Origin of the sequence: Stenotrophomonas sp. LC732 (assembly GCF_052446685.1) — a bacterium.
Taxonomy (GTDB): domain Bacteria; phylum Pseudomonadota; class Gammaproteobacteria; order Xanthomonadales; family Xanthomonadaceae; genus Stenotrophomonas; species Stenotrophomonas muris.
The window spans coordinates 3248591-3305918 of the sequence record NZ_CP199214.1; the positions used below are offsets into that span (position 1 = coordinate 3248591).

A 57328-nucleotide genomic window follows, 5' to 3' on the forward strand; every position below is an offset into this window, starting at 1 on the left:
GGTGGGGTGGGTCCGGTGGCGGGAGACGCCGTAAACCCATCCTTGGGGGCTTGGCCGCGGCATCCATGCCGCGGACACTCCCGCCACCAGACCCACCCCGCCTTCGACAGTTTTCCGCGATCTGTTGGAACGATCTTGGGGTCAGATCCGTTTTCCGGAGGAAAACGGATCTGACCCCATTTTGATTGTCGATACCTGACAGATGTGTCGACCAAGGTCGACACCTACCGACAGCACACGGAATCTGTCAGAGGTGGGGCGGTGTGGGCTTGCAGGACCGTTGGCGCCATGGATGGCGCCATCGAGCCCCCATGGATGGGTTTACGGCGTGTCCTGCAAGCCCACACCGCCGCGCCATCCCACGGATACCCCGCTGTTGCGGTTGCTTCGGCGGTTGCTGTTGCTTGTGCTCTGGCCTCTGCGGGTGCCGGGCGCCGCCCGGCCGACTTCCGCCACTTGCGGTGGCAGCGGCTGCCCACTAGCCTTCGGCCGTCGTTCACCACCCAAGGACCGCCCGTGAAACACCGTCATCTCCTGCTGGCCTCGGCAATCGCCGCCGCCACGCTGGCCCTGGCCGCCTGCAAGAAGGAAGCTGCCCCAGGCACCGATACCGCCAGCAGCAGCGCCCCGGCCGGCGAAACCGCCGACCAGTTCGTGGCCCGCATCAATGCCGAGTTCAAGGCCGCCTACCCGGAGATGACCTCGGCGCAGTGGCTGTCCTCCACCTACATCAACAGTGATTCGGAACGCATCGCGGCCAAGGCCAACGAGCGCTCGCTGACCCAGCTCAACAGCTGGATCGAACAGGCTGCGAAGTTCGACGGCAAGCCGATGAGCGAGGACAGCAAGCGCGCGATCCACCTGCTGAAGCTGATGTCGTCGATGCCGGCACCGCGCGACCCGGCCAAGCTGGCCGAGCTGACCCAGATCGCCACCCGCATGGAAGGCAGCTATGGCGCCGGCAAGTACTGCACCGATGCCAACGATCCGAACTCCTGCCGCCAGCTGGGCGAGCTGGAGCAGGTGCTGGCACGCAGCCGCGACTATGACAAGCAGCTCGACGCCTGGCAGGGCTGGCACAGCACCACCAAGAACATGCGCGGCGACTACCAGAAGTTCGTCGGCCTGGTGAACGAAGGCGCCAAGGGCATGGGCTTCACCGATGCCGGCCAGATGTGGCGCAGCGGCTATGACATGCCGCCGGAGCAGATCGGCCCGGAAACCGACCGCCTGTGGGAACAGGTCAAGCCGATGTACGAGCAGCTGCACTGCTACGCACGCGGCAAGCTGGACAAGACCTACGGCAAGGACAAGGCCGAAGTGGGCAACGGCCTGATCGCCGCGCACCTGCTGGGCAACATGTGGCAGCAGGACTGGTCGAACCTGTGGGACCAGCTGGAACCGTACCCGGGCGCCGGCAGCCTGGACATCACCGCGGCGCTGGAGAAGCAATACCAGACCAACCTGAGCGCGGCGCTGGCCAAGGCCGGCAAGGATGCCAACGTGGCCGCGCAGTACAAGGCGCAGCGCGAGGCCGAACTGCGCACCGCCAAGCAGATGACCGAACGCGCGCAGGACTTCTACGTATCGCTGGGCATGCCGTCGCTGCCGCAGTCGTACTGGGAACGCACCCAGTTCATCAAGCCCGATGACCGCGATGTGGTCTGCCACGCCAGCGCCTGGGACATGAACATGGAAGGCGACGTGCGCACCAAGATGTGCATCAAGCCGAACGAAGAGAACTTCACCACCATCTACCACGAGCTGGGCCACATCTATTACGACCTGGCCTACAACCCGCTGCCGCCGCTGTTCCAGGGCGGTGCCAACGATGGGTTCCATGAAGCGATCGGCGACACCATCGTGCTGGCGATGACCCCCAAGTACCTCAGCTCGATCGGCCTGGTCGATGCGCCGACCGAAAGCCGCGAAGCGGTCATCAACAACCAGATGCGCATGGCGCTGTCGGGCGTGTCGTTCCTGCCGTTCGGGCTGATGATCGACCGCTGGCGCTGGGGTGTGTTCGATGGTTCGATCACCGCCGACAACTACAACAAGGCATGGTGGGACCTGAAGGCCAAGTACCAGGGCGTGGCGCCTGCCAGTACCCGTGGCGAGGAGTTCTTCGATCCGGGCGCGAAGTACCACGTGCCAGGCAACACCCCGTACACCCGCTACTTCCTGGCGCGCATCCTGCAGTTCCAGTTCTACAAGGGCCTGTGCGACGCGGCCGGCTACAAGGGCCCGCTGCATGAGTGCACCTTCTACGGCAACAAGGAAGCCGGCCAGAAATACTGGGCGATGCTGAGCAAGGGTGCCAGCCAGCCGTGGCAGGCCACGCTGAAGGAGCTGACCGGCACCGACAAGCTCGATGCCGGCCCGATGATCGAGTACTTCACGCCGGTCAACGAGTGGCTGAAGCAGCAGAACGAAGGCCAGATGTGCGGCTGGCAGGCCAACGCGGCACCGGCGGCGAAATGAGAAAAGGGCGGGTCCGCAAGGATCCGCCCCTTCCTGGTAGTGCCGGCCGCTGGCCGGCAACCACGCGATGAAGACCCCGCGGGCAGCCGGCCAGCGGCCGGCTCTACCGGAACAGCAATCAAGCAAAGGCCAGATGTGCGGCTGGCAGGCCAACGCGGCCCCGGCGGCAAAATGAAAAAAGGGGCGGGTCCGCAAGGATCCGCCCCTTCCTGGTAGTGCCGGCCGCTGGCCGGCAACCACGCGATGAAGACCCCGCGGGCAGCCGGCCAGCGGCCGGCTCTACCGGAATGCCTGTCAGCTGTCCTTCTTCGCCGCCATCGCCGCGGCCAGGTCCGCCTTGAACTCCTCGAAGGTCTGGCCCTTCTCCTGCGCTTCGGCCTGTGCGGCGTCGCGCAGCGCATCGGAGTACATCAGGCGCACCGGCGTGCCGTTGCGCTCGTGCAGTTCACCGGCCTGCATGATCAGCGCCAGTACCTGCGCGGCGGAGTCACTGTGGCCGGCGATACGGCCGTCCATGCCCAGCACCCATTCGCCATCGCGGCGCACGACACCGGCCAGCAGGGTGCGCTGCGCGTCGCGCAGTTCCGCATGCGGCTCCACCGGCGAGGCCTGGGCAGCGGCCTTGTTGGCGGCCTGCTTTTCCCGGCGACGGCGCTGGTCGCGGCGGGTCTTGGAGCTGGTGGACATGGTGCGGTACCGCTGCGAAAGGGGGCGCAAGGATAGCGCACCCCACGCGCAGCACCGCTTCACGCGCGCTCGATCCAGCAAGGTCAGTCCAGCACCTTGCCGTGCCGCCAGTAACCCATGAAGGTGATCGTGCGGCGGTCCAGCCCGCACTCGCGGACCAGATGGCGACGGATCGCCATCACCGCTCCCGCCTCGCCTGCCACCCAGGCATACAGCGGCCCGGCCACGCTGGCATCGGCCTGTTCCCAGAGAATCTGCGCGTCAACGTCGATCTCTTCCAGTTCTTCGCCAGCGACCACGCTCGAGGCGGCCAGGCGCGCCTGCACCGCCTGCAACAGGGGCGCCCCGTACGCCGCCCGCCCGCGCGGCAGCCAGACCAGCTCGGCCGTGGCCGGCGCCTTCAGGCGAACCGCATCACCGGCCTGCGCCACTTCCAGCAGGGCCAGCGTACGCGGCGGATCCACCCTGGCCGCCAGTTCCTCGAGAATCCCGGCCACTGCCGGCAGCGCGGTCTCGTCAGCCACCAGCAGCACCTGGCCAACGCCGGCCGGCGGCTTCCATTCCCAGCCCTCGCTGCTGTCGGCGCAGTCAGCATCCGGGGCCAGCAGCACCACGCGGTCGCCCGGCCGTGCATGGATGGCCCATCGCGAGGCCGGCCCGGTCTCGCCATGCAGCACGAAATCAACATCGACCTCGCCCTGCTCTGCACGCAGCTGGCGGAGGGTGTAGGTGCGCATCGGCGGGCGCTGATCGTCCGGCAGGGCCCGATAGCGTGGGTACCAGTCCTCGCCGCTGGGGACCTGCGGCACCTCCTGGCCGGGCAAGGGGAAGAACACCTTGATGCGCTGGTCCGGCCCTCCGGTCGTCATCCGCGCCACGTCGGCACCGGTGAACACCATGCGGTCCAGGGAAGGGGAAAGAACGCGGCGCTCCTTCAGCGCCACCTCGAACAGGCGGTAGGTCTGCTGCGCAGCCATGGGGAACCTCATGCAACGACAGTGGATCGGCTGGCTGTCGTGCACCTGTGCACCGGCTGGCTGGAGTGCCCAGCCTAGTCCGGTGATTTCCCGTCGCAAGCGTTGCGGGCGTCGCAGCCTGCCCTACCCCTGCGCGCTGCTCAGTGACCCGTGCAGGCTGCCTGCGCCGCGCGTTCGCGCCGGTGTTCCCAGTACCAGAACACGAAGCCGGCGCCGAAGAACCCAGCCTGGCCCAACGCCAGGTGCAGCGGGCTGGCGCTGAGCAGCGGCGACACCACGCCGGCCACCACGGTGCTGATCATCAGCTGCACGAAGGCCTGCAGCGACGAGGCCAGGCCGCGCTGGTGCGGGTACATGTCCAGCACCGCCAGCGCCAGGATCGGGAAGATCAGCGCCATGCCCATGCCACCCAGGAAGATCGGCAGCACCGCCCACGGCAGCACGAACTGCGGCGCCAGCGCCACGTAGCCGACGTTCAGCAGCACCGACAGCGCGCACAGGCCGAAACCAATGGAGACCTGGCGGGTGGGCGTGGTGTGCCCGGCCATGCGCCCGGACAGGAACGAGCCGGTGGTCATGCCGCCGATGGTGGGGATGAACAGCCAGGCGAAACCGCCCTCGCCCAGGTGCAGGTGCTGCATCACGAACACCGGTGCCGAGGAGATGTACAGGAAGATGCCACCGAAACCGATGCTGCCGGCCAGCGCCAGGCGCAGGAAGCGCGGATTGAAACCGATGCGCACGTAATCACGCATCAGCACCCGCGGCGACAACGGAACGCGCGCTTCGAGCGGATGGGTCTCCGGCAGGTAGCGGGCGGTGGCCGCCAGCAGAACCAGTGCGAACACCACCAGGAACCAGAAGATCAGCGGCCAGCCAGCACCGCTGAGCAGGATCCAGCCACCGATGATCGGCGCGATCGCCGGGGCGATGCCGAACAGCATCGACACCTGGCTCATCAGCCGCTGCGCGTCGTGACCGTGGTACAGGTCGCGGATCACCGCGCGGCCGACGATCATGCCGACGCCTGCGGACAGGCCCTGCAGGGCGCGGAACCCCAGCAGCGTGGTCAGATCGGTGGACAGCGCACAGCCGACCGAGGCGCCGACGAACACCACCAGGCCGCCGAGGATCACCCGCTTGCGGCCCCAGGCATCGGACAGCGGGCCGTGTGCCAGGCTCATCAGGCCGTAGAACAGCAGGTACACGCTGATGGTCTGCTGCACCGCCACCTCGTCCACCGCCAGGCGCTGGGCCAGCTGCGGGAACGCGGGGAAGATGGTGTCGATCGAGAACGGACCGAACATGGCCAGGCCGGCGAGCAGCAGGGCCATGCGGCGGGTGGAAGGAGCAACAGCGGCGGTCATGGAGAAGGCGTCCGGCAGGGCCATGCGCGGCACGCACGGCGGGCGCCAGTCCCCTGCAGCAGGGACGGCGCCAGATGAATTCGGGTATCCGCCCATCATAGGTGGGGATTGCGCCTGATGCCATGCAGCAGTGCACAAAACGCACGGGCGGGCCATCGGCCATTCAGGCGCCGCGGCCGGGCCCGCAGGCGGCTGGCGCGCCCGCAACGGGCTATAATCGGCGGGCAACACGGTGGGAGAAGCGGAACACCGCTGCCGAAGGCGCAACGCCCGTAATCGCTCAGGCCCGATACCACCCGTAACACAACTCTGGAGAGACCGGTTCGATCCGGCGCCGAAGGGGCACGAAGCCGCGGTTTTCCGCGCTTCCAAACTCTCAGGCAAAAGGACAGAGGGGCGCCCCGCAGACCGCCGACCGGCGGCTTGTGCCCGTGCGTGTGCCCTTTCCTGACGGATCCTTCGCCATGTCCCAGAACACCCCTTCCCTGCGTGAGCTCGAGCACCACAATGCGTTCGTCGAGCGCCACATCGGCCCCAACGATGCCGAGATCGCGCAGATGCTCGACGTCGTCGGCCACGCGTCGCTGGATGCGATGACCGATGCCATCGTACCGGCCAAGATCAAGTCGCCGGCGCCGCTGGCACTGCCGGAATCGATGACCGAAGTGCAGGCACTGGCGAAGATCCGTGCGATCGCCGACAAGAACACCGTGCTGCGCAGCTTCATCGGCCAGGGCTACTACGGTACCCACACGCCGAACGTGATCCTGCGCAACATCCTGGAAAACCCGGCCTGGTACACCGCCTACACCCCGTACCAGGCCGAGATCTCGCAGGGCCGCATGGAAGCGCTGATCAACTTCCAGACCCTGTGCGCCGACCTCACCGGCATGGAAATCGCCAACGCCTCGCTGCTGGACGAAGCCACCGCCGCAGCTGAAGCGATGACCTTGGCCAAGCGTTCGGCCAAGTCGAAGTCGGACACCTTCTTCGTGCACGACGCCGTGCACCCGCAGACCCTGGAACTGCTGCGTACCCGCGCCGAGCCCATGGGCATCGTGCTGCGCGTCGGCACCCCGGCCGAGGCACTGGAAGCAGAAGCCTTCGGCCTGCTGCTGCAGTACCCGGACACCTTCGGCCAGATCGGCGACTACAAGGCGCTGGTCGAGGCCGTGCACGCGCGCGGCGGCCTGGTGGCCGTGGCCACCGACCTGCTGGCGCTGACCCTGCTGGCCGCCCCGGGCGAATGGGGTGCGGACATCGTGGTCGGCAACAGCCAGCGTTTCGGCGTGCCGTTCGGCTTCGGCGGCCCGCACGCCGCATTCATGGCCTGCCGCGACGCCTACAAGCGCTCGATGCCGGGCCGCCTGATCGGCGTCTCGGTCGATGACCAGGGCAACCCGGCCTACCGCCTGACCCTGCAGACCCGCGAGCAGCACATCCGCCGCGAGAAGGCCACCTCCAACATCTGTACCGCACAGGTGCTGCTGGCGGTGATGGCCTCGATGTATGCCGTGTACCACGGCCCGGAAGGCCTGACCCGCATCGCCCGGCGCACCCACCGCCTGGCCTCGATCCTGGCCGCCGCGCTGCGCGAGGCCGGCGTGCAGGTCGGTGGCGACTTCTTCGACACGCTGCACATCACCGGCGTGCACGCCGATGAGATTCACGCCAAGGCCCGCGCCGCCGGTTACAACCTGCGTGCGATCGACAGCGACTCGGTCGGCATCAGCCTGGACGAGACCGCCACCCGCGCCGACGTGGTCGCACTGGCCGCCGTGTTCGGTGCGCAGGCCGACGTCGACGCGCTGGATGCCAGCACCGCCGATGCGCTGCCGGCCGGCCTGCTGCGCCAGTCCGCATTCCTGACCCATCCGGTGTTCAACACCCACCACAGCGAGCACGAACTGCTGCGCTACCTGCGCTCGCTGGCCGACAAGGACCTGGCGATGGACCGCACGATGATCCCGCTGGGCTCGTGCACCATGAAGCTCAACGCCACCGCCGAGATGATCCCGGTGACCTGGCCGGAGTTCTCGCAGATCCACCCGCTGGTGCCGGCCGACCAGGCGCTGGGCTACAAGGAACTCATCGACACGCTGGAAGCGATGCTGGTGGAATGCACCGGCTATGACGCGGTCAGCCTGCAGCCGAACTCCGGCGCGCAGGGCGAGTACGCCGGCCTGCTGGCGATCCGCGCCTACCACCGCTCGCGCGGCGAAGGCCACCGCGACATCTGCCTGATCCCGGATTCGGCGCACGGCACCAACCCGGCCTCGGCGCAGATGTGCGGCATGAAGGTGGTGGTGACCAAGACCGATGCCAACGGCAACGTCGACGTCGAGGACATCCGCCTCAACGCCGAGAAGTACAGCGACCGCCTGGCCGCGATCATGATGACCTACCCGTCCACGCACGGCGTGTTCGAGGAAGAGGTGGTGGAGATCTGCGAGATCATCCACAAGCACGGCGGCCAGGTGTACACCGACGGTGCCAACATGAATGCCCTGGTCGGCGTGGCCAAGCCGGGCAAGTGGGGGTCGGACGTTTCGCACCTGAATCTGCACAAGACCTTCTGCATCCCGCACGGCGGTGGCGGCCCGGGCGTCGGCCCGTGCGCGGTCAAGGAGCACCTGGCCCCGTTCCTGCCGGGCAAGCTGGGTGACAACGGCCCGGTCGGCATGGTCAGCGCGGCCAGCTTCGGCAGCGCCTCGATCCTGCCGATCAGCTGGATGTACATCGCGATGATGGGCCGCGACGGCCTGCGCAAGGCCACCCAGGTCGCGCAGCTCAACGCCAACTACATCGCCAAGCGCCTGGCCCCGCACTTCAAGACCCTGTACACCGGCCGCAACGGCCTGGTGGCGCACGAGTGCATCCTGGACGTGCGCCCGCTGGAGAAGACCAGCGGCATCGGTGCCGAGGACGTGGCCAAGCGCCTGATCGACTTCGGCTTCCATGCCCCGACCCTGAGCTTCCCGGTGGCCGGCACGCTGATGGTGGAGCCGACCGAAAGCGAATCGCTGCACGAACTGGATCGCTTCATCAACGCGATGATCCAGATCCGCGAGGAGATCACCGCGATCGAAGACGGCCGCCTGGACCGCGAGGACAACCCGCTGAAGAACGCGCCGCACACTGCCACCGCAGTGACCGCCAGCGAGTGGACCCACGCCTACCCGCGTGAACTGGCCGCCTTCCCGCTGGCCAGCCTGAAGCAGAGCAAATACTGGCCGCCGGTGGCGCGTGTCGACAACGTGTACGGCGACAAGAACGTGATGTGCGCCTGCATCCCGGTCGATGCCTACAAGGATGATGAAGTCGAGGCGTGATTCCTCACTGCATCGGTAAAGAAAACGGCCCGCGCAAGCGGGCCGTTTTCATGGGGCGTGTGGACCAAGGCCCACACCCACAAGCATCCGATCACGGGTCCGGCATCTGCCCCAGGCTCAACTGCCACGACACGCCAAAGCGGTCCTGCACCCAGCCGTAGCGATTGCTGAAGTCATAGTCGCCCACCGGCATCAACCAATGGCCGCCCTCACCCAGCACGCGTGCCGCGCGCTCGAACTGCTCGGCACCGGAACACTCGACGAACAGCGAGATCGACGGCGAGAAGGTGAAATCGTGCACGTCCAGGCTGTCGAAGCACAGGTAGTGGGTGCCACCGAGCAGGAAGATGGCCTGGCGGACCTGCCCCGGCACGCCGGCGCCGGCCCCCTCGGGATGGCGTTGCAGGGCCAGCAGCCGGAAATCGGCAAAGGCTTCGGCGTACAGGGCCAGCGCGGCCTCGGCCTGGCCGGTGAACATCAGGAAGGGACGGCTGCGCAGCATGCGGTACTCCTGGTCGACGGGCCGATGACGGCCTGCCTGCACAGTGCCACGCGGAGTGTGTTCCTGTTGTAGAGCCGAGCCCATGCTCGGCTGGCGATCGCGCAAACAGCAGCCGACCGCAGGGTCGGCTCTACAGAATCACGCCTGGCGCATGCGCCGCGCGATGGCACTGCTGGCGGCGATCGTGGCGGTCAACGCCACCATCGACAGGAACTGCAGGCGGGTGTGCGACTCACTCAGCAGCAGGCCGAAGATCAGCGCAAGGATCGCCAGTGCACAGCAGGTCAGCCACGGGAAACCGGCCATGCGGAACGGCAGTCGGGTACCCAGACGATCCGCGCGACGACGCAGCACCAGCTGCGAGACCAGCGACAGCGTCCACACCAGCAGGCAGGTGGAACCGACGATGTTCAGCAGCACCGGCAGCACCCGGTCCGGGAACAGCAGTTCCATCACCGTGGCGGCAAAGCCGAACAGCACGCTGGCCAGCACGGCGATCACCGGCACCTGGCGCGGGTCGGTCCAGCCAAGCACGGCCGGCGCTTCGCGACGCTGCGCCAGCGAATACATCATGCGCGAGGCGCCGTAGAGGTTGGCATTGAGCGCCGACAGCAGCGCGATCACGGCGATCAGCGTGATGGCGGTACCAGCGCCCGGGATGCGGGCGATGTCCAGCACGGCGGCGAACGGCGACTTCAGCGCCTCGCTGGTCCACGGCACCACGGCGATGATCACGCTCAGCGAGCCGATGTAGAACACCAGGATGCGCCAGGCCACGGTGCGGATGGCACGGGCAATGCTGCGCTCGGGGTCTTCGGTTTCGGCCGCCGCCACGGCCACGATCTCGGTGCCGCCGAAGGCGAACACCACCACCAGCAGCGCCGCGCCGATCCCGGCCAGGCCCTTCGGCGCAAAACCACCGTGTTCGGTGAAGTTGCTCAGGCCCGGGGAGGTCACCTGCGGCAGCCATCCCATCAGCAGCGCCACGCCAATGGCGATGAACGCCAGGATCGCCGCGACTTTGAGGATGGCGAACCAGAATTCGAACTCGCCGAAGTTCTTCACTCCGAGCAGGTTGATCGCGGTGAAGAACAGCATGAACGCCAACGCCGCCATCGGTACCGGTATCGCCGGCCAGACCGTGGCCAGCAGCCCGGCCGCACCCACGGCTTCGGCGGCGATCACGATCACCAGCTGCACCCACCACAGCCAGCCCACGGTGGCACCGGCGGTAGCGCCCATGGCGTCGGCTGCATACACCGAGAACGCGCCGCTGGTGGGCTTGGCCGCCGCCATCTCGCCCAGCGCGTTCATCACGATGATCACCAGGGCGCCGGCGACCAGATACGACACCAGGACCGCCGGACCGGCCGCCTGCACACCCACGCCCGAGCCGAGGAAGAGGCCGGCGCCGATGGCGCTGCCCAGGCCCATCATGATCAGCTGGCGGGGCTTGAGCGAATGTCCGAGGCGGGACGGCGAAGCGGTCGGAATCGAGTTGGGCATCGGCGGGGCTGGCGGCGGGCTACAGGGGCGACACCTTACCCTGTCCCGTGCCCACGGGGATAGGCACAGCGCAGCAGGCGGCTCAGGCCAGCGCCGGCTCGCCGACGTTCCCACCGATACGGGCACGATAGGCACGCGGCGAGAAACCGGTTTCAGCCTTGAACTTGCGGGTGAAGGCACTCTGGTCGCTGAAACCGCAGGCCTGGCCGATGCAGGCGATGCTGTCGTCGCCATGCAGCAGATGCATGGCCATCTGGATCCGCAGCCGGGTCAGCACCTGCTGCGGGGTCATCTGGAACACCTTGCGGAAGCTGCGCTCCAGCTTGGACAGCGAAAAGCCGGTGATGTCCAGCAGGGTCTGCATGCGCACGTTCTCGGCGTAGTGCGCGTTGAGGTGGGCCAGCGCCAGCCGCAGCTGCTCGTACTGGGTACCGAGGCTGTCCTTCTGGCCAAGGTCGCGGGAAATGCCGATCAGGCCCTCGATGGCCCCGTCGACCACCAGCGGGCGCTTGCAGGTCAGGCACCAGCCCGGTTCGCGGTTGGCGAACAGGTGCAGCTCCATCAGGTTCTCGATCACCTCACCGGACAGCACGCGGGCGTCCTGGTCAACGTAGTCCGCACTGAGGCCGGTCGGGTAGATTTCGGCCGCCGTACGCCCGATCACGTCCTTGCGCGCGCGCAGACCCAGCCGCCGCAGCATGGTCTGGTTGACGTGGGTGTAACGCCCCTGGCGGTCCTTGATGAAGAACAGCACATCCGGGATGGCGTCGAACAGGGCTTCGATGTCGGCGGGCTCGACTCGCATGCGGCAAGCATACCCGAGCCTGCTTTTGCCCGTACGTTCACCTTTGCCGGACCGTGGTTTAACGGGGCTGGTTCCAGTGTCGTGGTTCCTTTTGATGATCCGGAGCCAACGTCCATGGCCGCCAGCAAGCCGACCGGCAAGCGCGCAACCGTCCCTGCCGAAAGCCACCGCCGGGGCGATGGCGATGAACTGCACCAGCAGGCCGGGGGCAGCCATCCGGCAATGACCACCGACCAGGGCATTCCGGTGGCGGACAACCAGAACTCCCTGCGGCAGGGACCTCGGGGGCCCACGCTGCTGGAGGACTTCATCCTGCGCGAGAAGATCACCCACTTCGATCACGAACGCATTCCCGAGCGCATCGTGCACGCACGTGGCAGCGCAGCACACGGCTACTTCGAGCTGACCCGATCACTGGCAGCCCATACCCGCGCACGCATCCTGACCGAGGTCGGCGTGAAGACGCCGGTATTCACCCGCTTCTCGACCGTGGCCGGTGGCGCAGGCTCGGTGGATACCCCGCGCGACGTGCGCGGCTTTGCGGTCAAGTTCTACACCAAGGAGGGCAACTGGGATCTGGTCGGCAACAACATCCCGGTGTTCTTCATCCAGGACGCGATGAAGTTTCCGGACCTGGTGCACGCAGTGAAGATGGAGCCGGACCGCGCCTTCCCGCAGGCCGCGTCGGCCCATGACACGTTCTGGGACTTCATTTCGCTGATGCCCGAATCGATGCACATGATCATGTGGGCGATGAGCGACCGCGCCATCCCGCGTTCGCTGCGGATGATCGAAGGCTTCGGTGTGCACAGCTTCCGCCTGCTGAACGAGGCCGGCGAGTCGACGTTCGTCAAGTTCCACTGGCGGCCCAAGCTGGGCATTCAGTCCACGGTCTGGGACGAAGCGTTGAAACTGCAATCGGCCGACAATGACTTCCATCGCCGCGACCTGTTCGAGGCCATCCAGCGCGGCGACTTTCCCGAATGGGAGCTGGCGGTGCAGCTGTTCACCGAAGAAGACGCCGACGCATTCCCGTTCGACCACCTGGATCCAACCAAGATCATTCCCGAATCGCTGGTGCCGTTGCAGGTGATCGGGCGCATGGTACTGGACCGCTGGCCCGACAACTTCTTCGCAGAGACCGAGCAGGTGGCGTTCTGCCCGGCCAACGTGCCGCCCGGCATCGACTTCAGCAACGACCCGCTGCTGCAGGGCCGCCTGTTCTCCTACCTGGACACCCAGCTGCTGCGCCTGGGCGGCCCGAACTTCCACCAGATCCCGGTGAATGCACCGAAGTGCCCGTTTGCCAATCATCAGCGCGACGGCCACATGCAGATGCAGGTGCCCAAGGGCCGCGTCGCCTACGATCCCAGCTCGCTGCAGGACGACACCCCGCGCGAGACGCCTCCCGGATTCCGCAGCCATGCCAGCGCCGACGATGGCCGCAAGGGCCGCACCCGCGCGGAGAGTTTCGCCGACCACTACAGCCAGGCCCGGATGTTCTTCCGCAGCCTGGAAAAGCCGGAGCAGGCGCACCTGGCATCGGCGCTGGTGTTCGAGCTGTCCAAGGTGGAAACGCTGAAGGTGCGGGTGCGCACCGTCAGCCACCTGCGCAACATCGATGACGCGCTGGCGCAGCGCGTGGCCGATGGCCTGGCCCTGCCTGCGCTGCCCGACCCGGCCCCAACCGCCACGCCGGTGCGAGACATGCCGCCCGCTCCCGAGGTGCGCGTGATCGGGCGTAACAAGCCGACCCTGCAGGGTCGCTGCATCGGCATCCTGTTCGACGAAGGCTCCGACGCGCGCGTGATTGCCAGCCTGAGCAAGGCCGCCCGGAAGGCAGGTGCAGACGTGAAGCTGGTCGCGCCAAAAGTGGGAGGCGCCACGCTGAGCGATGGCGCATTGCAGGCGGCAGATGGGCAGCTGGCGGGCACCCCGTCAGCCGTGTTCGATGCAGTAGCCGTGGTGCTCAGCCTTGAAGCCGCGAAGGCCTTGTCGAAAGAGAGTGCAGCCGTCGAATTCGTCAGCCAGGCGTGGGCACACCTGAAGGCCATCGCCAGCGACGCGGGCGGCCAGGTGCTGCTGAAGGCGGCGCGCGTCGGCAACGACCCCGGCATCGTCGAAGCAGAAGACGCCAAGGCATTCCTGGCGGCGGCCGCCACCCGCCAGTGGGCGCGCGAGCCCAAGCTGCGCCTGCTGGCCTGACCACAACGACAGGAGAATCGTCATGCCCCGTGGTGACAAATCCGCATACACCGAAAAGCAGAAGCGCCAGGCCGAGCACATCGAGCAAAGCGAACGTGATCGCGGCGCGAGTGAAGGCACCGCCGAGCGCATTGCCTGGGCCACCGTGAACAAGCAGGACGGCGGCGGCAAGCGCGCCGGCAGTGCCCGCAAGGGCGCGAAGAAGGCGACCAGCAAGAAGGCTGCCAAGAAGGCGCCTGCCAGGAAATCGGCCACAAAGAAGGCCGCAACCAAGAGGACGGCGGCGAAGAAGGCACCTGCGAAGAAGGCAGTGGCGAAGAAGGCACCGGCTCGCAAGACCGCGACAAAGAAGGCCGCAAAGAAGACGGCGAAGAAGGCAGCGGTAAAGAAGGCGGGTACGGCCGCCGCGCGGAGCGCCGCCGCGAAGAAGGCAGCCAAGACGCGAGCCGCGAAGAAGACCGTGCGCAAGGCGGCGGCGAAGAAAGCCGCGCGCACGCGTGCACGCGGCTGAGTCTTCGATCAGGAGGGGAGCGCCCTCATCCATGCGGCAACTTCGGCTGCGGCTGCCTCGGCACGGGCCTGCAGCAGTAGATGCGGCCCTTCCAGCGATACGTGCCGGGCATCGGGCAACAAGACCTGCAGCTCGGCCACGCTGGGCGGCCACAACAGGTGGTCCTGTCGTGCATGCAGGCATAACGTCGGCAGCATGAGCTTCGGCAACTGCGCGCGGACATCGATCTGCAGTGTCGCCGCAGCGCGCTGCCGCAGGATCGCGGTCGGTACCGCAGCGATCGCATGCCGCAGCTCGCGAAGGTTCATGCGTGTCCGCCAATGCCCCAGCAGAAGCCGGGCCAGCAACGCCAGCGGCGGCGGTGGCCATGCAGGGGCAAGCAAGCGTGCGCTCGCCGCTGGCAGCGGCACCGGTCGCCGCGCGAAGGTCGTACTCAATATCAATCCGCGCAACCCCGGCGGTGAAGCCACCGCCAGTTCGATAGCCAGCGGCCCGGCAAACGATTCAGCCAGCAGCACAAAGGGAGAGATGGGAAGCTGCGGGCGCAGGATCGACGCCAATGTAACGTAGTCCTGTGGCCCGTGCATGGGCAGCGGCAGCACCTGCACGGTAACCCCCTGGTCCTGCATCGCTTCCACGAAGCATGTCGACAGCAGGCCGCTGCCATCCAGCCCGGGCAGCATCACGATCGGGAGCATCACGGCGTTCATCACATTGCTCACTTCTCAGGTCCCTTCGCACGACTCGCTGCCGCGCAGCTTCGCTTATCGGCTCGACCCAGGGAAGTGCACGCCGCTGCTCGCGGCGCTACCCTGATGGCCCCGGACAGACGAGGAAGGCGGCATGCGCAAGCCACGCTGGCTCAGCTGGACCGGCATTGCCCTATGCGCGCTCTATCTCGCGCTGACCACCTGGCTGGTGCTCGATGCCCGGTCCAACAGCGACCCCAAGAGCGCCTACATCCTCATGCAACTGCCGGTGATGCTGCAGACCGCAGCACTCAACGTCATCGGCGTGGGACGCTGGCTTTCCGGAATGACCTGGATCACCGTCTACCTTCTGGTGATTCCTCCCACGCTTGGCGTGCTGTACGTGCTTGGGGCCATGCTCGGCAGCGTCCTGGAGCAATGAGGGCGATCCTCCCTGCTGCCTGAGCGGGCAATGCAAATACGGCCGCTCAAGGCGGCCGTATTCCTGTCACGGGGTCAGCAGCCTGCTCAGGCTGCACGGCGCGGCACGGCCGAAGCCACTGCGCCTTCCACCTTGAATACCGCTACCGACGTGGTCAGCGCATGCGCCTGTTCTTCCAGCGCGCGGCTCGCCGCAGTGGCTTCTTCCACCAGGGCCGCGTTCTGCTGCGTCACCTGGTCCATCTGCACCACCACCTGGTTGACCTGCTCGATGCCGGCGGCCTGTTCCTTGCTGGCCGCTGCGATGTCGCTCATCAGCTGGGTGGTGCGCGAACTGGCCTGGGCGACGCGTGCGATCGCTGCTTCCGATTCAACGGTCACCGCCAGGCCACTCTTCACCTTGGCAGCGGCGTCTTCGATCAGCTCCTTGATTTCCTTGGCCGCGACGCCGGCGCGCTGCGCGAGCGTGCGTACTTCGCTGGCGACCACGGCAAAACCACGGCCCTGCTCGCCCGCGCGCGCGGCTTCCACCGCAGCGTTCAGCGCCAGGATGTTGGTCTGGAACGCGATGCCGTCGATAACGGTGGAGATTTCCGAGATGCGTGCCGAGGACTGATCGATCTCACCCATCACCGAGGCCATCTGCGCCATCGCCTGCTCGGTCTCGCGTACGGCGGCACCGGCGGCATGCGCTTCGCTGTCGGCCTGACGCGCCAGCTCGGCGTTCTGGCGCACGGTGGAGGTCAGCTCCTCCATCGACGCGGCAGCTTCCTCCAGGTTGGCCGCCTGCTGCTCCGTGCGGCGCGACAGGTCGTTGTTGCCGGCGGCCAGTTCCTGGGCCGCGTTGTTGATGCTGTCGGCAGCCACCTGGATGCCCCGCACAATGCCCGTCAGCTGCGCGGTGGTGGTATTGGCGTCGTCGCGCATGCGCGCGAACACGCCGTCGTACTCACCGTCCATGCGTGCGGTCAGGTCACCGTGCGAGATCGCGCGCAGCACGTCGGAAACATCGGCAATGCTGGCCTGGGAACTGGCCATCATGCCGTTGAGGTGTTCGACCATCGCCTTGAACTGATACTGGAACGCAGCAGCATCGCCACGCATGCTGAAGTCGCCGGCGCGAGCCGCACGGGCCAGTTCATCGATCTGCGCGTTGATCGCCATCAGGCTCTGCTTTACCGCGGCCAGAGTGCGGGTCAGCGTGCCCTTCTCGCCCGGGTAGTCCGGCAGGTCACGGCTGAGGTCGCCGATCGCGTAACGCTGCATCACTTCGGCCATCAGCAGCTCCACCTGCACGTGCGATTCGACCAGGCTGTTGGTGGCCTGCACCATGCGGCCGAAATCACCGGGGAAGGCACTGTCGTCCATGCGATAGCGGATCGCACCCGCTTCGTGCTGCTCAGCCATCTGCAGCTGTGCGCCGATTGCCGCCTGCACGCTCTGCCGCACGCTGGCCATCGCCTCGCCCAGCTGGGTCAGCTCATCCCGGCCACCGAGGCGGAACTCCTGGTCCAGCTGGCCCTTGGACAGCCGCTCGGCCAGGTTCACCGCGCGCGCCAGCGGGCCGGTCAGGCTGCGGCCGATCATCACCGAGGCGCCGATGCCGGCAAGCAGCGCGACGCCGCCCAGCACCAGCAGCTGCAGCAGGCTGCGTTCGCCCAGGCGGATCGCTTCGGCGGCAGCTTCACGGCTTTCCTTCTCCTCGAAGTCCACGCCATCGGACAGCGCCTTGTTCCAGCCGTTGGCCGCTTCCTGCACCGCGCCCAGGGTCAGCGCCACGGCGCCGGGATAATCGCCCTGCTCCATCAGTTCGCTGGTCTGCTTGTTGAGCGGGCGCGCAACGGCACGCTTGGCCGCGATGGTTTCCGCGATGGTCTTGCCCTGGGCATCGCTGGGCAGCGCCTGGTAGGCGGTCCAGCTGGCCTCATAGCGCTTGACCAGGTCGGCGATGCGCTTCTCGTCGCTGCCGCGGTCTTCGCCCTGACGGATCAGCATTTCGCGGCGCACGACCATCATCTGGTTGTTGGCATCGAGCATCTGCGACAGCAGGCGCACCTTGGCCACGCTGACGTCGACCACCTGCTGCATCGCGCGCTTCTGCACGACACTGGCAGTGGCGCCGGTGGCCACCACGGCGGCGACCAGCAGCAGCAACAGGCCAAAGCCCAGCCCAAGACGCCAGGCAACCCTGACGTTCCTCAAGTAGTTCATGGGGGTATCCAATACGGGGGGATGTGGCCTTATCGGCGGCCTCATGCTGGGTCTTGACCCGTAAATTCTGAACGCTTCGGGCGCGGTTCACGTTTGCATCGCCATTGCCAGCAACGAATGCGCAGCATCTCCGTAGGCGGTCTGATCCACGCAGTTGTTGCCGTTATGCTGGGCCACCGCTGATCTGCAAGATGCCAGACCTCGGCCACCCTCGCCATCGTACAAGGACGACCATGAGGCATTATCTCAGTGCACTTCCGCTCCTGCTTGCCTGCATGACAAGCCCACAGTCCGCGCACGCCCAGGACGCATACACCGGAAGCAACTTCAAGTTCCTCTACGCGTACAACATCATCGGCAATGCTGACCCCGCAGTCCGCTCCCAGCTGACCGAGCTGCACAATGCCGGCGCGAATGTGATTCCCGTGACAGGATGGAATACGGGTGAACTCAGCTCCCGTTTGCAGGCGCTGCGGCAGGACCCGCTGTTATCCAGATTCAAAGTGCTGCTCCAGTTCAACGGACCCGTTCACGACGCCTGGTACGCAGATCCCGGCAGTGCCTGCTCTCCTGGCAACGAGCGTCTACCAGACTGGCTTCAACAGGAGCTTGACGCTGTTGCTGCACTTGCCCTGCAGAACTCAGACATCGTAGTTGGTTACTACACTTTTGACGAACCAGCTCTGCCACAGACACCACAGAACCTTGGTATCTGCAAGCGCTTCCAGGAACTGGTCTACGAAAGGCTTCGGCAAGCGGATCCCGATGCATCCGCGCGCCCGGTGATCATCGCCAATCTGATGGGCACGTTGAGCGATGTCCAGATCCAGTACGCAATGAGCCCACACGCACAGGATGTCGTCTTCGTTGACCAGTATCAGAACACCGTCAACGAACAGGTCGCTCAGTACCAGAAATGGAAACGGCACGGATTGCTGGGAGGTGGAATGGTTCCGGTCCTTCCTGCTTTCAACTACACCGGCTGCAATGACCCCGGACTGCGCACCAGCTTCCGGGTGAAACTCGAAGCTTCATTGCAAGCCGTGTATGGAGCGGACCGCCCTCGCAACCTAGGCAGCGCCTACTTTGCGTTCTGGCCGGGTGCACGCCCTGATTTTCAGTTCGACGGGCAGAACTGCCCTGCCATCTTCAACTCAATGATCGATGACCTCACGCATCAACCGGACCTTCAGGTCACGCGGATCGACACGATTCCAAGCCAGTTCCGGGCAGGGGAGCCAGTCCGTTTCCGGGCAACCATCCGAAATGCCGGCAATGCTCCGTCTCCCATGAATCACCACAGTGTCCTCGTCCATGAGGAAGGACAGTGTTTCGAGGGAGGATGCCAATGGGGAATCTTGACCATCAGTCTGGCCCCTGGTCAACAGGCCACCATAGATCTGAACCAGGGACCCAGCTGGACACCTTCGGCAGGGCTGCATGCGATGACCGTGTTCGCTGATGACGCGGACCGCATCAAGGAACTCGACGAACACAACAACGAGTTGACCCGGGAAATCATGGTGGGGGATCTGCCCGATCTGCAGCCATACCTGATCGAAACGATTCCAGCCAGTTTCAAGCCAGGCGATGCAGTGACATTCCGCACGGCAGTAACCAACCGCGGATCAATGCCCGCACCTGCGGGTTGGCTCGGAGCGGTCTATCTGGTAAACGGCGCGTGCCCAGCCAGTGGCTGCCCCTGGAGTGGCCTGACAACGGCCTTGGCGCCGGGCGAATCCGTATGGTTGAGCCCCGCAGGCCCCGTTTGGCCAGCCGCGGGTGGCCAGCAACAGATCACCTCCATTGTTGACGACCAAGGGCTGATCCAGGAGTCGAATGAGGGCAACAACCAGCTGGCTCGAATCATCCAGGTCTCGGACAAGCCAGACCTTCGGATCACCAGCGCCCATTCACAGCCGCTGCGTCCGAAATCCGGCGATGCAACCTCGTTCACCGCAACCATCGAGAATGTCGGCTCGGTCGCCGCCAGCGCGCCTTGGATTGGGCTGATGGCCATGAAGAACGGGCAGTGTTTCATTGAAGGTTGCGTATGGGGCGGCCTCCAGAACTACACCCTGGCACCCGGCGCCAGCGTCAATGTCAGGACTTACAACGACGTCTGGCGCCCGACCCCAGGGGTGCACTCCATCCAGCTGCTGGTTGACGATCAGAACACCGTGAGCGAGTCACGGGAGGACAACAACAGCATCGACATCATGGTTACTGTGGATTGAACATCAGGGCAGGCGGCGACGGATCCGTGGTCGCCTGCCCTCGTTGCTTTCCATGTGCAGACGCGGCCCCACAAGGGATGGTCACGTTGGCACCACTCATCCCGGCGTCAGATTCTTTTCACATCAGTCCTGCATTGCGCACAGGCATGGTAGTTCCGTGAATGCCGGAGATGCCCATGCGTGTACCCCATCCTGTACTGTTCGTCCTGTCGCTACTGATATCACCCGCCTTCGCGCAGTCCCCTGCGCCCAACCTGCCCGCCCCCATTGCCGAGAAGGCCGACCCGGACACCGCAGTGCGCTCCGCACTGCATGCCCAAGTGCTGCTGGATCGCGCGAATTTCTCGCCTGGCCAGATCGATGGCGAAGTGGGCAGCAACCAGCGACGCGCGGTGGCGGGCTTCCAGGCCGCGCATGGGCTGACCGTGACGGGTGAGCTGGACGACGCCACCTGGAAGGCTCTGCAGGCTGATACGGTGGGGCCGCTGGCCAGCTACACGCTGACTGCCGAGGATGTCGCCGGTCCGTTCCAGCCCATACCGAAAGGACCTGCCGCACAGGCCAAACTGAAATCGCTGGGTTTCAGCAGTGTGGAAGAAGCCCTGGGCGAGCGCTTCCACGCCTCGCCGGAGTTGCTGAAGGTGCTCAATCCCGGCGTGGATCTGACCAAGGCTGGCAGCCGCATCCAAGTGCCCAACATCGCACCAGCGGCATTGCCGAAGGCGGCGAAGATCGTGGTCGACAAATCCGACTCCACCCTGCAGTTGCTGGATGCGCAGGGCAAGCTGATCGCGCAGGTGCCGGTGTCATCGGGCAGCCAGCACGACCCGTTGCCGATCGGCGAATGGAAGATCCTGGGCGTGTATCGCGACCCGCCGTTCCACTACAACCCGAAGTTGTTCTGGGATGCGCGCAAGGGCGAAAAGAAGGCGACGCTGCCACCGGGCCCGAACAATCCGGTCGGCCGGGTCTGGATCGACCTGTCCAAGCCGCACTACGGCCTGCATGGCACACCCGAACCCAGCCACGTGGGCAAGACCGAATCGCATGGCTGCGTACGCATGACCAACTGGGATGCGGTGCGTGTGGCCGACGCAGTGGATACCTCGGTACCCGTGGTGATGCAGGAGTGAACCGATGCGTCTTTCGCAGCTGATCGTGCTGGGCGTGCTGCTGGGCGTGGGAGCAGGCTGGTGGCTGCACCCCGATGCGGGTGAGCCGGTGGCGGTTTCCCCGCCCGCAGTGCAACCAGCGGTCGCTGCGGTTGCAACGCCGCGCGTAGGCGCTCCGGCTCCCACGGCCTTGTCGCCGTCCAGCGCCACTGATGCACCGTCCGGCCTGCTGCTGCCGGTGCAGGGCATCCTGGCCTCGCAGCTGCGCGATACCTTCACCGATGCACGCAGCGAAGGCCGCGTACACGATGCCATCGACATCATGGCCGATGCAGGTACTCCCATACTCGCGGTGGCTGATGGCACGGTGGAAAAACTGTTCGACAGCAAACGCGGCGGGCTGACGATCTACCAGTTCGAGCCCAGCGGACGCTGGTGCTACTACTACGCGCACCTGCAGCGCTATGCCGATGGCCTGGCCGAGAAACAGGCGATCAAGCGCGGGGATGTGATCGGCTACGTCGGCAGCACCGGCAATGCCAGCGCCGAGGCCCCGCACCTGCACTTCGAAGTGCATGTCTTGGGGCCGGAGAAGCAGTGGTGGAAGGGAGAGTCGATCAATCCCTATCCCTTGCTGAAGTCGGCGGCACCGATGCCCGGCGCTGCTGGCGCCGCAACGCCACAGTGAAGACAGTCAACGCAGCCCCCGGAATCAGCAGGAACAGCGCCGCCATCTTCCAGAAAAAGAACGGCCACAGCCAGAGGTAGTCCAGGTCGGTCAGCTTCAGCAGACCCAGCGGCGGCTGCAGCTCGATGTCTGCAGTGCGTCCCGCCAGCGCCGGATCCACCTCCAGCACGGTTACCCGCAGCCATGAGCGGCCGCGTGGCAATGCGTCGCCGCGACCGTAACCAAAGTAGGAGGCCATGAGGCCGCTGGACTCAACCGATACCAGCGCGCGGTCGATGCCCTGCCCGGCCACTCCCCAACGCTCCCCTGCGCGGAAGTCTCCATGATCGGTGGGAGTCTCGATGCGCAGCAGCACTTCAGGGTCAGCCTCTGTACCGTCCGCGGCATAGCGCAGGCGCAGCCGAAGCTGGTCATCGATGAGGCGGTAGACGGTGATCTGGGCGGTTGCGCCAGGGCGCAGCACCAGCGGCACCGTCTGCGTGCGCGAAGCCAGGGCATTGGCGGCTGCACCCAACACAAGTACCAGGCCGGCCATGCACCACAGGCTCCACGACACCCACAGGGTGACCCGCACTACCGTCCCGCCTTTCACGCTGACATCCTGGTCATCGCGTCGCTTCCCCGCTGGCCTGGCCACACAGTAACGAAAAAGCCCCGCGTGCGCGGGGCTTTTCCTGTCACCAACGCCGGGCATGGCCCGGCGCCACCTCAGGCGAACGGATCCTGCAGGACCATGGTGTGGTCGCGGTCCGGGCCGGTGGAGACGATGCTGATCGGGCAGCCGGCCAGCTCTTCCAGCGAACGCAGGTAGGCGCGTGCGGCCGGCGGCAGGTCGTCCCACTGGGTGATGCCGTGGGTGTTCTCGCTCCAGCCCGGGAACTCCAGGTACACCGGGGTGCATTCTTCCCAGCCCTGCGCGTCCAGCGGCGCGTACTCGGTGCGCTTGCCGTTGTATTCGTAGGCGATGCAGACCTTCAGCTTTTCCATGCCATCCAGCACGTCCAGCTTGGTGATGCACAGGCCGCTGATGCCGTTGATGGCCACGGCGCGCTTCAGCGCGACGATGTCCATCCAGCCACAACGACGCGGACGGCCGGTCGACGCACCGTACTCGGCGCCGCGGTCACGAATGCCCTGGCCGACTTCGTCGTCCAGCTCGGTCGGGAACGGGCCACCGCCTACGCGGGTGGCGTAGGCCTTGGCGATGCCCAGCACGTAGTCGATCGAATCAGCGCCGACGCCGGAACCGGCCAGCGCACCACCGACGGTGGTGTTGGAGCTGGTGACGTACGGGTAGGTGCCGTGGTCGATGTCCAGCAGCGCGCCCTGCGCACCTTCGAACAGCACGCGCTTACCCTGCTTGCGCAGGTCGTGCAGGATGCCGGCCACGTCGGACTTCATCGGCTGCACGTATTCGCCGAAGGCCAGCGCTTCGTCGAAGGTCTTCTGGAAGTCGACCGCATCGGTGTTCAGATACTTGGTCAGCACGAAGTTGTGGTAATCCAGCGCGGTGCGCAGCAGTTCTTCCAGCTGCTTCGGGTAATGCAGGTCGGCGATGCGGATGCCGCGACGCGCCACCTTGTCTTCGTAGGCCGGGCCGATGCCGCGGCCGGTGGTGCCGATCGCCTTGCCACCGGCTGCGCGCTCGCGCGCCTGGTCCAGGGCGATGTGGTACGGCATGATCAGCGGCGCGGCCGGGGAGATCTTCAGGCGCGAACGCACTTCCACGCCGGAGGCTTCCAGCTCGGCGATTTCCTTCTGCAGCGCGGCCGGCGAGATCACCACGCCGTTGCCGATCAGGCACAGCGCATCGTCACGCAGGATGCCCGATGGGATCAGGTGCAGGACGGTCTTCTTACCGTTGATGACCAGGGTGTGGCCGGCATTGTGGCCGCCCTGGAAGCGCACGACGGCGCCGATTTCCTCAGTGAGCAGATCGACGATCTTGCCCTTGCCTTCATCGCCCCACTGGGCACCCAACACTACGACAGACTGACCCATGACGGGCTCCTCGGTTTGTTGCGGCCATCGGGGCCGCGGACGGGTAAACCGTGGCGGGGCTGGCCAGCACCTGAAGGGCGGCTCCAAACGGGGAGCGGCCGGCGATGGAGGGCCCAGACACGGAAAAAGCCGAACGGGGAGGCCCGTCCGGCTTTTGTGCATTATCCGGGTTTCCGGGGTCCGCTGCCACCTTTCCGACGGACGGCTTCACCGGCCGGTCAGCCGCCCTGCCCGGTAGTGCCGGCCGCTGGCCGGCAATGCCAACCAAGGTTGGCATCTACCAGGGCCTGGCCACGCAAGTGCAGGGCGGTCAGCTGCCCCGCCCGGTCGTGCCGGCCGCTGGCCGGCAATGCCAACCAAGGCTGGCATCTACCAGAGCCTGGCCACGCAGGTGCAGGTCGGTCAGCCGCCCCACCCGGTCGTGCCGGCCGCTGGCCGGCAATGCCAACCAAGGTTGGCATCTACCAGAGCCTGGCCACGCAGGTGCAGGTCGGTCAGCCGCCCCACCCGGTCGTGCCAGCCGCTGGCCGGCAATGCCAACCAAGGTTGGCATCTACCAGGGCCTGGCCACGCAAGTGCAGGCCGGTCAGCTGCCCCGCCCGGTCGTGCCGGCCGCTGGCCGGCAATGCCAACCAAGGTTGGCAGCTACCAGAGCCCGGCCACGCAGGTGCAGGTCGGTCAGCCGCCCCGCCCGGTAGTGCCGGCCGCTGGCCGGCATGCCAACCAAGGTTGGCATCTACCAGGGCCAGGCCACGCAGGTGCAGGCCGGTCAGCTGCCCCACCCGGTCGTGCCGGCCGCTGGCCGGCAATGCCAACCAAGGTTGGCAGCTACCAAGGCCAGGCCACGCCCGTAGACGCAGGCGGCCGCGCCGGGGCGTCTAGTGCCGCACCCACCACAGCAGGCTCAGGCCGGCCAGCAGCACCAGTCCGCCGAAGCTGCGCAGGGCCGGGCTGGGCAGGTCCAGCAGGCGTTCGGCCATGCGCTTCCAGGCGAACGGCGCGACGAACAGGAACAGGCCTTCCAGCACCGCGACCAGGCAGACGGCGGCGAACAGATCTTTCATCGGAACTCCGGAAAAAGCACGGGGCCCGGCAGTTGGCCGGGCCCCGTGGGGTAATGCCCTGCGACCTCAGCGGTCGTTCTTCAGGTACTGCAGGAACGGGTCGTTCTTGTCGAGCACGATCACGCCGTTGCCGTCGGTCATGGAGCCGCGGTAAGCCTCCAGGCTACGGTAGAACGCGTAGAACGACGGATCAGCCGAACCGGCCTTGCCGTAGATGCGGGTGGCTTCCGCATCACCTTCACCGCGCAGGCGCTGTGCATCGCGCTCGGCCTCGGCGATCAGCACGGTGCTGTCACGGTCGGCCTGGGCGCGGATGGTCAGCGACTGTTCCTCGCCTTCCGCGCGCAGCTTGGCGGCTTCCTGCTTGCGCTGGGCGCGCATGCGCTCGTACACGTCGTTGATCACCTGGCTGTCGGTGGGCAGGTCCACCTGCTTGATGCGCAGGTCGATCATCTGCATGCCCAGGCCGGCCACGGCCTCGTTGATTCCCTTCAACTGCTCGGCGATCAGCTCACTGCGGTCGCCGGACACCAGCTGCTGCAGGGTGCGCGAGTTGATCTGGTTGCGCAGCGAATCGGTGATGATCGGCGCCAGGCGGGCGTTGGCCACGCGCGGGTCGCCGCCGGTGGCACGGAAGTAGTCACCCACGTTGGAGATGTAGCCGATGGCGAAGAAGTCGACGCTGACGTCCTTCTGCTCGGCGGTGAAGTAGCGCGCCGGCGCGGTGTCGAGCACCTGGAAGCGGCGGTCGAAGACCTTCACCGTTTCCACCACCGGCACCTTGAAGTGCAGGCCTGGCTTGATGTCCGAACGCACCACCTTGCCCAGGTTCAGCACCATGGCGGTCTGGTCCTCACGGACCACATACACCGAGCCGAGCAGGCCCAGCACCACCGCCACGATCACGGCGATCCAGATAGGACTCTTCATCGGCTGCCCTCCTCACGGCCGCTCGGTCGCCCGGTCGGGCGGCCCACCGGCCGGCCCGGATCACGGGAAGCTTCCACCGCTGCGCCCGGCAGCGACGGCATGACCACGTCCGGGTTTGCCACTGCGGCCGGGGCCGACGTGGTGGGACGGGTGTCGCCGGTCATCGGCACGTAGATCAGCTGGCGGCCATCGCCGCCGATCACCTTGCGGTTCTCGCTCAGCACCTGCTGCACGGTCTCCAGCCACAGGCGCTTGCGGGTCACTTCCGGCGCGTCCTTGTACTGGGCCTGCAACAGGCTGAAGCGCTGCGCGTCACCCTCGGCCTTGGACACCACCGCCTGCTTGTAGCCTTCGGCGGTGGTACGGGCGCGCGAGGCCTGGCCTCGGGCTTCCGGCACGACCTTGGCGGCGTAGGCCTGGGCTTCGTTGATCAGGCGTTCCTTGACCTGCTGGGCACCATTGACCTCGTCGAAGGCCGGCTTCACTTCCTCCGGCGGACGGGCGTCCTGCAGGGTCAGGCCGGTCACGGTCAGGCCGGTCTTGAACGCCTTCAGCAGCGCCTGCAGGCGCTCCTCGGCGGCCACGGCCAGCGGGCCACGGTTGTTCAGCACGGCATTGAGGTCGGCGCGGCCGACTTCCTCGCGCACCGCGCTCTGCGCCGACTGCTCCAGCACCTGGTTGGCATCGACCGTGCCGAACAGGTACTGCTGCGGATCGTCGATGCGGTACTGGACGTTCAGCGAGACGTTGACGATGTTCTCGTCACGGGTCAGGACCGGCACCTGGATCGAGAAGGTCTTGATCTCGGTGGCGTTGACCTTGGTGACCGACTCGATCGGCCACGGCAGCTTGAAGTTCGGGCCGGGCTGCAGGATGCGCGAGAACTGGCCGAAGCGCAGGACCACGCCACGCTGCTGCTCACCGATCAGCTGGAAGCTGGAGAACAGCACCAGCAGCACCACGGCCGCCACCACCCAACGCACGATGCCGCCGTCGAACAGATCCTTCAGCGGCCCGGGCAGTCCGCCCCAGCCACCACCATTGCCACCGCCGCGCGACCCGAACGGCCCGCGTCGATTGTCCTCGGGGCCTTGTCCGCCCTTGTTGCCGCCGGGTGTATTCCAGGCCATGCACGCTCCATCAAGATGTGGGCTGCGGCGCGGGCCCTTCCCGCGGCGCCAGCCGTGAAACCATTACCGATCATACAAGATGGGGCGGATCGGCAGGATCGAAAGGGCGACGACGGGGTAAGGTGGCGTTTTCCTCGAAGTCAGGCAACGCCGATGGCCCCCACCACCCCGTTCACCGCCTTCCGCATCGAAAACGACGACGCCGGCTATCGCAGCGGCCTGACCCGGCTCGGTGTCGACGACCTCAACCCCGGGCAGGTGCTGATCCGCGCCCACTGGTCCTCGGTCAACTACAAGGATGCCCTGGCCGGCACCGGCAAGGGGAAGATCCTGCGCCGCTTCCCGCTGGTCGGCGGCATCGACGTGGCCGGCACCGTGGTCGCCAGCACCGACCCGGCCTGGCGTGAAGGCGACGCGGTGCTGGCCACCGGCTGCGGCCTCAGCGAGACCCGTGACGGCGGCTACAGCCAGTATGTGCGGCTGGAGTCGCGTGCGGTGATTGCACAGCCGGCCGGGCTGAGCCCGCGCGAGGCGATGGTGCTGGGCACCGCCGGCTTCACGGCGGCGCTGGCGCTGCTGCGCATGCAGGACAACCGCCAGACCCCGGAGCTCGGCCCGCTGGCGGTCACCGGCGCCAGCGGCGGCGTCGGTGCGCTGGCGCTGTCGATCTTCAGCCGTGCCGGCTACACCGTGCACGCGGTCAGTGGCAAGCCGGACCAGACCGACTTCCTGCGCGACATCGGTGCCAGCGAGGTGCTGCCGCGCGAGGCGCTGGCCGACACCGGCCCGCTGCAGTCGGCGCGCTTCGGCGGGGGCCTGGACAATGCCGGCGGCGCCATGCTCGCCAGCCTGCTGGCGCAGACCGTGCCCTACGGCAGCGTGGTCAGCGCCGGCCTGGCGGCCAGCCCGACGCTGGACATGACGGTGATGCCCTTCATCCTGCGCGGTGTGTCGCTGCTCGGCGTGTCTTCGGCCAATGCGCCGCGCCGGCTGCGCGAAGAGGTGTGGTCGCGCCTGGGCGGTGAGTGGAAGCCGCAGCACCTGGACCGCATCTGCACCGCCGAGGTCGGCCTTGATGGCCTCCGGACAGTGTTCGAGCGGATGCTGGCGGGTGGATCGCTGGGCCGCACGGTGGTGCGGATCGACTGAACGTCGCAGGCAGGCGACGGACGGCAGGTGCCCCCCTCCCGCCGGTAATGAGCCCGCACTACACTGCGGGCATTACATGGGGAACAACATGGCACGCATTCTGATCGTCGACGACTCACCGTCGCAGCTGTTGGGGATACAGCGCATCGTCGAGAAGCTCGGGCACCAGATCCTGACCGCCACCGATGGCGCCGCCGGGGTCGAAACCGCCAGGGCCGAGCTGCCCGACCTGGTCCTGATGGACGTGGTGATGCCCAATCTCAACGGCTTCCAGGCCACCCGTACCCTCGCCCGCGACGAGGCGACCCGGCATATCCCGGTGATCCTGGTGACCACCAAGGACCAGGACACCGATCGCATGTGGGGCATGCGCCAGGGCGCCAAGGCCTACATCACCAAGCCGTTCTCGGAAGACGAGCTGTCCGAGGTGCTGGAGCGGGTGTTCGCCGGCCAGGGCTGAGACGCGCGTGGTCGTGCCGGCCGCTGGCCGGCAACCACGCGTCACCGTCCCAGGTCATGAAATTGCCGGCCAGCGGCCGGCACGACCGCAAGGCGTGCTCAGATCGACTCGCCGAAGGCCTTGGCCAGATTGCGGTAGGCCTTCTTCTGCGCCTCGTCGGTCGCGGCCGGGGCCACGATCTCGATTTCAACGATCTGGTCGCCGTCCGGGCTGCCCGGCAGGCCGCGGCCACGCAGGCGCAGTTTGCGGCCGGCATCGGAGTCGGCGGGGATCTTCAGCTCCACCGCACCGCCCAGGGTCGGCACGCTGATGCTGGTACCCAACGCGGCCTGCCAGGGCGTGACCGGCAACGTATAGAGGATGTTGCGGCCATCGACCTCGAACTGCGGATGCGCGGCGTACTCCACTTCCAGCAGCAGGTTGCCGCCATGGTTGCCCTGCCCTGCCAGGCGGATCACCTGGCCCGGACGGATGCCCTTGGGCACGCGCACGTCCAGCTGCTTGCCGTTGACGGTGATGCGCAGGCTGTCGCCGCTGTAGGCCGCTTCCAGCGGGACCGACAGCTTGGCGCGGGTGTCGCGGTTGGGTGCGTGGCCCTGGCTGCTGAAGCCCGGGCCCGGACCGGCACCGCCACGCTGGCGCGCGAACAGGCTTTCGAAGAAGTCGCTGAAGCCGCCGTTGGGGCCACCACCGCCGAATACTTCCTCGAAATTGAAACCGCCGGCGCCGCCGTAGTTCGGCGGCACGTTGAACTCCTCGCCCGGGCGATAGCCCTGCGCGCGCAGCTGGTCGTAGGCTGCGCGCTTTTCCGGATCGCGCAGCGCCTCGTAGGCCTCGTTGACCGCCTTGAACTTGTCTTCGGCCCCGGCCTCCTTGCTGACGTCCGGGTGGTACTTGCGTGCCAACCGGCGGTAGGCGGTCTTGATCTCCGCCTCGCCCGCGCTCGGTTCCACCCCCAGGGTGGCGTAGTAATCCTTGAATTCCATCCAGCTACCTCGATCTGCTTCGGCCGCGCCGGTGGCGCCGCCCCGGGTTCATTCTACGCGCCGGCGATGCTACGCCGCCCCTCGTGCGGCCCCGGTGAGGCCGACTGATCCTGCGCAATGCCGCTGCCATCCCGATGCCCCAGGCTGTGGCTGGAAGCCCCCGCCGCAACGCCTGAAGATGGGGCCTGCACGCGGGTTTTCCAATGTCTTGACGCCCCTGTCCCATCCGGCCCACTAGCCTGCCCCAGCAAGGAGTTCCCCATGACCATCCAAGTCGGCGACCACATTCCGGAAGTGACCCTCAAGCGCATCCGCGAGGGCATCGAAACACTTGATACGCATTCGCTGTTCGACGCCCGCAAGGTCGTCCTGTTTGCGGTGCCCGGCGCGTTCACCCCCACCTGCTCGGCCCGCCACCTGCCCGGCTACGTCGAAAAATTCGAGACCTTCCGCCAGCGCGGCATCGATGTCTACTGCGTGGCGGTCAACGACCCGTTCGTGATGAAAGCCTGGGCCGCCGACCAGAAGGTGCCCGACGGCCTGCTGATGCTGTCCGACGGCAATGCCGAGCTGACCCGCGCGCTCGGCCTGGAGCTGGATGCCAGCGCCTCGGGCATGGGCATGCGCTCGCGCCGCTTCGCGCTGTACGTGGTCGATGGCGTGGTGCGTGCGGCCTGGATCGAGCAGCCGGGCCAGTTCGAGGTGTCTTCCGCCGAGTACGTGCTGGAGCACCTGCCTACCTGATTCCCCACCGCAGAAGGAAACGGCCAGCAATGTCCAGCAAGCCAGCCAAAGCCAGCAAGCCCGCCGCCGGGATTCCCGGCATCAGTGACCGTCAGACCCTGCGCGAGCGTGCCCGGCACAACATCGAAGACGGCGCGATCACCGACAGCTACAGCGCCGACCGCAAGGTGGTGATCAAGCTGCTCAACGATGCCCTCGCCACCGAGTACGTGTGCGTGCTGCGCTACTACCGGCACTATTTCATGGCCAAGGGCATGCTGGCCGACGCGGTCAAGGCCGAGTTCCTCGAGCATGCGCAGCAGGAACAGGCGCACGCCGGCAAGCTGGCCGAGCGCATCGTCCAGCTTGGCGGCGAGCCGGACCTGAACCCGGATACGCTGACCACGCGCTCGCATGCCGAATACAAGGAAGGCAGCGACCTGCGCGACATGGTGCGCGAGAACCTGGTGGCTGAACGGATCGCCATCGACAGCTACCGCGAGATGATCAACTTCATCGGCGACCGCGATACCACCACCAAGCGCATCCTTGAAGAGATCCTGGCGCAGGAGGAAGAACACGCCGACGAGTTCGCCGACCTGCTGGACGGGTGGATCGGGGAATAGCGGCCCCGCAAACGCCTTGGTAGATGCCCACCTTGGTGGGCGCATTTATCGCGCGCCAACCAAGGTTGGCACCTACCAGAGCATGGATGCGTCGGGTCGACGGGCCATTCCCAGCACCTATCGCAGGACGTTGAACCGCACCTGCGTCCACGCGCCGTCGGCTGCCAGCGCGGTCAGGGTGTGTGCGCCCGGATCGGCGAACTCGCGCTGCATCAGCTGCGCGCCGTGGGTCTGTGCAATCCAGCGTCCATCCAGCAACCAGTCCACCGCCTGCTCGCTGCCCAGCGCGCGCAGCTGCAGGCGCACGCCGTGCTCGGAATTCGGCGCGCGCGCCAGCGTGGCGCCGTCATTGAGCCCGTCCACGTGCAGCGCGACGCTGGCCTCACGCCCGTCGTCGCGGCAGTCCGGCGACAGCGCCGGCAGCTGCGAAGCCTCGCGCGTGGCCTTCGGCAGCCACGGCGACAACAACGCCGGCCAACGCGCGATCTCCCGCGCGACTTCCTGATGCGGCAAACGGCAATCAGCGGATACACGCAGACCGGTCCGCGCGTCGGCCAGGTAACGCTGCCGCCCCGGCTGCCAGCGCCGCGCCTCGCGCTCGGGGAAGGTCGGCGGTGCCGCACCGTCCAGCACATAGGCCGACATCCGCCGCTGGCACAGCGCCGCTGGCAGGCCCTCGGCACGTTCGCCGGTGGGCCAGCAGACGTCCTCCTGGCTGACACTGGCCGGCATCGGTGCAGCAGCTGAATCACCGCGCTGGCGCGGCAGGCTGTCCACCACCTCGAACATCAGCGGCAGCGCGGTCACCGCGCCGTACTGGCCCGGCAACGGGGTACCGTCCGGCCGACCCACCCACACGCCCACGGTGTAGTGGCGGGTGCTGCCGATCGCCCACGCATCGCGGTACCCGTAACTGGTGCCGGTCTTCCACGCCACGCGCGGGCGGCCACCGACATCGAACGTCCCGACGCTATACCCCGGCCGCGGATTCGATTCCAGCATCTCGCGCACGATCCAGCTGGCGCCCGGCGAGGCCAGGCGACGCTCGATCATCGGTTCGTCATCGGTGTAGCGCACGCGCCCGGCGATGCCGTTGCGGTTGAGCGCTGCGAACGCACCGACCAGATCTTCCAGCCGCGCACCGGTGCCGCCCAGGATCAGCGACAGATTGGGTGTACTGCCCGGCGGGAAGCGCAGCTGGATGCCGGAGTGCGACAGGCGTGCGGCGAAGCGCGCCGGACCGACCCGCTGCAGCAGGTCCACCGAGGGCACGTTGAGTGACAGCCGCAGCGCGCTGGAGGCACCAATCGGCCCATTGAAAGCCATGTCGAAGTTGCCGGGGCGGTAGCTGCCGAAACTCTGCGGCGCATCGACCAGCAGGCTTTCCGAATGGATCAGGCCATCGTCCAGCGCCATGGCATACAGGAACGGTTTGAGCGTGGAGCCCGGCGACCGCCAGGCCTGCACCATGTCCACGTGGCCCAGCCGCTGCCGGTCACCGAACGCCAGCGTGCCGACATAGGCACGCGCCTGCAGGGTCTGGTTGTCGACCACCAGCAGGGCGGCCGAGGTGCGTTCAGGCAGCGTCGAGAAATAGCTGGCCACGCGTTCTTCCAGCGTTCGCTGCAGGCCGATGTCGATGCGGCTCTGGATGCGTGCCTGGCCCGGATGCGCCGAGTGCAGGCGCTGCGCCAGCAGCGCGGCGTGCAGCGGCGGGCGCAGCGAGCGCGCCACCACGTTCTCGATGCGCGCGTCTTCCACTTCGTCCGCCGTCCACACGCCCAGCTCGTTCATGCGGGACAGCACCTTGTCGCGCGCCTTCTGCGCCGCTTCCGGATGACGGTCCGGGCGCAGCCGGCTCGGCGCCTGCGGCAGCACCGCCAGCAACGCGGCCTCGGCATGCGACAGCTGCGCCGCCGGCTTGCCCAGGTAGGCCCAGCTGGCCGCTTCCACCCCCTCGATGGTGCCGCCGTAGGGCGCGCGCTCCAGATACAGGGCCAGGATCTGCTGCTTGCTCAGGTGCACTTCCAGCTGCACCGCGCGCAGCATCTGCTTGAGCTTGCCCCACGGCGTGCGCGTATGCGGATCGAGGATGCGGGCGACCTGCATGGTCAGGGTCGAGCCACCGGAAACGATGCGGCCGCCACGCAGCAGCTGGCCGCTGGCACGCAGGATCGCCAGCGGGTTGATGCCCGGATGCCGCCAGAACCAGCGGTCTTCGTAGGTCAGCAACGCCTGCAGGTACAGCGGCGAGACGCTGTTGATCGAAGCCGGGTAGCGCCACACACCCTCGGCGTCGGCGAATGCACGCAGCGGCGTGCCGTCGGCAGCCACCACCAGGGTGCTGGTATCACGCTGCTTCGGCAGCGGTGGCGGGAAGGCGAAATCCAGCACCAGCAGCAGCGCCAGCGTGGCGGCCGTACCCCAGCGCAGCCAGGGCCACAGCGGCTGCAGCCGGCGGCGCAGGGCCGCCAGCCGGATCGACATCGTGTTGTTCATTGCAGGTTGCCAGCAGGACGGGCCGCGCCGTCGCGGCCCGTCCGCGCGGTCACGGCTGTACCACCGTGATCGTGGTCGGGTTGCTGCGGCCGACGCCGCGCAGCTGCGGCCGGTACATGTCCTCCACCAGCGGCGGCGGCACCGAGTAGGTTCCCGGCGTCACCGCGCGTACCAGGTAGAACACGTTGGCCTTGCTGCCACGCGAGAGCTTCAGCGCGGCCACATAGCGGTCATCGCGGAACTCCTCGTGCTTGGTGTCGGCGGCCTCACCACGGTCGCTGATGGTGATGCCATCGACCACCACGTCGGCCCACTGCTTGGCATCGCCCAGGTTGAAATTCTCGATCTCCAGGCCCGCCGGCAGCAGGTCGGTCAGCAGTGCATCGGGCATCGTGGTGTCAGCGGTGACGGTGACGCGCACGATCAGTGCTTCGCCTTCCTTCAGCGGGCGCGGCGACCACGGCTTGCCATCGGTGCCGTAGTAGCTGCGCTCGACGCCCAGCACGCTGTTGTCCGGTGCCGGTGCGCTGCGCGGGATGCCGGCCACGTCGATGCTGGCGAACATCGGCGGCTGCCCCTGCGGGGTGAAGCGCACGCCGCTGGCCAGCTCACTGGCGCTGAAGTTGCGGCCGAACAGCTTGCGCTCGCCGATGGCTTCGGTGTTGCCACCGATCACCAGCTCACCGGCCACCAGCGCCTTCTGGTTGGCGGCCAGGGCCTTGCCGAGGCGGGCAATCGCCACCTGTTCCTGCGTGCTCAGCCACATCCAGCCGGCATTGCGGCGCGCATCCAGGCCACGGCCAAGATCCACCGCACGCGCATCCCAGGCGGGCTTGGCCAGCTTGTTCTCGTGGGTCAGCGCGATCATCAGCGCGTCATCACGGATCGCACTGCCGTAGTCGCCGAAGTACGACGGACGTTCACTGCTGGACTTGGCGAAGGCCGCCGCCAGCGCGGCCTGGCCACGCTTGGCATCACCCTGCAGCGACAGCGCCACGCCCAGGTGGACCAGCGACAGGCCACCGACCGCCTTGCTGCGCTCGTTGTCGTACAGCGTGCGCAGGGTACCCAGCGGTGCACGGTTGACCCGGGCCAGCACGTAACCCGAATACGCCTGGTTGGCGAACTTCAGCTTCTCGCGATCCTCCTGGCCATAGAACTGATTGCCGCCGGACAGCAGATCCTCGCTGAGCCGGTTGAGCGCCTTCTGCAGCACGTTGTCGGGCACGGCGAAGCCGGCGTCCTTGGCATCAAGCAGGAACTCGGTGATGTACGGGGTCAGCCACGGATTGACGTAGCCGTCGTCACCCCACATCGAGAAGTTGCCATTGGCCACCTGCATCGACGCCAGGCGACCGAACGCACCTTCCATGCGCTCTCTACGGGTCTTGGCATCCAGGCCGTCGGCACCGAGCATCGACGACGTCGCCTGGTCCAGGATCAGCGCGGCGTAACCCTTGCTGGTGGTCTGCTCGGCACAGCCATACGGGTAGTTCAGCGCGCCCTGCAGTGCACTGGCGAACGGGATCGGCGGCAGCGGGCTGACCAGCAGGCGGGCATTCACCGACTCTGCCATCAGGCCATCGGTCAGGCTGTTGTCGAGGCTGACTGCGGCCAGCGGGTCGAGTGTGCGCACCTGCGAACGCAGCACCTGCGGCCACGCCGCACGCACCGGCAGGTCGTAGCGGCGATCAGCCTTGAAGCCGTTGCCGTCCACCCGCACCCGCACCTTGGCCACGCTGTGGCCCTCGCGAGCCGACAACGGGAAGCTCAGCGTGGTCTTGGCATCGGCGTTCAACTGCACGCTGCGGCTGCCCTCACCCAGGTTCAGCGGACCCTCGCTTTCCACCTTGACGTTGAACTGCCCCGGCTTGCCGGTGAAGTTCTGCACGTCCAGGGTCACGGTGCTGCGGTCGCCCGGGGCCAGCACGCGCGGCATGCTGGCTTCGGCCAGGATCGGGGCGCGCACGATGGTTTCCACGTCACGCTTGCCGTACTGGTCATCGCTGTAGACCAGCGCGGACACGCGCAGGGTGCCGTTGAAGTCCGGCACCTTCAGGCGGATGCGGGCATTGCCCTTGGCATCGAGCTGCACCGGGCCGGAGAACAGGTCCACGGTCTGCACGCGCGCGGTCGGGCGCTTGGCCTGCGGCAGTGCCATGTCGCCGCCGAACTTCAGCTTGCCGCTGCCACCATCGAAGCTCTCGATCACCCGGCTGTAGATGTCATAGGCATCGATACCGAGGCGACGCTGGGCGAAGAAGTGCGCGCCGGCGTCGGGCACCGGGAAACGGGTGATGTTGAGGATGCCCACGTCCACCGCCGAGACGGTCACGTGCGCGGCCCTGCCGGCCAGCTGCGGTGCGCTGACCGTTACCGGCAGGTCCTGTTCCGGCCGCATCTGCTTGGGCGCGACCAGGCCAACGGCCACGGTTCGGCCCTTGCGGTCCATCGGCACATGCACCACGCCCACGGCGCGGGCCGGGGTGATCTTGCTCGGCGCACTGCCGCCGCGGAACACCAGCGCGGTGATGTAGACGTCGTGGCGTTCCCAGTCGGCGGTGACCGGGATCTTGAAGGTCGAGCCCGGCTTGGCCTCGATGTCCTGCACATACAGCATGCGGTCGGTCTCGACCATCAGGATGCCCTTGCCGGCGTGCGGCGGGGTCACCGTCACTTCCAGGGTGTCACCGGCCTTGTAGCCGGTCTTGTCCAGGCCCAGCTTGACCTTGTCCGGGCGTGCATCCAGGCCACGGTTGTCATCGCCCCAGCTCCAGCCCGCACGGAACGGGTAGCGGCTGGTCAGTCCGGTGGACGGATCGAACACGTCCACCCGGTACTCGCCCCACTCCACCGGGAAATCGAAGGCAACCGCACTGCTGCCGGCATCGACGGTGCGGGTTTCCTTGTTCTCGAAACGGCGGGTGAAATCGTAATCCCAGCGGTTGTCGTTGAAGGTCCAGTGGTAGTCGCGCAGTTCCCGCACCAGGGTGATCTTCAGGCCCTTGGCTGGCTGCGGTGTGCCGGCGGCATCCACGCGCATCAGTTCGAAGCGTGCGTTGCCGTTGGAATCAGCACCATCGTCGGGATTGAACAGCGGCCGCACGCCGACCAGCGCGTTGGCCGGCCACATCACCCGCTTCAGGGTACGGGTGACCGTGCGGCCACCGGTTTCATACAGGCTGCCGGACAACACCACGGCGATCGGTGCCTTGGCCTTGGCCGCCTCTTCCGGCAACGCCACATCCTCACGCAGCTGGCCATTGGCCGGCAGCGTGGTATCGATCACGTCCTTGGCCTCGCGCGGCAGCTGCAGGGTCGGGTCACCGAAGAAATAGCCCGGCAGGCCCTCCACCGGCTTCTGCTCGGCAGCCACCGCCATGCGCGCAGTGAAGCGGTTGCCATCGGCCGGCGCGCCGTACAGATAGGCGCCGTTGGCCTGCAGGCGCAGGTCCTCGCCCGGCTTCAGCGTCTTCTGCGCGCTGTCCAGGTCCAGCTTCATGCGCTCGGGCAGGAACTCCTCGATGCGCAGGGTCATGCCCTGGATCGCTTCCTTGCTGGCCGGGTCGGTGCGGAACTCGACCTGCCAGCGCCCGGTCGGCGCCTCGGCGGGGATCACCTGCTCGAAGTTGATGTAGCCCTGGTCGCCCGGCTGCAGGCGGGTCTCGCGGAAGGTCTTGCCGTCGGGCTGCTTCAGGCGCAGGAACACCGGTTGTGCCTTGACCGGCTTGCCGTCGTTGTCGCGCAGCAGCGCGGACAGGCGCACGGTCTCGCCCGGGCGGTACAGGTCGCGGCCGGACCAGGCGTAGACGTCGAACCAGGCGTTGTCACGACCGGCCACGGCGAACTCACTCAGGTCCAGCGCCGGCTGGTTGAACGGCAGGAAGCTGGTGTCCTTGCCACTGCTGGCGACCAGCACGTGGGTGGCATCCAGGGTGTAGTTCAGCAGCGCATTGCCGTTGCCGTCGGTGCTGCCCTTCAGCACCACCTCACCCTTGGCGTCGAGCACGCGCAGGTCGATGCCCTTCAGCGGCGCACCGTCCTTGAGGCCGGCGGTGTGCACGAACAGCTTGTCCTTGTAGGCACGGGTATGCAGGCCGATGTCGCTGACCGAGAAGAACGCGGTATCGAACTCGCCCTCGTAGTCACCGGTGCGCTTGAGCAGGGCGAAGTACAGGCCCGGCTCCTGCAGTTCCTTGATGTCCTGGGTCGGCAGGTAGGTCAGCACCCGCTCGTTCTGTTTGCCACCCAGGATGAAGCGGTTGACGTAGACCGGCTCGGCCAGCTTGTTGATCGGGCTGCGCTCGTAGTCGCTGCTGAGCTCCCAGCTGCCACGGCGGCCGCCGCGCTGGTACTGGCTGAAGAAGGTCGGCAGGTCCTTCTCGCGCACGCGCAGGAACTCGACGTCGACCTCCGGCACGTTCACCGAGACCACCGGCAGGCCGCGGCTGTCCTTGGCCGGCAGCACGCTGCCCTGCGAGGCGAAACCGACCACCGGCTTCAGCTCGCCGCTGAACACCTTCTGCTTCAGTTCCTTGCCCAGCCGGCTGCCGTCGGCGGCCAGCAGGTCCGGCAAGACCACCAGGCTGAACTCCTTGCCGGCCTCGACGAACGGGTAACGCAGGGTCAGGCCGTCATCGGACAGGGTCCAGCTGCTGTCCTCGGTGCCGACCTTCTCTTCGAAGCGAACCAGTTTGTCGAAATCCTGGGTGCCGACCAGCGGGCGCGAGAACTCCAGCGCCAGCGACAGGCCGTCATTCTTCTGGTCCGGGTAGGCACGCAGCAGGGTGAATTCCTTCACCTGCTCGGCCTTGGTGGTGATGGCTTCACCACTGGCCTTGGGCAGCTGCCCGCTGTCATTGCGGCAGCCGGCCAGCCCCAGCAACAGGCCTCCTGCCAGTACGGCCGCCGCCCACCCCCACCGCTTCCGCCGTGCCGGACCGCTCATGTCGTCACTCCTTGATCGAGGCGGCCATTATAGGCAGGCCACGTCAAGGTGTTGACGCAAATCCGGCAATTGCCCCAGGCGCGGGTAGTGCCGGCCGCTGGCCGGCAGTCTCGGTAGCCGCCAACCTTGGTTGGCATTGGCCGTGCCAACCAGGGTTGGCACCTACCCAAGCGGGTCGAGCCACGTGCCCGGCAAGCAGGCGCGGTGTCAGATCCGGTGAAGCGTCCCCTACCCCGGCAGGTACAGGTCCACGTAGTCGGTCACCGGCATCGCCGCCAGCGCCACCGGATCCAGCGATGCGGCCAGGATGCGCTGCTGCTGGGTGGTCGGGAAGCGATGGGCCAGGTGCCGGCGGAACTTGTCCATCAGCAACGGGATGCCCTCCTCGCGTCGGCGCGCGTGGCCCAGCGGGTATTCCACCAGTACCTCGGGCAGCTCAGTGCCGTCGCTGAAGCGCACGCTCAGGCCGTTGGCGATGCTGCGCTTGTCCGGGTCCAGGTAGTCGGCGCTGAGCTGCGGATCCTCATGACAGGCCATCTTCGCGCGCAGTGCGTCGATGCGCGGGTCGGCGGCAACGTCGTCCTCGTAGTCCTGGGCCACCAGCCGCCCATGCAGCAGCGCGATGGCGACCATGTACTGCACGCAGTGGTCGCGGTCGGCCGGGTTGTGCAGCGGCCCCTGCTTGTCGATGATGCGGATGCAGGCTTCCTGGGTGCGGATGGCGATGTGCGCGATGTCCTCGACCCGACGCCCCATCGCACGCAGCTGCTGATGCAGCGTGATCGCCGCCTCCACCGCGGTCTGGCCATGGAACTCGGCCGGGTAGCTGATCTTGAACAGCACGTTTTCCATCACGTAGCTGCCCAGCGGTCGCTCCAGCGTCAGCGCCTTGCCCTGCATCGATACCGCTTCAAAACCCCAGGTCGGCGCGCTCAACACACTGGGATAGCCCATCTCGCCACTGGCCGCCATCAGCGCCAGGCGCACGCCACGGCTGGTCGCATCGCCGGCCGCCCAGCTCTTGCGCGAGCCGGTGTTGGGTGCGTGCCGGTAGGTGCGCAGCGCCTGGCCATCGACCCAGGCCAGCGACAGTGCATTGAGCATGCGTTCGCGATCCAGGCCGAGCAGCTGCGCAACCACGGCGGTGGTGGCCACCTTGACCAGCACCACGTGGTCCAGCCCGACCCGGTTGAAGGAATTCTGCAGGGCCAGCACGCCCTGGATCTCGTGTGCCTTGATCATCGCCAGCAGCACGTCATGCAGGGTCGGCGCTGGGCGATGCAGGGCCTGCGCGTTGCGCCCCAGCCAATCGCAGACAGACAGGATGCCGCCCAGGTTGTCCGACGGGTGGCCCCACTCGGCGGCCAGCCAGGTATCGTTGAAATCCAGCCAGCGCACCATCGCGCCCAGGTTGAAGGCGGCCTGCACCGGGTCCAGCACGTAGTGCGTACCCGGCACGCGCGCCCCGTTGACCACGCTGATACCCGGCACCAGCGGACCGAGCAGCTTGCTGCAGGCCGGGAAGGACAGCGCTTCCAGCCCGCAGCCCAGCGTGTCGAGCAGGCAGTAGTGCGCGGTCTGGAAGGCCAGGGGGGAGTCGATGCGCGCGTCGCGTACGTAATCGACGATGTCCACCAGCAGCGCATCCCACGCTGCACGCTCGTTGGATGGGGTGTGGCTGTCAGACATCGTCGATCTCCTCTTCAGAGCTCAGGCCGCGCCTCCCGGTAGTCGCCAACTTTGGTTGGCGCTGGACGTTGCCCGGGCGGTGCCAATGCCATGCCAACCAAGGTTGGCATCTACCGAAGCATGTGATGCCAGCGCCGACCGGCTGGTTATTCGGCCGGCACCCGCACCTTGCCTTCCATCAATACGCGGGCGCTGCGGCTCATGATGGCCTTGGTCACTGTCCACTGGCCGTCAACAAGGCCGGCCTGCGCGCCCACGCGCAGCGTGCCGGAAGGGTGGCCGAAGGTCACCGCTTCGCGTTCACCACCACCGGCCGCGCGATTGACCAGCGTGCCCGGAATCGCCGCCGCAGTGCCGATCGCCACGGCGGCGGTGCCCATCATCGCGTGGTGCAGCTTGCCCATCGACAACGCCCGCGCGTGCAGGTCGATGGCCGAGGCCGGAATGGCCTTGCCGCTGGAGGACACGTAGTCCCGTGCCGGCGCCACGAAGGCCACCTTCGGCGTGTGCTGGCGGGTGGCCGCATCTTCCAGGTTCCTGATCAGACCCATGCGCAAGGCGCCGTAGGCGCGGATCTTCTCGAAGCGCTCCAGCGCTCCCTTGTCCTCGTTGATCGCAGGCTGCAGTTCGGTGCCGGTGTAGCCCAGGTCGGCCGCATTGAGGAAGATGGTCGGAATGCCGGCGGTGATCATGGTCACCTCAAAACTGCCGACGCCCGGCACGTCCAAGGTGTCGACCAGGTTGCCGGTCGGGAACATCGCGCCCGCATCGCCGTCATCGGACGGATCGATGAACTCCAGCTGGATCTCGGCGGCCGGGAAGGTCACGCCATCCAGCTCGAAATCGCCGATCTCCTGCACTTCGCCATCGCGCATCGGCACGTGGGCGATGATGGTCTTGCCGATGTTGGCCTGCCAGATGCGCACGGTGCACAGGCCATCGCGCGGCACCCGGGCCGGATCGATCAGCCCATTGGCGATCGCGAACGGACCCACTGCCGTACTGAGGTTACCGCAGTTGCCGCTCCAATCGACGAAGGCGGTGTCGATCGAGACCTGGCCGTACAGGTAGTCCACATCGTGGTCCGGCACCGAGGCGGTGGAGATGATCACGCACTTGCTGGTGCTGGAGGTGGCACCGCCCATGCCGTCGGTCTGCTTGCCATACGGATCGGGCGAGCCGATCACGCGCATCAGCAGCGCATCGCGCGCGGCGCCCGGCACCTGAGCGGCTTCGGGCAGGTCCTGCAGGCGGAAGAACACGCCCTTGCTGGTGCCGCCGCGCATGTAGGTGGCGGGAATACGGAGTTGCGGGAGGAAGGTCATGGATCGGATTCCTGTGTGCAGTGGAACAATTCTCGGGGAGCCGCGCACCGCCCTGGGGTTGGAGGGATGTACTGGCTTCATTCTCGATTCGACGCGCGCTCAAGCAGTCTCTGGAAGTACCCCGGAGGCAGGGGGGCCGGAGGCCCCGAAGCAAGGCCTTCCGCGATTAACTGGCGTAGCAGGTCTTCAGCCTTGCTTTGCCGACTCTGACGGAGAAGGTCGCGAACGTACTCGGAAGCGCTGGCGTAGTCGCCTTCTCGAACTTCCTGGTCCACGAATTGTTTGAGCTCATCAGTCAGCACCACCTTGATATTGACCATACGGACCTCCACCGTGGGACTGTCACACGACAGTCTGCGAGGCACCAAAGACAACGACAAGGGTAGAAAGCGCCAGCCTTTGCAAAAGAGGTCCTCGCCGTCACGCAGACGCCCCAGCATGACTTCGCCGCGCCCGCGCGGACATTCCTTGCTGCCAATGGAAGAGGTAAAGGATGACCAGTTTGGTACTGCCACTCACCACTGCCAGCAGCAGCAACGGCCATCCCATCCGCATGCCCATGGCGAAGGCAAACACAATCGTGGATAGATCCATCAGCAGGATCAGCTGACTCATCCGCAACGACACCGCACCGGTGTGGCCATTGCGCAGGATCAGCAGGATCTGGTGCGCGTAACCCTGCGCCAGCAAGGCAGTGATGCCCACGATCATCGCGCTGGCCACTACCCTGCCCTCATCCACATGACGGTCGCCCCAAGCCAGGCCAGCCAGTGCGCAGGCCAGCAGCAGCACGGCCGTCACCAGGCTGGTCGTGGCAGAGCGATTCCGTCGGTCGCGCCAGATCTCCACCAGGATGGCCATGACCAGCACCGACGCGAGCAAGCGAGGCCAGACAATAAAGTGATTGAACGGCGTGACGCTGTAGCCATAGACGAAAAAGGACAGGTAGGCCAGGAAGCTGACCGTGAACTGATTCAGCGACAGCACGGCAGTGGCGCTTTCAGTCGCATCCGCTCGTTCCCGACGGTCGCGCACCAAGCGCAACTGCGCGCCCACACCCAACAGGCTCAGCAGGATGAAGGCGGTGTTGACCGTGCCTGCGATTGTGTAGAACGCCGTTCCCATGCAGATGGGGCAACGCCCCTCTCCTTCGTGACCACCGCCATGCGGGCCGAAGCCAGCATGGCGACAACTCGACACAAGGCAGCTATCTGCTGCCTTACGCCACCTTGGCGCCTTCCAGGAAGTCCTGGGCGAAACGCTGCAGCACGCCACCGGCTTCGTAGATCGCCACTTCCTCGTCGCTGTCCAGGCGGCAGGTCACTGGCACGATCACATCCTGGCCGTCGCGGCGGTGGATGACCAGGGTCAGGTCGGCGCGCGGGGTGCGCTCGCCGATCACGTCGAAGGTCTCGGTACCGTCGATGCCCAGGGTCAGGCGGGTGGTGCCCGGCTTGAACTCCAGCGGCAGCACGCCCATGCCGATCAGGTTGGTGCGGTGGATGCGTTCGAAGCCTTCGGCCACGATCGCTTCCACACCGGCCAGGCGCACGCCCTTGGCGGCCCAGTCACGCGAGCTGCCCTGGCCATAGTCGGCACCGGCGATGATGATCAGCGGCTGCTTGCGGTCCATGTAGGTCTCGATCGCTTCCCACATGCGCATCACCTCGCCTTCCGGCTCCACGCGCGCCAGCGAACCCTGCTTCACGCTGCCATCGTCGTTGCGCACCATTTCATTGAACAGCTTCGGGTTGGCGAAGGTGGCGCGCTGTGCGGTCAGGTGGTCACCGCGGTGGGTGGCGTAGGAATTGAAGTCCTCTTCCGGCAGGCCCATCTTCGCCAGGTATTCGCCGGCGGCACTGGACGCCAGGATCGCGTTGGACGGCGACAGGTGGTCGGTGGTGATGTTGTCCGGCAGCACCGCCAGCGCACGCATGCCCGACAGTGTGCGCTCACCGGCCAGTGCGCCCTCCCAGTACGGCGGACGGCGGATGTAGGTGCTCTGCGGGCGCCAGTCGTACAGCGGGCTGACCGCCGCGCCATGCTCCACGCGCACGTTGAACATCGGGTTGTAGACGCGGCGGAACTGCTCGGGCTTCACCGAGGCCTTCACCACCGCGTCGATCTCGGCATCGCTCGGCCAGATGTCCTTCAGGCGCACCTCGTTGCCCTCGGCATCCACGCCCAGCACGTCCTTCTCGATGTCGAAGCGCACGGTGCCGGCGATGGCATAGGCGATCACCAGCGGCGGCGACGCCAGGAAGGCCTGCTTCGCATACGGGTGGATGCGGCCATCGAAGTTGCGGTTGCCCGACAGCACGGCCGTGGCGTACAGGTCGCGATCGATGATCTCCTGCTGGATGGCCGGATCCAGCGCGCCACTCATGCCGTTGCAGGTGGTGCAGGCGAAGGCGACGATGCCGAAGCCGAGCTTTTCCAGGTCCGGCAGCAGGCCGGATTCTTCCAGGTACAGCTGCACCGCCTTCGAGCCCGGCGCCAGCGACGACTTTACCCACGGCTTGCGCAGCAGGCCACGTTCGTTGGCCTTGCGCGCCAGCAGTGCGGCAGCGATCACGTTGCGCGGGTTGGAGGTGTTGGTGCAGCTGGTGATGGCGGCGATGATCACCGCGCCGTCGGGCATCAGGCCCTGCGCCTGCTCGGCCCTGCCCGCTGCCAGCTTGGCTTTGTCGGCGATGCCGCGCTCGGCCAGCTCGGCAGTGGCCACGCGCTTGTGCGGGTTGGACGGGCCAGCCATGTTGCGCACCACGCTGGACAAGTCGAAGCGCAGCACGCGCTCGTACTGCGCGGTGGCCAGGTCATCGGCCCACAGGCCGGTGGTGCGCGCATAGTTCTCCACCAGCGCCACCTGCGATTCCTCGCGGCCGGTCAGGCGCAGGTAATCGATGGTCTGCCCGTCGATATAGAACATCGCGGCGGTGGCGCCGTATTCGGGGCACATGTTGGAGATGGTGGCGCGGTCACCGATGGTCAGTGCCGACGCCCCCTCGCCGAAGAATTCAAGATACGCACCCACCACGCGTTCCTTGCGCAGGAACTCGGTCAGTGCCAGCACCACGTCGGTGGCGGTGATGCCCGGCTGCGGCCTGCCGGTCAGCTCGACGCCGATGATATCCGGCAGGCGCATCCACGACGCGCGGCCCAGCATCACGTTCTCCGCTTCCAGGCCGCCAACACCAATCGCGATCACGCCCAGCGCGTCGACGTGCGGGGTGTGGCTATCGGTGCCCACGCAGGTATCCGGGAAGGCTACGCCGTCCTGCACGTAGATCACCGGCGACATCTTCTCCAGGTTGATCTGGTGCATGATGCCGTTGCCCGGCGGAATCACGTCCACGTTCTGGAACGCCTGCTTGGTCCAGTCGATGAAGTGGAAACGGTCTTCGTTGCGGCGATCCTCGATGGCGCGGTTCTTCTCGAACGCCTGCGGATCGTAGCCACCGCATTCCACCGCCAGCGAGTGATCGACGATCAACTGCACCGGCACCACCGGATTGACCTTGGCCGGGTCGCCGCCCTTGTCGGCGATCGCATCACGCAGGCCGGCCAGGTCCACCAGCGCGGTCTGGCCGAGGATGTCGTGGCACACCACGCGTGCCGGGAACCACGGGAAGTCGAGGTCGCGACGGCGCTCGATCAGCTGCTTCAGCGAATCGCCGAGCGTGGTCGGATCGCAGCGGCGCACCAGGTTCTCGGCCAGCACGCGCGAGGTGTACGGCAGGGTGGCATAGGCGCCGGGCTGGATCGCATCGACAGCGGCGCGCGCGTCGAAATAGTCCAGCGCGCTGCCGGGGAGGTTCTTGCGGTAATCGGTATTCATGGGCTGGCGGAGTGCTTGGGGCGGGCCGGATGCCGGCGGTGCGGCGGCGAAAGCACCCGGCCGGCATGCGGCCGGCCGGATGGGTACAGCAGGGGGATCAGACGCGCTTGTCGATGGCAACGAAGTCGCGGTCTTCCGGACCGATGTAATTGGCGCTCGGGCGGATGATCTTGCCGTCGATGCGCTGCTCGATGATGTGCGCGCTCCAGCCGGCGGTGCGCGCGATCACGAACAGCGGGGTGAACATCGCGGTCGGCACGCCCATCATGTGGTAGCTGACCGCACTGAACCAGTCCAGGTTCGGGAACATCTTCTTGATGTCCCACATCACCGATTCCAGGCGCTCGGCGATGTCGTACATCTTCATGCTCGACTGTTCCTCGGACAGCTCGCGGGCCACGTCCTTGATCACCTTGTTGCGCGGATCGGAGACGGTATAGACCGGGTGGCCGAAACCGATCACCACTTCCTTGCGCTCGACGCGCGCCTTGATGTCCTCCTCGGCCTCATCCGGGTTGTCGTAGCGCTTCTGCACTTCGAACGCCACTTCGTTGGCGCCGCCATGCTTCGGGCCACGCAGCGCACCGATGCCACCGCAGATCGCGCTGTACATGTCGCTGCCGGTACCGGCGATGACACGGCAGGTGAAGGTCGAGGCGTTGAACTCGTGCTCGGCGTACAGGATCAGCGAGGTGTGCATCGCCTTCACCCACGAATCCTGCGGCTTTTCGCCATGCAGCAGGTGCAGGAAGTGGCCGCCGATCGAATCATCGTCGGTTTCCACATCGATGGCGCGGCCGTTGTGGCTCCAGTGGTACCAGTACAGCAGCATCGAACCGAGGCAGGCCATCAGCTTGTCGGCGATGTCGCGCGCGCCCGGGTGGTTGTGGTCGTCCTTCTCCGGTGCCACGCAGCCGAGCACGGACACGCCGGTGCGCATCACGTCCATCGGGTGCGCCGACGGCGGCAGCTCTTCCAGCGCGGCCTTCACCGCGGCGGGGATCCCACGCAGCGACTTCAGCTTGGCCTTGTACGAAACCAGCTCGGCGCGGGTCGGCAGCTTGCCGTGCACCAGCAGGTAGGCGATTTCCTCGAACTCGCTGGTGTTGGCCAGGTCCAGGATGTCATAGCCGCGGTAGTGCAGGTCGTTGCCGCTGCGGCCCACGCTGCACAGCGCGGTGTTGCCGGCCGCGGTGCCGGACAGGGCGACGGACTTCTTCGGCTTGAAGGTCGGGGTTGCGGTCGTATCGTTCATGTTTCCCTCCGAAACTTGATGGTGCAGGGTACTGCTTATTTCTTGGCGGCGAACAGCGCATCGAGCTGCTGCTCGAAGGCGTGATAGCCGATGCGGTCGTAGAGTTCCTCGCGGGTCTGCATGGTTTCCACCACGTTGCGCTGGTGGCCATCGCGGCGCACCGCCTGGTAGACGTTCTCGGCGGCCTTGTTGGCGGCACGGAACGCCGACAGCGGGAACAGCTGGATGGCGACGCCGGCCGAGGCCAGTTCATCGCGGCTGAACAGCGGGGTGGCGCCGAATTCGGTGATGTTGGCCAGCACCGGCACCTTCACCGCGTCGACGAAGCGGCGGTAGGTATCCAGATCGTAGGCGGCCTCGGCGAAGATGCCGTCGGCACCGGCCTCGACACAGGCGATGGCGCGCTCGATCGCCTTGTCCACGCCGTCCACCTGGATGGCGTCGGTGCGCGCGATCAGGAAGAAGTCCGGATCGGTCTTGGCATCGGCAGCGGCCTTCACACGGTCGACCATTTCACCCTGCGAGACGATCTCCTTGCCCGGACGATGGCCGCAACGCTTGGCACCGACCTGGTCCTCGATGTGGCAGGCGGCCGCGCCGGCCTTGATCAGCGACTTCACGGTGCGCGCGATATTGAACGCGCTCGGGCCGAAGCCGGTGTCGATGTCGACCATCAACGGCAGGTCGCAGACATCGGTGATGCGGCGCACGTCCACCAGCACGTCTTCCAGGGTGTTGATGCCCAGGTCCGGCAGGCCCAGCGAGCCTGCGGCAACGCCGCCGCCGGACAGGTAAATGGCACGGAAGCCGGCGCGCTTGGCCAGCAGGGCGTGGTTGGCGTTGATCGCACCGATCACCTGCAGCGGCGATTCGGCAGCCAGCGCCTCACGGAAGCGGGCACCGGCGGAGAAAGGGGCAGAAGCGGTCATGCGGCAATCCAGGTTGAAGTACGGGAAAGGAAGCGCAAGCACCATGCCAAGCTGCAAGCGGTTGATTTCACGGGAATGACCGGCATGCAACAGTGGAACATATGAAACATTGAAACGGATGTATCATGAAACATCCTCCCCGAAACGGCTGCCATGTATCTGCCCCGCTCCCCCCTGCGCCATGCCGATGCCGACCCGGGCCGTCCGGTGATCTGGACGGTCAGCGTCTCGCGGCTGACCGGCCTGCTCGGCGACGTGATCCCCGAGTTCGACCGCCGCGCGCGTATCGAACAGATCAACCTCGGCTTCGAGGAAGCGGTGGAGGTGATCGGCCAACGCCTGCGTCGCGAGCACTGCGACGTGGTCATCGCTGGCGGCTCCAACGCGGCCTGGCTGCGCGGCCGGCTGGAGCTGCCACTGGTGCCGATCCAGGCCAACGGCTTCGACCTGATGGAAGCGCTGGCCCGGGCACGGCGTATCGCCAGCCGCATCGGCCTGGTCACCCACGCCAGCGACGTACCGGTGTTCAGCAACTTCCAGCAGAGCTTCGGCCTGGATATCGAGCATCGCCGCTTCGTCACCCGCGAGGACGCCCGCGACTGCATCGCCGACCTGCGCGCCAACGGCATCGAGGTGATCGTCGGCACCGGCATGGCCATCGACCATGCCGAGCACGCCGGCCTGCCCGGGGTGCTGCTGTATTCGGCCGACTCGGTGCGGCAGGCGTTCGAACATGCGCTGGAACTGACCCAGACCCTGGCACGTTCCGGCAGCAACCGCGCTGCACCGCGCCGGCGCCCGGCAGCGCGTGCCGATGCGCATGAACTGCTCGGCGACAGCGACGCGATGGCGCAGGTGCGCGCGCAGATCGCGCTGTATGCCCCACATGACAGCACCGTGCTGGTCAGCGGCGAAACCGGCACCGGCAAGGAACTGGTGGCGCGCCAGCTGCACGCCGCCAGCGGGCGCCGTGGCCGCTTCGTCGCGCTGAACTGTGGCGCGATCAGCGAATCGCTGCTGGAAGCGGAGCTGTTCGGCTACAGCGATGGCGCCTTCACCGGCGCACGGCGTGGCGGCCGCGTTGGCCTGGTGGAAGCTGCAGATGGCGGCACCCTGTTCCTGGACGAAATCGGCGAACTGCCGCTGCCGCTGCAGACCCGCCTGCTGCGGGTGCTGGAGGAACGTGAAGTGCTGCGCGTGGGTGCCACCGAACCGACGCCGGTGGACCTGCGCGTGGTCGCCGCCACCCTGCAGTCGCTGGAGCAGCGCGCGGCGACCGGCAGCTTCCGCCGCGACCTGTATTACCGCCTGGCCGCGCTGCGGATTGCCCTGCCCTCGCTGCGCGCCCGACGCGGTGACATCCCGTTGCTGGCGCAGCATTTCTTCCGCCAGCTGCGTGGCATCGACGCGCCATTGGATGAGGCGGCGCTGGCGGTGCTGTGCGCGGCCGAGTGGCCGGGAAACGTGCGCGAGCTGCGCAATCTGGTCGATCGCCTGCGCATCCACTGGCAGCCCGGTGAAGGGCTGATCGATGCCGCGCGACTGCTCCAGCTGGCGCCTGAGCTGGTGCATGAAGGTGTCGCGGCGTTGCCGGTGGAAAGCAACGGCAGGCGCCCACCGCGGGCCAAGCTGGAAGCACTGTTGCGGGAACACCGGCATGATCGCGAGGGCATGGCGCAGGCGCTGGGCGTGTCACGCACCACGCTGTGGCGCTGGCTGCGCGCGGAGGACCTGTAAAGCCGAGCCCATGCCCGGCTGATGTTCCCGCGTAAGCAGCCGAGCATGGGCTCGGCTCTACAGGGTGCCTGTCGTCAGCGCGCTTCGATGGCGAACCGTCCACTACCCACTGCGGCAATCCACAGCAGCAGTACGCCCAGCGGCACTTCGCTCAGGTAGAAGAACCAGCTCAGCCAATCCAGCACGCCAAGCCCTGCCGGAATGCGCGCGATGCCATCGGTCAGCGCAGCCACTACGCAGATCGCCGCCAGCAGCAGGGCCGAGGGGCGGCTCAAAAGGCCCAGCACCAGCAGACCACCCGCAATCCACTCGATCGCACCGAGTACCGGCGCACTGAACACCGGGAATGGGATACCGGCATCGACCAGCGTATGCACCATGCGCTCGCGCCCGGCGTCGGTGAACACCTTGTTCCAGCCGGACACGCAGAACATCACACCGGCGACGATGCGGGCGAGCAGCAACAACAACGCTTCCACGCCGCGGCGTGGTGGCGGCACGGCAAACAGGCAACGCCAGGAGGGCATGGCAACTCCGCAGATCGAGGGCATCGCAGCGAGTGTGCCCGTCGCCGACCTGCTCGTGCATGAAGCGGACCAGTCCGTTCGCGACAAACGCAGGTTGCTGTAGAGCCGAGCCCATGCTCGGCTGCTCCTGCGAGAACATCAGCCGAGCATGGGCTCGGCTCTACAGCAGCCCCAGCACCACCCCGCCTTACGGGTACAGCAGGCGCTTGCTCCAGCGCCCTTCGGCGCCGGCTTCATAGCACCAGCGCTCGTGCAGGCGGAACTGCGCGCCATACCAGAACTCGATGCGGTCAGGCACCACGCGCAGGCCGCTCCAGCCCTCCGGGCGCGGCACGTCCTTGCCCTCGAAGCGGGCTTCGACCTCGGCCACGCGCGCATCGAATTCCTCGCGCGTTGCCAGCGTCTTCGACTGCTGCGAGGCCCAGGCACCGATCTGGCTCATGCGTGGACGGCTGGCGAAATAGGCGTCGGCCTCGGCAGCGGCAACCTGCTCGACGCGACCCTCGATGCGCACCTGGATGCCGGCCTCGCGCAGGCTGCGCCACAGGAACAGCAGTGCAGCCTGCGGATTGGCCTGCAGCTCCTGGCCCTTGTGGCTGTCCAGGTGGGTGTAGAACACGAAGCCGCGCTCATCGAACGCCTTCAGCAGCACGGTGCGCGCCGAGGGACGACCCTGCGTATCGGCGGTGGCCACGGTCATCGCGTTCGGCTCGACCTCGCGGCTCTGTTTGGCCTCGTCGAACAGGCCGGCAAACGTGGACAGGGCTTCGGCGTACAGGTCGCTCATGATTGCGTTCTTCTCACACGGATTGGGCTATTGTGGCTGCATGGCCGCTGCTGCGTATATGCCCCAGGTGAAAGGATTCCCCGAAACATTGGCCGAACAGGCGCTGGATGATGCGCTGGGCAGCGGCGCAGCGGTTCCAGTATTGGCGATCAGCGGCCTGCAGGGGAGCGGCAAATCGACGCTGGCGGCGCAGGTGGTGGCCCGTGCCCAGGCACGCGGCCTGAACGCAGCCACGCTGTCGATCGATGATGTCTACCTGACCCGCGCACAGCGCCAACGGCTGGCCCGCCAGGTGCACCCACTGCTGATCACCCGCGGCCCGCCCGGCACCCACGACCTGCCGCTGGCCCATGCGGTATTGAACGCCGTGGCCGCACGCCAGCCCTTCGCAATGCCGCGCTTCGACAAGCTGGCCGACGAGCGCCTGCCCGAAGCGCACTGGCCGCAGCTGCAGCAACCGCTGGACCTGCTGGTATTCGAAGGCTGGTTCCTGGGCACGCCCGCGCAGGATGACGACGCGCTGGACAGCCCGTTGAACGCACTGGAACGCGAAGCCGACGCCGATGGCCGCTGGCGGCGCTGGTGCAACCAGGCGCTGGCCCGTGACTACCCGGCGTTGTGGCAGCGCTGCGACCGCCTGTGGTTCCTGCAGCCGCCGGATTTCTCGGTGGTACCACGCTGGCGCTGGCAGCAGGAGCAGAACCTGCAGGCCGCGCAGCCGGGCCGGCACGGCATGAGCCGGCCACAGCTGGAGCGCTTCGTGCAGTACTACGAGCGGGTCAGCCGGCAGGCATTGAGCGCCCTGCCCGCCCTGGCCGACCACGTGGTGGTGCTGGACGGCCAGCGACAGGTGCAGGACGTGCGCTGAACGCGCCTATTCCACCAGGAAAGTCACCCGCAGGTTGACCCGCCATTCGGTGATCTCGCCGCTGCCATTGGTGACCACCTTGGTCTCGTTCACCCAGGCGCCCTGGATGCCCTTGACCGTCTCGGAGACCTTCTTCAGCCCGCTGCGCACGGCGTCTTCCACGCTTTTCGGCGAGGACGCAGTGATTTCGATGACCTTGGCGACCGTCATGGCCTGTACTCCGTCTGGCGCGGGAGACCCCGCAGGAACGCCCACCCTGACGTGAAGAACGTAAAGGCCAGGGCACGGAGGTGTTAGCATCAGAAGGCATGAATCCTGCTCCGAACCTGATCCTGATCGGCCCGATGGGCGCCGGCAAAACCTGCATCGGCCGCCGCCTGGCCGAGCGTTTCACGCTGGACTTCGTCGATGTCGACCAGGCCATCGTCGATGCCGCCGGCGCCAGCATTCCGACCATCTTCGAGCATTCCGGCGAAGCCGGCTTCCGCAGCCATGAACGCCAGGCGCTTGCGCGGGTACTGGAAGGCCGTGGCCAGCTGGTCTCCACCGGTGGCGGCGCCGTGCTGGATCCGGACAATCGTGCACTGATCGCCCGGCGCGGCTTCGTGGTCTATCTGCGGGTCAGCGTGGCCGAACAGCTCGAGCGCCTGGCCCGCGACAAGGGCCGGCCGCTGCTGCAGCGCCCGGACCGCGAGCAGGTGCTGCACGATCTGGCCGCACACCGCGACCCGCTGTACCGCGAACTGGCCGACCTCACCCTCGACACCGACCCGTATACCGCTGCCGATGCGACCGCCCAACTGGTGGTCAAGCTGGCCACGCAATGGCAGCGCCAGGACCTGACCGCATGACCTCCCCCGCCCTGCTGCAGGTCGCCGTTGGCGGCGACCGCCCCTACTCCATCACCATCGGCGCCGGTGCCCAGGCCGATGGCACCGCGCTGGCCTCGCACGTGCGCGGCCGTCATGTGCTGCTGCTCAGCGACAGTGAAGTCGCCCCGCGCTATCTGGCGCCGGTGAAGCAGACGCTGCTGGCCGCTCGCCCCGACCTGGTCATCGGCGAGCACGTGCTGGCCGCGGGCGAAGCCTCCAAGACGCTGGCCGAGTTCGGCCGCGCGATCGAAGCGCTGGCCGCGCTCGGCGCCACCCGCGACGCCTGCGTCTTCGCCCTCGGCGGCGGCGTGGTCGGTGATCTCGCCGGTTTCGCTGCCGCCTGCTGGATGCGCGGCGTGGACTGCGTGCAGCTGCCGACCACCCTGCTGGCAATGGTCGATTCGTCGGTGGGCGGCAAGACCGCAGTCGACATTCCGACCGGCAAGAACCTGGTCGGTGCCTTCCATCCACCGCGTGCGGTCATCGCCGATACCCGCGTGCTGGCCACCCTGCCGCCACGCGAGCTGCGTGCCGGCCTGGCCGAAGTGGTGAAGTACGGCGCGCTGGGTGATGCCGTGTTCTTCGAGTGGCTGCAGCAGCATGCCGATGCGCTGCTGGCCGGCGAGGATGCGGTGCTGGCCGAGGCCATCGCGCGCAGCTGCCGGCACAAGGCCGCCATTGTCGAGCGCGACCCGTTCGAGAAGGGCGAGCGTGCCCTGCTCAACCTCGGCCACACCTTCGGCCACGCCATCGAGACCGAACAGGGCTATTCGGCCCCGGGCCGCGATGCACTGAACCACGGCGAGGCGGTGGCGGTGGGCATGGTGCTGGCGGCGAAGCTGTCCACCGACCTGGGCCTGGCCGACGATGCCGACCGCACGCGCCTGCAGGCCCTGCTGGAACGCCTCGGCCTGCCGGTGGCGATCCCGGGCGGGCTGGAGCCGCAGGCCCTGCTCGGCCGCATGCGCCTGGACAAGAAGAACGTGGCCGGCCGCCTGCGCCTGGTGTTGTGGCGCGGGATGGGCCGTGCCGAAGTGGTGCCGGACGTGGATGAAGCGGCGGTGCTGAAGGTGCTGTCGGTCCGGTAGTGCCGGCCGCGTTGCGGCCGGGGTCACCCTGGCCCCGCTACAATCGGCGCCATGCACGTCTACCTGCAACATCCCGATGCCGGCGCGCAGGCACCGCGCTTCCTGCGCCTGAGCCTGCTGCCGGACCTGTTCGGCGGCTGGGAGCTGCTGCGCGAGAGCGGCCGTGTCGGCAGCCGCTCGCAGCTGCGGCGCGAGCTGTTCCTGCAGGCCGACGACGCCCGCCACGCCTTCGAGAAGGCCCGTGATGCCGAACTGCATCGCGGCTTCCAGATCCTTTCGCACGGCGACTGACGCCGCTGCTCCTCCCGTCCAAGGAATGCCCATCGTGACCAGCCCTCTCCGCAACGATCGCCTGCTGCGCGCCCTGCGCCGCGAACCGGTGGACTGCACCCCCGTCTGGCTGATGCGCCAGGCCGGCCGCTACCTGCCGGAATACCGCGCGACCCGGGCCAAGGCCGGCAGCTTCCTGGCCATGGCCAAGACCCCGGAGATCGCCTGCGAAGTCACCCTGCAGCCGCTGCGCCGGTTCCCGCTGGACGCGGCCATCCTGTTCTCGGACATCCTCACCATTCCCGACGCGATGGGCCTGGAGCTGTACTTCGTCGAAGGCGAAGGCCCGAAGTTCCGGCACCCGGTGCGTGACGAAGCCGCCATCGCCCGGCTGGCGGTGCCGGACATGGAACAGGACCTGGGCTACGTGATGGATGCGGTACGGCTGATCCGCCGCGAACTGGACGGCCAGGTGCCGCTGATCGGCTTCTCCGGCAGCCCGTGGACACTGGCCTGCTACATGGTGGAAGGCGGTGGCAGCAAGGACTTTGCGCGCATCAAGGCGATGGCACTGAACCATCCGCAGGCCCTGCACCGCCTGCTGGAGGTCACCACCGAGGCGGTGATCGCCTACCTCGGCGCGCAGCGCGCCGCCGGTGCGCAGGCGCTGCAGGTGTTCGACACCTGGGGTGGCGTGCTGTCGCCGTCGATGTACCGCGAGTTCTCGCTGCGCTACCTGCAGCGCATTGCCGAGGGGCTGGAGCGCGGCGAAGGCAGCGAGCGCACGCCGCTGATCCTGTTCGGCAAGGGCACCGGCCTGCACCTGGAAGCGCTGTCGCAGACCGGCGCCGATGCACTCGGCCTGGACTGGACGCTGGACCTGGACGAGGCGATGCGCCGCACCCGTGGCCGCGTCGCGCTGCAGGGCAACCTCGACCCGACCACGCTGTACGCCTCGCCGGATGCGATCGCCGCGGCCGCCGCGCGCGTGCTCGACACCTATGCCGCCGGCAACGGCGGCTCGCGCGAGGGCCATGTGTTCAACCTCGGCCATGGCATGTCGCCGGACATGGACCCGGCGCATGTACAGGTGCTGGTCGACGCAGTGCACGCGCACAGCCAACGCTGAGCATTCCGCATGCAGGTACGGCGCGACCTTGATCGCGCCGTGACCCGCAGTGCGCGATCATGGCGGCCCCCACGCTGCACCGGCCGCACCCCATGTCCACATCGCCATCGACCTACAACCGCCAGCGTCCCCTGCTGTGGCTGGTGTCCCTGGCGATCTTCATGCAGATGCTGGACTCGACCATCGTCAACACGGCGTTGCCGGCGATGGCGGCCAGCCTGGGCGAGAGCCCGCTGCAGATGCAGTCGGTGGTGTTCAGCTATGCGCTGGCGGTGGCCACCTTCATTCCCGCCTCGGGCTGGATCGCCGACCGCTATGGCACCCGGCGCACCTTCCTGGTGGCGATCATCCTGTTCACCCTCGGCTCGCTGGCCTGCGCGCTGGCCCAGCACCTGCACCAGCTGGTCGGTGCGCGCGTGCTGCAGGGCATCGGCGGTGCGATGCTGCTGCCGGTCGGCCGGCTGGCGGTGATGCGCTCGGTGCCGCGCGAGGATTTCCTGCGCGCGATGAGCTTCATCGCCATCCCCGCGCTGGTCGGCCCGCTGATCGGCCCCACGCTGGGCGGCTGGCTGGTCGAGATCGCCTCATGGCACTGGGTGTTCCTGATCAACCTGCCGATCGGCGTGATCGGTTTCATCGCCGCGATGAAGATCATGCCCGACCATTACGCCAGCCACCGCACCCGCTTCGACCTGCGCGGCTACGTCATGCTGGCCTTCGCGATGGTGGTGCTGTCGCTGGCACTGGACGGCATCTCCGGGCTCGGCACGCCACACGCACTGGTGATGCTGATGACCGTGGCTGGCCTGGCCGCGCTGGTGGGCTACTGGCTGCACGCCGCCAACTCCACCGCGCCGCTGTTTTCGCTGGCCCTGTTCCGCGTGCCCAGCTACCGCATCGGCATTCTCGGCAACCTGTTCTCGCGCATCGGCAGCAGCGCGATGCCGATGCTGATCCCGCTGCTGCTGCAGGTCGGCCTCGGCCTGGGCCCGATGCATGCCGGCCTGATGATGGTGCCGGTAGCGGCCGCCGGCATGGTCTCCAAGCAGCTGGCGGTGAGGCTGGTCGAGCGCTTCGGTTACCGCCGCGTGCTGATGGTCAACACCGTGCTGGTCGGCCTGGCGATGGCCAGCTTCATCCTGATGACACCCGGCCAGCACCTGGCCTGGCGCCTGCTGCAGCTGGCGTTCTTCGGCGCGGTCAATTCGCTGCAGTTCACCGTGATGAACACCGTGACCCTGCGCGATCTGGACCGTGAGTTCGCCAGTTCCGGCAACAGCCTGCTGTCGATGGTGATGATGCTGGCCGCCGGTTTCGGCGCCGCAGCCGCCGGCAGCCTGCTGGCCGCGTTCGGCACCCACCTGGACAGCACCGACGCCACTGCGGCGTTGCATGCCACGTTCCTGTGCGTGGGCGCGATCACGCTGACCTCGACGATGATCTTCTGGCAGCTGCCCGACACCAAGCCCGAACCGCGGCAGGTCGAGCACGTCGCGGAGTGAAGGGGGTTCGGCAGGGCCTGCGGCCCTGCACCTGCAGAGGCCGAAGCCGAAGCAACAGCAACAGCAACAGCGAGCATTCCGTGGGTTGGCAGGGCGGTGCGGGCTTGCAGGACACGCCGTAAATCCCGCTCCGCGGTCCGGCCCAGCCGCCGGCGGCTGCGCGTTCGGGCGCTTGCGAAGCAGTGCTTCGCAAGCAAAGCGCCCTCACCCATGGGGGCTCGATGGCGCCATCCATGGCGCCAACGGTCCTGCAAGCCCACACCGCCCCACCTCTGACAGGTTCACGCGGCTGTGGGTAACGGCGACTGTTGGAACGCGCGGTTGTTGGTAGGTGTCGACCTTGGTCGACACATCTGTCAGATATCGAATTCCAGATTGGGGTCAGAGCCCGTTGCGCAGCAACGGGATCCGACCCCGAGCTCCGACAGATCGCGGAAAACTGTCGAAGGCGGGCTTTTGACGTTGACGTTGACGTTGATTCTGCAGGTGCAGGACTGCAAGCCCTGCAATAAACCCTACCTGCCCATCGCCCTGGCGATCGCTTCCACCAGCAGTTCACCGGTCACCGGCTTGCGCAGGAAGCCGCCGATGCCGGCCGCTTCCACCTGCTGCTGAAGGTCCGGATCAGTCCGCGCGGTCACCGCCAGCAGCGGCAGCATGTAGCCCTGGTTACGCAGGTGCTGGGCCAGTTCGAAGCCGCTCAGGCCGGGCAGGTCCAGATCCAGCAAGCCGACGTCGAAATCGCCGGCACTGATCTCGCGCAGCGCCGCCAGCGCATGGCCGGCATGCACCACCTCGTGGCCGCGTGCGCTCAACAACCCCCGCACCACATCGGCCACGGTGGCATCGTCCTCGACCAGCAGCACCCGCAGCGGTGGCATGTTCGCCGCATCGTCGCGATGCCCCTCGGCGGACACCTCGGCGTCACCGTCCACCACCAGTGGCAACGGCAGGGTGACGCCGAAGCAGGTGCCCCGGCCCAGCTGGCTCTCCACCTGGATCCGCCCCTGCATCGCTTGTGCCAGCTCGCGGCAGATCGCCAGGCCCAGGCCGCTGCCACCGTACTGCGCTGCCGTACGTGCACCATCGGCCTGCTCGAAGCGTCGGAACAGGCGCTGCTGCTGTTCCTGGCTGATGCCCGGGCCGGTATCACGTACCTCGAAATGCAGCGCGCGCAGCTCGCCATCGCAACGTGCATGCAGGGTGATGGTGCCGCGGCTGGTGAATTTCACTGCGTTCGACAGC

At 67.0% G+C, this 57328-nt stretch carries 46 protein-coding genes and 1 riboswitch (1 of these 47 only partly in view); of the genes, 19 read left to right on the forward strand and 27 right to left on the reverse strand.

Features of this window, described 5'->3' with window-relative positions; genetic code table 11:
• Positions 1–516: 516 nt before the first annotated feature.
• The gene (locus ACT6SE_RS15545) at positions 517–2481 is read left to right on the forward strand and encodes a M2 family metallopeptidase (RefSeq protein ID WP_032960031.1); all 1965 of its coding nucleotides are present in this window, start codon (positions 517–519) and stop codon (positions 2479–2481) included.
• Between the two features lie 294 nt (positions 2482–2775).
• Here ACT6SE_RS15545 and ACT6SE_RS15550 read toward each other — a convergent pair whose 3' ends face one another.
• The 3 genes from ACT6SE_RS15550 to ACT6SE_RS15560 form a co-directional block, all read right to left on the reverse strand.
• Complete coding sequence (locus ACT6SE_RS15550; RefSeq protein ID WP_046431969.1) at positions 2776–3168, reverse strand: hypothetical protein; 393 nt, start codon at positions 3166–3168, stop codon at positions 2776–2778.
• 83 nt (positions 3169–3251) lie between these two features.
• Positions 3252–4145, reverse strand: a complete 894-nt coding sequence (locus ACT6SE_RS15555) for a siderophore-interacting protein (protein WP_046431970.1) — start codon at positions 4143–4145, stop codon at positions 3252–3254.
• Between the two features lie 140 nt (positions 4146–4285).
• The gene (locus ACT6SE_RS15560) at positions 4286–5512 is read right to left on the reverse strand and encodes a multidrug effflux MFS transporter (protein WP_032960036.1); all 1227 of its coding nucleotides are present in this window, start codon (positions 5510–5512) and stop codon (positions 4286–4288) included.
• A 299-nt stretch (positions 5513–5811) separates the two neighbouring features.
• Positions 5812–5914: riboswitch (glycine riboswitch) on the forward strand.
• Positions 5915–5976: 62 nt separating this feature from the next.
• Here ACT6SE_RS15560 and gcvP point away from each other — a divergent pair.
• Entirely contained in the window at positions 5977–8844 is a 2868-nt protein-coding gene (gene gcvP / locus ACT6SE_RS15565; protein WP_444811019.1) for an aminomethyl-transferring glycine dehydrogenase, read from the forward strand.
• Between the two features lie 91 nt (positions 8845–8935).
• On the opposite strand, the gene ACT6SE_RS15570 is transcribed toward gcvP, so the two are convergent.
• The 3 genes from ACT6SE_RS15570 to ACT6SE_RS15580 all read right to left on the reverse strand — a co-directional run bounded on the left by ACT6SE_RS15570 (position 8936) and on the right by ACT6SE_RS15580 (position 11657).
• On the reverse strand, positions 8936–9346 hold the full coding sequence (locus ACT6SE_RS15570; protein ID WP_005418291.1) for a VOC family protein: 411 nt from the start codon (positions 9344–9346) through the stop codon (positions 8936–8938).
• Positions 9347–9484: 138 nt separating this feature from the next.
• Positions 9485–10852 (reverse strand): amino acid permease, encoded by a 1368-nt coding sequence (locus tag ACT6SE_RS15575; protein ID WP_014648020.1) that lies wholly within the window; start codon positions 10850–10852, stop codon positions 9485–9487.
• Positions 10853–10934: 82 nt separating this feature from the next.
• Complete coding sequence (locus ACT6SE_RS15580) at positions 10935–11657, reverse strand: AraC family transcriptional regulator (RefSeq protein WP_014038112.1); 723 nt, start codon at positions 11655–11657, stop codon at positions 10935–10937.
• A 114-nt stretch (positions 11658–11771) separates the two neighbouring features.
• On the opposite strand from ACT6SE_RS15580, the gene ACT6SE_RS15585 reads away from it, so the two are divergent.
• Positions 11772–13862, forward strand: a complete 2091-nt coding sequence (locus ACT6SE_RS15585) for a catalase (protein ID WP_046431974.1) — start codon at positions 11772–11774, stop codon at positions 13860–13862.
• Between the two features lie 22 nt (positions 13863–13884).
• On the forward strand, positions 13885–14373 hold the full coding sequence (locus ACT6SE_RS15590) for a hypothetical protein (protein WP_046431976.1): 489 nt from the start codon (positions 13885–13887) through the stop codon (positions 14371–14373).
• Positions 14374–14381: 8 nt separating this feature from the next.
• Here ACT6SE_RS15590 and ACT6SE_RS15595 read toward each other — a convergent pair whose 3' ends face one another.
• Positions 14382–15083, reverse strand: a complete 702-nt coding sequence (locus ACT6SE_RS15595; RefSeq protein WP_046431979.1) for an alpha/beta fold hydrolase — start codon at positions 15081–15083, stop codon at positions 14382–14384.
• A 133-nt stretch (positions 15084–15216) separates the two neighbouring features.
• Here ACT6SE_RS15595 and ACT6SE_RS15600 point away from each other — a divergent pair, with 133 nt between their 5' ends.
• Positions 15217–15504, forward strand: a complete 288-nt coding sequence (locus ACT6SE_RS15600; RefSeq protein ID WP_032960023.1) for a hypothetical protein — start codon at positions 15217–15219, stop codon at positions 15502–15504.
• An 86-nt stretch (positions 15505–15590) separates the two neighbouring features.
• Here ACT6SE_RS15600 and ACT6SE_RS15605 read toward each other — a convergent pair whose 3' ends face one another.
• A complete protein-coding gene (locus ACT6SE_RS15605; protein ID WP_046431981.1) occupies positions 15591–17714 on the reverse strand; it encodes a methyl-accepting chemotaxis protein in 2124 nt (707 codons plus the stop codon).
• A gap of 233 nt (positions 17715–17947) precedes the next feature.
• Here ACT6SE_RS15605 and ACT6SE_RS15610 point away from each other — a divergent pair, with 233 nt between their 5' ends.
• The 3 genes from ACT6SE_RS15610 (at position 17948) to ACT6SE_RS15620 (ending at position 21751) form a co-directional block, all read left to right on the forward strand.
• Entirely contained in the window at positions 17948–19951 is a 2004-nt protein-coding gene (locus ACT6SE_RS15610; RefSeq protein WP_049420611.1) for a CARDB domain-containing protein, read from the forward strand.
• A gap of 170 nt (positions 19952–20121) precedes the next feature.
• The gene (locus tag ACT6SE_RS15615) at positions 20122–21084 is read left to right on the forward strand and encodes a L,D-transpeptidase family protein (protein WP_046432024.1); all 963 of its coding nucleotides are present in this window, start codon (positions 20122–20124) and stop codon (positions 21082–21084) included.
• Positions 21085–21088: 4 nt separating this feature from the next.
• Positions 21089–21751: a M23 family metallopeptidase gene (locus tag ACT6SE_RS15620; protein WP_046431983.1), complete on the forward strand. Its 663-nt coding sequence runs from the start codon at positions 21089–21091 to the stop codon at positions 21749–21751.
• Here the strand turns inward: ACT6SE_RS15620 and ACT6SE_RS15625 are convergent.
• The 5 genes from ACT6SE_RS15625 to hflK all read right to left on the reverse strand — a co-directional run bounded on the left by ACT6SE_RS15625 (position 21681) and on the right by hflK (position 26876).
• A complete protein-coding gene (locus ACT6SE_RS15625) occupies positions 21681–22343 on the reverse strand; it encodes a hypothetical protein (protein WP_046431984.1) in 663 nt (220 codons plus the stop codon). The genes ACT6SE_RS15620 and ACT6SE_RS15625 overlap by 71 nt on opposite strands.
• A 116-nt stretch (positions 22344–22459) precedes the next feature.
• Positions 22460–23752: an adenylosuccinate synthase gene (locus ACT6SE_RS15630; RefSeq protein ID WP_014648029.1), complete on the reverse strand. Its 1293-nt coding sequence runs from the start codon at positions 23750–23752 to the stop codon at positions 22460–22462.
• Positions 23753–24630: 878 nt separating this feature from the next.
• A complete protein-coding gene (locus tag ACT6SE_RS15635) occupies positions 24631–24816 on the reverse strand; it encodes a DUF2065 domain-containing protein (protein ID WP_005414170.1) in 186 nt (61 codons plus the stop codon).
• Positions 24817–24882: 66 nt separating this feature from the next.
• Positions 24883–25746, reverse strand: a complete 864-nt coding sequence (hflC, locus tag ACT6SE_RS15640) for a protease modulator HflC (RefSeq protein WP_014648031.1) — start codon at positions 25744–25746, stop codon at positions 24883–24885.
• A complete protein-coding gene (gene hflK, locus ACT6SE_RS15645; RefSeq protein ID WP_005418335.1) occupies positions 25743–26876 on the reverse strand; it encodes an FtsH protease activity modulator HflK in 1134 nt (377 codons plus the stop codon). Before hflK ends, hflC begins: the two co-directional genes overlap by 4 nt.
• Positions 26877–27029: 153 nt before the next feature.
• Here hflK and ACT6SE_RS15650 point away from each other — a divergent pair, with 153 nt between their 5' ends.
• On the forward strand, positions 27030–28025 hold the full coding sequence (locus tag ACT6SE_RS15650; RefSeq protein WP_046431985.1) for a YhdH/YhfP family quinone oxidoreductase: 996 nt from the start codon (positions 27030–27032) through the stop codon (positions 28023–28025).
• Between the two features lie 88 nt (positions 28026–28113).
• A complete protein-coding gene (gene pilH / locus ACT6SE_RS15655) occupies positions 28114–28485 on the forward strand; it encodes a twitching motility response regulator PilH (protein WP_014648033.1) in 372 nt (123 codons plus the stop codon).
• Between the two features lie 98 nt (positions 28486–28583).
• On the opposite strand, the gene ACT6SE_RS15660 is transcribed toward pilH, so the two are convergent.
• A complete protein-coding gene (locus tag ACT6SE_RS15660) occupies positions 28584–29471 on the reverse strand; it encodes a DnaJ C-terminal domain-containing protein (protein WP_012511838.1) in 888 nt (295 codons plus the stop codon).
• A 261-nt stretch (positions 29472–29732) separates the two neighbouring features.
• On the opposite strand from ACT6SE_RS15660, the gene ACT6SE_RS15665 reads away from it, so the two are divergent.
• Together ACT6SE_RS15665 and ACT6SE_RS15670 are read left to right on the forward strand one after the other, a co-directional pair.
• Complete coding sequence (locus tag ACT6SE_RS15665) at positions 29733–30215, forward strand: peroxiredoxin (RefSeq protein ID WP_046431988.1); 483 nt, start codon at positions 29733–29735, stop codon at positions 30213–30215.
• Positions 30216–30244: 29 nt separating this feature from the next.
• Positions 30245–30820: a ferritin-like domain-containing protein gene (locus ACT6SE_RS15670; RefSeq protein ID WP_014648036.1), complete on the forward strand. Its 576-nt coding sequence runs from the start codon at positions 30245–30247 to the stop codon at positions 30818–30820.
• Between the two features lie 117 nt (positions 30821–30937).
• Here ACT6SE_RS15670 and pbpC read toward each other — a convergent pair whose 3' ends face one another.
• The 9 genes from pbpC to prpB form a co-directional block, all read right to left on the reverse strand.
• Positions 30938–33319, reverse strand: coding sequence for a penicillin-binding protein 1C (pbpC, locus tag ACT6SE_RS15675; RefSeq protein WP_046431991.1), 2382 nt, complete (start codon positions 33317–33319; stop codon positions 30938–30940).
• 49 nt (positions 33320–33368) lie between these two features.
• Positions 33369–38267 (reverse strand): alpha-2-macroglobulin family protein, encoded by a 4899-nt coding sequence (locus ACT6SE_RS15680; RefSeq protein ID WP_444811020.1) that lies wholly within the window; start codon positions 38265–38267, stop codon positions 33369–33371.
• A 228-nt stretch (positions 38268–38495) separates the two neighbouring features.
• Positions 38496–39956 (reverse strand): bifunctional 2-methylcitrate dehydratase/aconitate hydratase, encoded by a 1461-nt coding sequence (locus ACT6SE_RS15685; protein ID WP_014648039.1) that lies wholly within the window; start codon positions 39954–39956, stop codon positions 38496–38498.
• Positions 39957–40102: 146 nt separating this feature from the next.
• Complete coding sequence (gene prpF / locus ACT6SE_RS15690; protein ID WP_046431995.1) at positions 40103–41281, reverse strand: 2-methylaconitate cis-trans isomerase PrpF; 1179 nt, start codon at positions 41279–41281, stop codon at positions 40103–40105.
• Between the two features lie 77 nt (positions 41282–41358).
• Entirely contained in the window at positions 41359–41601 is a 243-nt protein-coding gene (locus tag ACT6SE_RS15695; RefSeq protein ID WP_046432026.1) for a type II toxin-antitoxin system ParD family antitoxin, read from the reverse strand.
• A 100-nt stretch (positions 41602–41701) separates the two neighbouring features.
• The gene (locus ACT6SE_RS15700; RefSeq protein ID WP_046431997.1) at positions 41702–42406 is read right to left on the reverse strand and encodes a hypothetical protein; all 705 of its coding nucleotides are present in this window, start codon (positions 42404–42406) and stop codon (positions 41702–41704) included.
• 94 nt (positions 42407–42500) lie between these two features.
• Positions 42501–45119, reverse strand: a complete 2619-nt coding sequence (acnD, locus tag ACT6SE_RS15705) for a Fe/S-dependent 2-methylisocitrate dehydratase AcnD (protein ID WP_046431999.1) — start codon at positions 45117–45119, stop codon at positions 42501–42503.
• Positions 45120–45216: 97 nt separating this feature from the next.
• On the reverse strand, positions 45217–46374 hold the full coding sequence (prpC, locus tag ACT6SE_RS15710) for a bifunctional 2-methylcitrate synthase/citrate synthase (protein WP_005418357.1): 1158 nt from the start codon (positions 46372–46374) through the stop codon (positions 45217–45219).
• A 35-nt stretch (positions 46375–46409) separates the two neighbouring features.
• Positions 46410–47303, reverse strand: coding sequence for a methylisocitrate lyase (prpB, locus tag ACT6SE_RS15715; RefSeq protein ID WP_005418360.1), 894 nt, complete (start codon positions 47301–47303; stop codon positions 46410–46412).
• Positions 47304–47456: 153 nt separating this feature from the next.
• Here prpB and prpR point away from each other — a divergent pair, with 153 nt between their 5' ends.
• The gene (prpR, locus tag ACT6SE_RS15720) at positions 47457–49040 is read left to right on the forward strand and encodes a propionate catabolism operon regulatory protein PrpR (protein ID WP_046432000.1); all 1584 of its coding nucleotides are present in this window, start codon (positions 47457–47459) and stop codon (positions 49038–49040) included.
• 74 nt (positions 49041–49114) lie between these two features.
• On the opposite strand, the gene ACT6SE_RS15725 is transcribed toward prpR, so the two are convergent.
• Both ACT6SE_RS15725 and pdxH read right to left on the reverse strand, forming a co-directional pair.
• Positions 49115–49567 (reverse strand): DoxX family protein, encoded by a 453-nt coding sequence (locus ACT6SE_RS15725; RefSeq protein ID WP_032957082.1) that lies wholly within the window; start codon positions 49565–49567, stop codon positions 49115–49117.
• A gap of 187 nt (positions 49568–49754) precedes the next feature.
• Positions 49755–50354, reverse strand: coding sequence for a pyridoxamine 5'-phosphate oxidase (pdxH, locus tag ACT6SE_RS15730; RefSeq protein ID WP_046432001.1), 600 nt, complete (start codon positions 50352–50354; stop codon positions 49755–49757).
• 40 nt (positions 50355–50394) lie between these two features.
• On the opposite strand from pdxH, the gene ACT6SE_RS15735 reads away from it, so the two are divergent.
• Positions 50395–51222, forward strand: a complete 828-nt coding sequence (locus ACT6SE_RS15735) for a kinase (protein ID WP_046432003.1) — start codon at positions 50395–50397, stop codon at positions 51220–51222.
• 6 nt (positions 51223–51228) lie between these two features.
• Here ACT6SE_RS15735 and ACT6SE_RS15740 read toward each other — a convergent pair whose 3' ends face one another.
• Entirely contained in the window at positions 51229–51432 is a 204-nt protein-coding gene (locus ACT6SE_RS15740) for a dodecin family protein (RefSeq protein ID WP_005410663.1), read from the reverse strand.
• Between the two features lie 98 nt (positions 51433–51530).
• Here ACT6SE_RS15740 and ACT6SE_RS15745 point away from each other — a divergent pair, with 98 nt between their 5' ends.
• From ACT6SE_RS15745 to mdtD, 5 genes are all read left to right on the forward strand, one after another.
• Positions 51531–52073 carry a shikimate kinase gene (locus ACT6SE_RS15745; RefSeq protein ID WP_014648049.1) on the forward strand — a complete coding sequence of 181 codons (543 nt, stop codon included), beginning with the start codon at positions 51531–51533 and terminating at the stop codon, positions 52071–52073.
• Positions 52070–53182: a 3-dehydroquinate synthase gene (gene aroB, locus ACT6SE_RS15750; protein WP_046432005.1), complete on the forward strand. Its 1113-nt coding sequence runs from the start codon at positions 52070–52072 to the stop codon at positions 53180–53182. The genes ACT6SE_RS15745 and aroB overlap by 4 nt, the downstream gene beginning before the upstream one ends.
• Before the next feature lie 51 nt (positions 53183–53233).
• The gene (locus tag ACT6SE_RS15755) at positions 53234–53473 is read left to right on the forward strand and encodes a WGR domain-containing protein (protein ID WP_014648051.1); all 240 of its coding nucleotides are present in this window, start codon (positions 53234–53236) and stop codon (positions 53471–53473) included.
• A 25-nt stretch (positions 53474–53498) separates the two neighbouring features.
• Complete coding sequence (hemE, locus tag ACT6SE_RS15760; protein ID WP_046432007.1) at positions 53499–54581, forward strand: uroporphyrinogen decarboxylase; 1083 nt, start codon at positions 53499–53501, stop codon at positions 54579–54581.
• A 92-nt stretch (positions 54582–54673) separates the two neighbouring features.
• On the forward strand, positions 54674–56083 hold the full coding sequence (gene mdtD, locus ACT6SE_RS15765; protein WP_046432009.1) for a multidrug transporter subunit MdtD: 1410 nt from the start codon (positions 54674–54676) through the stop codon (positions 56081–56083).
• Between the two features lie 515 nt (positions 56084–56598).
• Here the strand turns inward: mdtD and ACT6SE_RS15770 are convergent.
• On the reverse strand, positions 56599–57328 hold the 3' portion of the coding sequence (locus tag ACT6SE_RS15770; RefSeq protein ID WP_444811021.1) for an ATP-binding protein. 2798 nt of this gene lie beyond the right edge of the window; 730 of the gene's 3528 nt are visible here — the last part of the coding sequence; the start codon falls outside the window, past its right edge; its stop codon occupies positions 56599–56601.

What these genes read in the sequence shown, in the direction of transcription:
- ACT6SE_RS15550 (WP_046431969.1), bottom strand. Translation starts at nt 3,168, where the DNA reads ATGTCCACCAGCTCCAAGACCCGCCGCGACCAGCGCCGTCGCCGGGAA.
- ACT6SE_RS15555 (WP_046431970.1), bottom strand. Translation starts at nt 4,145, where the DNA reads ATGGCTGCGCAGCAGACCTACCGCCTGTTCGAGGTGGCGCTGAAGGAG.
- ACT6SE_RS15560 (WP_032960036.1), bottom strand. Translation starts at nt 5,512, where the DNA reads ATGACCGCCGCTGTTGCTCCTTCCACCCGCCGCATGGCCCTGCTGCTC.
- gcvP (WP_444811019.1), top strand. Translation starts at nt 5,977, where the DNA reads ATGTCCCAGAACACCCCTTCCCTGCGTGAGCTCGAGCACCACAATGCG.
- ACT6SE_RS15570 (WP_005418291.1), bottom strand. Translation starts at nt 9,346, where the DNA reads ATGCTGCGCAGCCGTCCCTTCCTGATGTTCACCGGCCAGGCCGAGGCC.
- ACT6SE_RS15575 (WP_014648020.1), bottom strand. Translation starts at nt 10,852, where the DNA reads ATGCCCAACTCGATTCCGACCGCTTCGCCGTCCCGCCTCGGACATTCG.
- ACT6SE_RS15580 (WP_014038112.1), bottom strand. Translation starts at nt 11,657, where the DNA reads ATGCGAGTCGAGCCCGCCGACATCGAAGCCCTGTTCGACGCCATCCCG.
- ACT6SE_RS15585 (WP_046431974.1), top strand. Translation starts at nt 11,772, where the DNA reads ATGGCCGCCAGCAAGCCGACCGGCAAGCGCGCAACCGTCCCTGCCGAA.
- ACT6SE_RS15590 (WP_046431976.1), top strand. Translation starts at nt 13,885, where the DNA reads ATGCCCCGTGGTGACAAATCCGCATACACCGAAAAGCAGAAGCGCCAG.
- ACT6SE_RS15595 (WP_046431979.1), bottom strand. Translation starts at nt 15,083, where the DNA reads ATGAACGCCGTGATGCTCCCGATCGTGATGCTGCCCGGGCTGGATGGC.
- ACT6SE_RS15600 (WP_032960023.1), top strand. Translation starts at nt 15,217, where the DNA reads ATGCGCAAGCCACGCTGGCTCAGCTGGACCGGCATTGCCCTATGCGCG.
- ACT6SE_RS15605 (WP_046431981.1), bottom strand. Translation starts at nt 17,714, where the DNA reads ATGAACTACTTGAGGAACGTCAGGGTTGCCTGGCGTCTTGGGCTGGGC.
- ACT6SE_RS15610 (WP_049420611.1), top strand. Translation starts at nt 17,948, where the DNA reads ATGAGGCATTATCTCAGTGCACTTCCGCTCCTGCTTGCCTGCATGACA.
- ACT6SE_RS15615 (WP_046432024.1), top strand. Translation starts at nt 20,122, where the DNA reads ATGCCCATGCGTGTACCCCATCCTGTACTGTTCGTCCTGTCGCTACTG.
- ACT6SE_RS15620 (WP_046431983.1), top strand. Translation starts at nt 21,089, where the DNA reads ATGCGTCTTTCGCAGCTGATCGTGCTGGGCGTGCTGCTGGGCGTGGGA.
- ACT6SE_RS15630 (WP_014648029.1), bottom strand. Translation starts at nt 23,752, where the DNA reads ATGGGTCAGTCTGTCGTAGTGTTGGGTGCCCAGTGGGGCGATGAAGGC.
- ACT6SE_RS15635 (WP_005414170.1), bottom strand. Translation starts at nt 24,816, where the DNA reads ATGAAAGATCTGTTCGCCGCCGTCTGCCTGGTCGCGGTGCTGGAAGGC.
- hflC (WP_014648031.1), bottom strand. Translation starts at nt 25,746, where the DNA reads ATGAAGAGTCCTATCTGGATCGCCGTGATCGTGGCGGTGGTGCTGGGC.
- hflK (WP_005418335.1), bottom strand. Translation starts at nt 26,876, where the DNA reads ATGGCCTGGAATACACCCGGCGGCAACAAGGGCGGACAAGGCCCCGAG.
- ACT6SE_RS15650 (WP_046431985.1), top strand. Translation starts at nt 27,030, where the DNA reads ATGGCCCCCACCACCCCGTTCACCGCCTTCCGCATCGAAAACGACGAC.
- pilH (WP_014648033.1), top strand. Translation starts at nt 28,114, where the DNA reads ATGGCACGCATTCTGATCGTCGACGACTCACCGTCGCAGCTGTTGGGG.
- ACT6SE_RS15660 (WP_012511838.1), bottom strand. Translation starts at nt 29,471, where the DNA reads ATGGAATTCAAGGATTACTACGCCACCCTGGGGGTGGAACCGAGCGCG.
- ACT6SE_RS15665 (WP_046431988.1), top strand. Translation starts at nt 29,733, where the DNA reads ATGACCATCCAAGTCGGCGACCACATTCCGGAAGTGACCCTCAAGCGC.
- ACT6SE_RS15670 (WP_014648036.1), top strand. Translation starts at nt 30,245, where the DNA reads ATGTCCAGCAAGCCAGCCAAAGCCAGCAAGCCCGCCGCCGGGATTCCC.
- pbpC (WP_046431991.1), bottom strand. Translation starts at nt 33,319, where the DNA reads ATGAACAACACGATGTCGATCCGGCTGGCGGCCCTGCGCCGCCGGCTG.
- ACT6SE_RS15680 (WP_444811020.1), bottom strand. Translation starts at nt 38,267, where the DNA reads ATGAGCGGTCCGGCACGGCGGAAGCGGTGGGGGTGGGCGGCGGCCGTA.
- ACT6SE_RS15685 (WP_014648039.1), bottom strand. Translation starts at nt 39,956, where the DNA reads ATGTCTGACAGCCACACCCCATCCAACGAGCGTGCAGCGTGGGATGCG.
- prpF (WP_046431995.1), bottom strand. Translation starts at nt 41,281, where the DNA reads ATGACCTTCCTCCCGCAACTCCGTATTCCCGCCACCTACATGCGCGGC.
- ACT6SE_RS15695 (WP_046432026.1), bottom strand. Translation starts at nt 41,601, where the DNA reads ATGGTCAATATCAAGGTGGTGCTGACTGATGAGCTCAAACAATTCGTG.
- ACT6SE_RS15700 (WP_046431997.1), bottom strand. Translation starts at nt 42,406, where the DNA reads ATGGGAACGGCGTTCTACACAATCGCAGGCACGGTCAACACCGCCTTC.
- acnD (WP_046431999.1), bottom strand. Translation starts at nt 45,119, where the DNA reads ATGAATACCGATTACCGCAAGAACCTCCCCGGCAGCGCGCTGGACTAT.
- prpC (WP_005418357.1), bottom strand. Translation starts at nt 46,374, where the DNA reads ATGAACGATACGACCGCAACCCCGACCTTCAAGCCGAAGAAGTCCGTC.
- prpB (WP_005418360.1), bottom strand. Translation starts at nt 47,303, where the DNA reads ATGACCGCTTCTGCCCCTTTCTCCGCCGGTGCCCGCTTCCGTGAGGCG.
- prpR (WP_046432000.1), top strand. Translation starts at nt 47,457, where the DNA reads ATGTATCTGCCCCGCTCCCCCCTGCGCCATGCCGATGCCGACCCGGGC.
- ACT6SE_RS15725 (WP_032957082.1), bottom strand. Translation starts at nt 49,567, where the DNA reads ATGCCCTCCTGGCGTTGCCTGTTTGCCGTGCCGCCACCACGCCGCGGC.
- pdxH (WP_046432001.1), bottom strand. Translation starts at nt 50,354, where the DNA reads ATGAGCGACCTGTACGCCGAAGCCCTGTCCACGTTTGCCGGCCTGTTC.
- ACT6SE_RS15735 (WP_046432003.1), top strand. Translation starts at nt 50,395, where the DNA reads ATGGCCGCTGCTGCGTATATGCCCCAGGTGAAAGGATTCCCCGAAACA.
- ACT6SE_RS15740 (WP_005410663.1), bottom strand. Translation starts at nt 51,432, where the DNA reads ATGACGGTCGCCAAGGTCATCGAAATCACTGCGTCCTCGCCGAAAAGC.
- ACT6SE_RS15745 (WP_014648049.1), top strand. Translation starts at nt 51,531, where the DNA reads ATGAATCCTGCTCCGAACCTGATCCTGATCGGCCCGATGGGCGCCGGC.
- aroB (WP_046432005.1), top strand. Translation starts at nt 52,070, where the DNA reads ATGACCTCCCCCGCCCTGCTGCAGGTCGCCGTTGGCGGCGACCGCCCC.
- ACT6SE_RS15755 (WP_014648051.1), top strand. Translation starts at nt 53,234, where the DNA reads ATGCACGTCTACCTGCAACATCCCGATGCCGGCGCGCAGGCACCGCGC.
- hemE (WP_046432007.1), top strand. Translation starts at nt 53,499, where the DNA reads ATGCCCATCGTGACCAGCCCTCTCCGCAACGATCGCCTGCTGCGCGCC.
- mdtD (WP_046432009.1), top strand. Translation starts at nt 54,674, where the DNA reads ATGTCCACATCGCCATCGACCTACAACCGCCAGCGTCCCCTGCTGTGG.